Annotated in this window: 63 protein-coding genes (2 of these 63 only partly in view); 31 read left to right on the top strand and 32 right to left on the bottom strand. The window is 65.1% G+C overall.

The window, feature by feature from the left end; genetic code table 11:
* Together AB0366_RS15075 and AB0366_RS15070 are read right to left on the bottom strand one after the other, a co-directional pair.
* Positions 1-422, bottom strand: partial view of a cupin domain-containing protein gene (locus AB0366_RS15075; RefSeq protein ID WP_366244621.1) — the 5' portion only. Its footprint begins 22 nt before the window's first position; the window shows 422 of its 444 coding nt (coding positions 1-422); its start codon is at positions 420-422; its stop codon lies off the left edge, out of view.
* Complete coding sequence (locus AB0366_RS15070) at positions 423-1,088, bottom strand: TetR/AcrR family transcriptional regulator (RefSeq protein WP_314143633.1); 666 nt, start codon at positions 1,086-1,088, stop codon at positions 423-425.
* Positions 1,089-1,275: 187 nt separating this feature from the next.
* On the opposite strand from AB0366_RS15070, the gene AB0366_RS15065 reads away from it, so the two are divergent.
* From AB0366_RS15065 to atzF, 5 genes are read left to right on the top strand one after another with little or no spacing between them, the layout of a single operon-like run.
* Entirely contained in the window at positions 1,276-2,823 is a 1,548-nt protein-coding gene (locus AB0366_RS15065; RefSeq protein WP_366244620.1) for an amino acid permease, read from the top strand.
* A 6-nt stretch (positions 2,824-2,829) separates the two neighbouring features.
* Positions 2,830-3,612, top strand: coding sequence for an urea amidolyase associated protein UAAP1 (locus tag AB0366_RS15060; protein ID WP_366244618.1), 783 nt, complete (start codon positions 2,830-2,832; stop codon positions 3,610-3,612).
* Positions 3,594-4,235: an urea amidolyase associated protein UAAP2 gene (locus AB0366_RS15055; protein ID WP_366244617.1), complete on the top strand. Its 642-nt coding sequence runs from the start codon at positions 3,594-3,596 to the stop codon at positions 4,233-4,235. The genes AB0366_RS15060 and AB0366_RS15055 overlap by 19 nt, the downstream gene beginning before the upstream one ends.
* Complete coding sequence (locus AB0366_RS15050; RefSeq protein ID WP_366244616.1) at positions 4,232-6,259, top strand: 5-oxoprolinase/urea amidolyase family protein; 2,028 nt, start codon at positions 4,232-4,234, stop codon at positions 6,257-6,259. Before AB0366_RS15055 ends, AB0366_RS15050 begins: the two co-directional genes overlap by 4 nt.
* Positions 6,249-8,009: an allophanate hydrolase gene (atzF, locus tag AB0366_RS15045; protein WP_366244615.1), complete on the top strand. Its 1,761-nt coding sequence runs from the start codon at positions 6,249-6,251 to the stop codon at positions 8,007-8,009. The genes AB0366_RS15050 and atzF overlap by 11 nt, the downstream gene beginning before the upstream one ends.
* Here the strand turns inward: atzF and AB0366_RS15040 are convergent.
* Both AB0366_RS15040 and AB0366_RS15035 read right to left on the bottom strand, forming a co-directional pair.
* Positions 7,934-8,575: a LysE family translocator gene (locus AB0366_RS15040; RefSeq protein ID WP_366244614.1), complete on the bottom strand. Its 642-nt coding sequence runs from the start codon at positions 8,573-8,575 to the stop codon at positions 7,934-7,936. The two genes, atzF and AB0366_RS15040, sit on opposite strands and share 76 nt — an antisense overlap.
* Positions 8,576-8,636: 61 nt before the next feature.
* Positions 8,637-9,527, bottom strand: coding sequence for an SGNH/GDSL hydrolase family protein (locus tag AB0366_RS15035; protein ID WP_366244613.1), 891 nt, complete (start codon positions 9,525-9,527; stop codon positions 8,637-8,639).
* 253 nt (positions 9,528-9,780) lie between these two features.
* On the opposite strand from AB0366_RS15035, the gene AB0366_RS15030 reads away from it, so the two are divergent.
* Positions 9,781-9,948 carry a hypothetical protein gene (locus AB0366_RS15030; RefSeq protein ID WP_183130305.1) on the top strand — a complete coding sequence of 56 codons (168 nt, stop codon included), beginning with the start codon at positions 9,781-9,783 and terminating at the stop codon, positions 9,946-9,948.
* On the opposite strand, the gene AB0366_RS15025 is transcribed toward AB0366_RS15030, so the two are convergent.
* Positions 9,945-10,187 (bottom strand): hypothetical protein, encoded by a 243-nt coding sequence (locus AB0366_RS15025; RefSeq protein ID WP_259468090.1) that lies wholly within the window; start codon positions 10,185-10,187, stop codon positions 9,945-9,947. The two genes, AB0366_RS15030 and AB0366_RS15025, sit on opposite strands and share 4 nt — an antisense overlap.
* 238 nt (positions 10,188-10,425) lie before the next feature.
* Here AB0366_RS15025 and AB0366_RS15020 point away from each other — a divergent pair, with 238 nt between their 5' ends.
* Positions 10,426-11,403: an NAD(P)/FAD-dependent oxidoreductase gene (locus AB0366_RS15020; RefSeq protein WP_366244612.1), complete on the top strand. Its 978-nt coding sequence runs from the start codon at positions 10,426-10,428 to the stop codon at positions 11,401-11,403.
* Here AB0366_RS15020 and AB0366_RS15015 read toward each other — a convergent pair.
* Positions 11,386-11,826 (bottom strand): helix-turn-helix domain-containing protein, encoded by a 441-nt coding sequence (locus tag AB0366_RS15015; RefSeq protein ID WP_366244611.1) that lies wholly within the window; start codon positions 11,824-11,826, stop codon positions 11,386-11,388. The genes AB0366_RS15020 and AB0366_RS15015 overlap by 18 nt on opposite strands.
* Before the next feature lie 120 nt (positions 11,827-11,946).
* Here AB0366_RS15015 and AB0366_RS15010 point away from each other — a divergent pair, with 120 nt between their 5' ends.
* Entirely contained in the window at positions 11,947-13,104 is a 1,158-nt protein-coding gene (locus AB0366_RS15010) for a multidrug effflux MFS transporter (protein ID WP_366244942.1), read from the top strand.
* Here AB0366_RS15010 and AB0366_RS15005 read toward each other — a convergent pair.
* Entirely contained in the window at positions 13,101-13,811 is a 711-nt protein-coding gene (locus tag AB0366_RS15005; protein ID WP_366244610.1) for a Clp protease N-terminal domain-containing protein, read from the bottom strand. The two genes, AB0366_RS15010 and AB0366_RS15005, sit on opposite strands and share 4 nt — an antisense overlap.
* 198 nt (positions 13,812-14,009) lie before the next feature.
* On the opposite strand from AB0366_RS15005, the gene AB0366_RS15000 reads away from it, so the two are divergent.
* Together AB0366_RS15000 and ggt are read left to right on the top strand one after the other, a co-directional pair.
* Positions 14,010-16,241, top strand: a complete 2,232-nt coding sequence (locus tag AB0366_RS15000) for an EAL domain-containing protein (protein ID WP_366244609.1) — start codon at positions 14,010-14,012, stop codon at positions 16,239-16,241.
* A gap of 21 nt (positions 16,242-16,262) precedes the next feature.
* Complete coding sequence (gene ggt / locus AB0366_RS14995; RefSeq protein ID WP_366244608.1) at positions 16,263-18,194, top strand: gamma-glutamyltransferase; 1,932 nt, start codon at positions 16,263-16,265, stop codon at positions 18,192-18,194.
* Positions 18,195-18,213: 19 nt separating this feature from the next.
* On the opposite strand, the gene AB0366_RS14990 is transcribed toward ggt, so the two are convergent.
* Genes AB0366_RS14990 through AB0366_RS14955 form a run of 8 tightly spaced genes read right to left on the bottom strand, consistent with a single transcriptional unit; the run spans position 18,214 to position 26,874 of the window.
* Entirely contained in the window at positions 18,214-18,891 is a 678-nt protein-coding gene (locus tag AB0366_RS14990; RefSeq protein WP_094611502.1) for a response regulator, read from the bottom strand.
* Positions 18,888-21,371 (bottom strand): sensor histidine kinase KdpD, encoded by a 2,484-nt coding sequence (locus tag AB0366_RS14985; RefSeq protein ID WP_366244606.1) that lies wholly within the window; start codon positions 21,369-21,371, stop codon positions 18,888-18,890. Before AB0366_RS14985 ends, AB0366_RS14990 begins: the two co-directional genes overlap by 4 nt.
* A gap of 15 nt (positions 21,372-21,386) precedes the next feature.
* Entirely contained in the window at positions 21,387-22,016 is a 630-nt protein-coding gene (locus AB0366_RS14980) for a potassium-transporting ATPase subunit C (RefSeq protein ID WP_121871517.1), read from the bottom strand.
* 2 nt (positions 22,017-22,018) lie between these two features.
* On the bottom strand, positions 22,019-24,031 hold the full coding sequence (kdpB, locus tag AB0366_RS14975; protein ID WP_366244605.1) for a potassium-transporting ATPase subunit KdpB: 2,013 nt from the start codon (positions 24,029-24,031) through the stop codon (positions 22,019-22,021).
* The gene (kdpA, locus tag AB0366_RS14970) at positions 24,028-25,692 is read right to left on the bottom strand and encodes a potassium-transporting ATPase subunit KdpA (protein WP_366244603.1); all 1,665 of its coding nucleotides are present in this window, start codon (positions 25,690-25,692) and stop codon (positions 24,028-24,030) included. Before kdpA ends, kdpB begins: the two co-directional genes overlap by 4 nt.
* Before the next feature lie 7 nt (positions 25,693-25,699).
* Positions 25,700-25,813 carry a potassium-transporting ATPase subunit F gene (locus AB0366_RS14965; protein WP_259468091.1) on the bottom strand — a complete coding sequence of 38 codons (114 nt, stop codon included), beginning with the start codon at positions 25,811-25,813 and terminating at the stop codon, positions 25,700-25,702.
* A 60-nt stretch (positions 25,814-25,873) separates the two neighbouring features.
* The gene (locus AB0366_RS14960) at positions 25,874-26,332 is read right to left on the bottom strand and encodes a hypothetical protein (RefSeq protein WP_121871521.1); all 459 of its coding nucleotides are present in this window, start codon (positions 26,330-26,332) and stop codon (positions 25,874-25,876) included.
* The gene (locus AB0366_RS14955) at positions 26,317-26,874 is read right to left on the bottom strand and encodes a sigma-70 family RNA polymerase sigma factor (RefSeq protein WP_121871522.1); all 558 of its coding nucleotides are present in this window, start codon (positions 26,872-26,874) and stop codon (positions 26,317-26,319) included. The genes AB0366_RS14960 and AB0366_RS14955 overlap by 16 nt, the downstream gene beginning before the upstream one ends.
* 174 nt (positions 26,875-27,048) lie before the next feature.
* Between AB0366_RS14955 and AB0366_RS14950 the strand changes: the two genes are divergently transcribed.
* The 7 genes from AB0366_RS14950 to AB0366_RS14920 are packed head-to-tail and all read left to right on the top strand — an operon-like array spanning position 27,049 to position 29,786.
* Positions 27,049-27,540, top strand: a complete 492-nt coding sequence (locus AB0366_RS14950; protein WP_121871523.1) for an Asp23/Gls24 family envelope stress response protein — start codon at positions 27,049-27,051, stop codon at positions 27,538-27,540.
* 11 nt (positions 27,541-27,551) lie between these two features.
* Positions 27,552-27,827 carry an Asp23/Gls24 family envelope stress response protein gene (locus tag AB0366_RS14945; protein WP_121872801.1) on the top strand — a complete coding sequence of 92 codons (276 nt, stop codon included), beginning with the start codon at positions 27,552-27,554 and terminating at the stop codon, positions 27,825-27,827.
* Between the two features lie 4 nt (positions 27,828-27,831).
* Positions 27,832-28,116 (top strand): hypothetical protein, encoded by a 285-nt coding sequence (locus tag AB0366_RS14940; RefSeq protein WP_128646075.1) that lies wholly within the window; start codon positions 27,832-27,834, stop codon positions 28,114-28,116.
* 15 nt (positions 28,117-28,131) lie between these two features.
* Positions 28,132-28,311 carry a hypothetical protein gene (locus tag AB0366_RS14935; RefSeq protein ID WP_027495126.1) on the top strand — a complete coding sequence of 60 codons (180 nt, stop codon included), beginning with the start codon at positions 28,132-28,134 and terminating at the stop codon, positions 28,309-28,311.
* Positions 28,304-28,672 (top strand): Asp23/Gls24 family envelope stress response protein, encoded by a 369-nt coding sequence (locus AB0366_RS14930; protein WP_183130307.1) that lies wholly within the window; start codon positions 28,304-28,306, stop codon positions 28,670-28,672. The genes AB0366_RS14935 and AB0366_RS14930 overlap by 8 nt, the downstream gene beginning before the upstream one ends.
* Complete coding sequence (locus AB0366_RS14925) at positions 28,669-29,211, top strand: DUF6286 domain-containing protein (protein WP_366244601.1); 543 nt, start codon at positions 28,669-28,671, stop codon at positions 29,209-29,211. Before AB0366_RS14930 ends, AB0366_RS14925 begins: the two co-directional genes overlap by 4 nt.
* The gene (locus AB0366_RS14920; protein ID WP_366244600.1) at positions 29,208-29,786 is read left to right on the top strand and encodes a hypothetical protein; all 579 of its coding nucleotides are present in this window, start codon (positions 29,208-29,210) and stop codon (positions 29,784-29,786) included. The genes AB0366_RS14925 and AB0366_RS14920 overlap by 4 nt, the downstream gene beginning before the upstream one ends.
* On the opposite strand, the gene AB0366_RS14915 is transcribed toward AB0366_RS14920, so the two are convergent.
* Genes AB0366_RS14915 through AB0366_RS14905 form a run of 3 tightly spaced genes read right to left on the bottom strand, consistent with a single transcriptional unit; the run spans position 29,779 to position 33,374 of the window.
* Positions 29,779-30,753: an endonuclease/exonuclease/phosphatase family protein gene (locus AB0366_RS14915; RefSeq protein ID WP_366244599.1), complete on the bottom strand. Its 975-nt coding sequence runs from the start codon at positions 30,751-30,753 to the stop codon at positions 29,779-29,781. The genes AB0366_RS14920 and AB0366_RS14915 overlap by 8 nt on opposite strands.
* Positions 30,754-30,767: 14 nt before the next feature.
* A complete protein-coding gene (locus AB0366_RS14910; RefSeq protein WP_366244598.1) occupies positions 30,768-32,066 on the bottom strand; it encodes a lipase family protein in 1,299 nt (432 codons plus the stop codon).
* 60 nt (positions 32,067-32,126) lie between these two features.
* Positions 32,127-33,374, bottom strand: coding sequence for an HNH endonuclease (locus AB0366_RS14905; protein WP_366244596.1), 1,248 nt, complete (start codon positions 33,372-33,374; stop codon positions 32,127-32,129).
* 239 nt (positions 33,375-33,613) lie between these two features.
* Between AB0366_RS14905 and AB0366_RS14900 the strand changes: the two genes are divergently transcribed.
* Together AB0366_RS14900 and AB0366_RS14895 are read left to right on the top strand one after the other, a co-directional pair.
* Positions 33,614-34,873, top strand: a complete 1,260-nt coding sequence (locus tag AB0366_RS14900; RefSeq protein WP_366244941.1) for a molybdopterin-dependent oxidoreductase — start codon at positions 33,614-33,616, stop codon at positions 34,871-34,873.
* Between the two features lie 96 nt (positions 34,874-34,969).
* On the top strand, positions 34,970-35,596 hold the full coding sequence (locus tag AB0366_RS14895; protein ID WP_366244595.1) for a hypothetical protein: 627 nt from the start codon (positions 34,970-34,972) through the stop codon (positions 35,594-35,596).
* Here the strand turns inward: AB0366_RS14895 and AB0366_RS14890 are convergent.
* Positions 35,593-36,354: a class I SAM-dependent methyltransferase gene (locus AB0366_RS14890; protein ID WP_366244594.1), complete on the bottom strand. Its 762-nt coding sequence runs from the start codon at positions 36,352-36,354 to the stop codon at positions 35,593-35,595. The two genes, AB0366_RS14895 and AB0366_RS14890, sit on opposite strands and share 4 nt — an antisense overlap.
* Positions 36,355-36,451: 97 nt before the next feature.
* On the opposite strand from AB0366_RS14890, the gene AB0366_RS14885 reads away from it, so the two are divergent.
* Entirely contained in the window at positions 36,452-37,702 is a 1,251-nt protein-coding gene (locus AB0366_RS14885; RefSeq protein WP_314143661.1) for an Nramp family divalent metal transporter, read from the top strand.
* On the opposite strand, the gene AB0366_RS14880 is transcribed toward AB0366_RS14885, so the two are convergent.
* A complete protein-coding gene (locus AB0366_RS14880; protein ID WP_121871534.1) occupies positions 37,699-38,142 on the bottom strand; it encodes an SRPBCC family protein in 444 nt (147 codons plus the stop codon). The two genes, AB0366_RS14885 and AB0366_RS14880, sit on opposite strands and share 4 nt — an antisense overlap.
* Positions 38,143-38,195: 53 nt before the next feature.
* Positions 38,196-39,065, bottom strand: coding sequence for a D-2-hydroxyacid dehydrogenase (locus AB0366_RS14875; protein ID WP_366244593.1), 870 nt, complete (start codon positions 39,063-39,065; stop codon positions 38,196-38,198).
* Between the two features lie 113 nt (positions 39,066-39,178).
* On the opposite strand from AB0366_RS14875, the gene AB0366_RS14870 reads away from it, so the two are divergent.
* The gene (locus AB0366_RS14870) at positions 39,179-39,685 is read left to right on the top strand and encodes a GNAT family N-acetyltransferase (protein WP_366244591.1); all 507 of its coding nucleotides are present in this window, start codon (positions 39,179-39,181) and stop codon (positions 39,683-39,685) included.
* Positions 39,686-39,695: 10 nt separating this feature from the next.
* The gene (locus tag AB0366_RS14865) at positions 39,696-40,256 is read left to right on the top strand and encodes a sugar O-acetyltransferase (RefSeq protein WP_366244590.1); all 561 of its coding nucleotides are present in this window, start codon (positions 39,696-39,698) and stop codon (positions 40,254-40,256) included.
* On the opposite strand, the gene AB0366_RS14860 is transcribed toward AB0366_RS14865, so the two are convergent.
* Positions 40,248-41,831: an ABC transporter permease gene (locus tag AB0366_RS14860; RefSeq protein WP_366244589.1), complete on the bottom strand. Its 1,584-nt coding sequence runs from the start codon at positions 41,829-41,831 to the stop codon at positions 40,248-40,250. The two genes, AB0366_RS14865 and AB0366_RS14860, sit on opposite strands and share 9 nt — an antisense overlap.
* On the bottom strand, positions 41,828-42,550 hold the full coding sequence (locus tag AB0366_RS14855) for an ABC transporter ATP-binding protein (RefSeq protein WP_237668936.1): 723 nt from the start codon (positions 42,548-42,550) through the stop codon (positions 41,828-41,830). Before AB0366_RS14855 ends, AB0366_RS14860 begins: the two co-directional genes overlap by 4 nt.
* 113 nt (positions 42,551-42,663) lie before the next feature.
* On the opposite strand from AB0366_RS14855, the gene AB0366_RS14850 reads away from it, so the two are divergent.
* The gene (locus AB0366_RS14850) at positions 42,664-43,467 is read left to right on the top strand and encodes an SDR family oxidoreductase (RefSeq protein ID WP_366244588.1); all 804 of its coding nucleotides are present in this window, start codon (positions 42,664-42,666) and stop codon (positions 43,465-43,467) included.
* 6 nt (positions 43,468-43,473) lie between these two features.
* Here AB0366_RS14850 and AB0366_RS14845 read toward each other — a convergent pair whose 3' ends face one another.
* On the bottom strand, positions 43,474-44,256 hold the full coding sequence (locus AB0366_RS14845) for a pirin family protein (protein WP_366244587.1): 783 nt from the start codon (positions 44,254-44,256) through the stop codon (positions 43,474-43,476).
* A 34-nt stretch (positions 44,257-44,290) separates the two neighbouring features.
* Positions 44,291-44,782: a VOC family protein gene (locus tag AB0366_RS14840; RefSeq protein ID WP_366244586.1), complete on the bottom strand. Its 492-nt coding sequence runs from the start codon at positions 44,780-44,782 to the stop codon at positions 44,291-44,293.
* An 85-nt stretch (positions 44,783-44,867) separates the two neighbouring features.
* On the opposite strand from AB0366_RS14840, the gene AB0366_RS14835 reads away from it, so the two are divergent.
* Complete coding sequence (locus AB0366_RS14835; protein ID WP_366244585.1) at positions 44,868-45,320, top strand: MarR family transcriptional regulator; 453 nt, start codon at positions 44,868-44,870, stop codon at positions 45,318-45,320.
* The gene (locus tag AB0366_RS14830; RefSeq protein ID WP_366244584.1) at positions 45,317-46,039 is read left to right on the top strand and encodes a pirin family protein; all 723 of its coding nucleotides are present in this window, start codon (positions 45,317-45,319) and stop codon (positions 46,037-46,039) included. The genes AB0366_RS14835 and AB0366_RS14830 overlap by 4 nt, the downstream gene beginning before the upstream one ends.
* A gap of 10 nt (positions 46,040-46,049) precedes the next feature.
* Here the strand turns inward: AB0366_RS14830 and AB0366_RS14825 are convergent, their stop codons facing one another.
* Positions 46,050-46,460: a MarR family transcriptional regulator gene (locus tag AB0366_RS14825; protein ID WP_366244583.1), complete on the bottom strand. Its 411-nt coding sequence runs from the start codon at positions 46,458-46,460 to the stop codon at positions 46,050-46,052.
* Here AB0366_RS14825 and AB0366_RS14820 point away from each other — a divergent pair.
* The 3 genes from AB0366_RS14820 to AB0366_RS14810 are packed head-to-tail and all read left to right on the top strand — an operon-like array spanning position 46,459 to position 47,687.
* Positions 46,459-46,830: a VOC family protein gene (locus AB0366_RS14820; protein WP_366244581.1), complete on the top strand. Its 372-nt coding sequence runs from the start codon at positions 46,459-46,461 to the stop codon at positions 46,828-46,830. The genes AB0366_RS14825 and AB0366_RS14820 overlap by 2 nt on opposite strands.
* A gap of 48 nt (positions 46,831-46,878) precedes the next feature.
* On the top strand, positions 46,879-47,466 hold the full coding sequence (locus AB0366_RS14815; RefSeq protein ID WP_366244580.1) for a helix-turn-helix domain-containing protein: 588 nt from the start codon (positions 46,879-46,881) through the stop codon (positions 47,464-47,466).
* An 8-nt stretch (positions 47,467-47,474) separates the two neighbouring features.
* Complete coding sequence (locus tag AB0366_RS14810) at positions 47,475-47,687, top strand: hypothetical protein (RefSeq protein ID WP_366244579.1); 213 nt, start codon at positions 47,475-47,477, stop codon at positions 47,685-47,687.
* Between the two features lie 10 nt (positions 47,688-47,697).
* On the opposite strand, the gene AB0366_RS14805 is transcribed toward AB0366_RS14810, so the two are convergent.
* Together AB0366_RS14805 and AB0366_RS14800 are read right to left on the bottom strand one after the other, a co-directional pair.
* A complete protein-coding gene (locus tag AB0366_RS14805) occupies positions 47,698-48,048 on the bottom strand; it encodes a GNAT family N-acetyltransferase (RefSeq protein ID WP_366244578.1) in 351 nt (116 codons plus the stop codon).
* A gap of 134 nt (positions 48,049-48,182) precedes the next feature.
* The gene (locus AB0366_RS14800; protein WP_366244577.1) at positions 48,183-49,124 is read right to left on the bottom strand and encodes a DUF808 domain-containing protein; all 942 of its coding nucleotides are present in this window, start codon (positions 49,122-49,124) and stop codon (positions 48,183-48,185) included.
* Positions 49,125-49,302: 178 nt separating this feature from the next.
* On the opposite strand from AB0366_RS14800, the gene AB0366_RS14795 reads away from it, so the two are divergent.
* Positions 49,303-49,710 carry a hypothetical protein gene (locus AB0366_RS14795; RefSeq protein WP_366244576.1) on the top strand — a complete coding sequence of 136 codons (408 nt, stop codon included), beginning with the start codon at positions 49,303-49,305 and terminating at the stop codon, positions 49,708-49,710.
* Positions 49,707-49,904 carry a helix-turn-helix transcriptional regulator gene (locus AB0366_RS14790; RefSeq protein WP_366244575.1) on the top strand — a complete coding sequence of 66 codons (198 nt, stop codon included), beginning with the start codon at positions 49,707-49,709 and terminating at the stop codon, positions 49,902-49,904. Before AB0366_RS14795 ends, AB0366_RS14790 begins: the two co-directional genes overlap by 4 nt.
* A 3-nt stretch (positions 49,905-49,907) precedes the next feature.
* Here AB0366_RS14790 and AB0366_RS14785 read toward each other — a convergent pair whose 3' ends face one another.
* Positions 49,908-51,128, bottom strand: coding sequence for a pyridoxal phosphate-dependent aminotransferase (locus AB0366_RS14785; protein ID WP_366244574.1), 1,221 nt, complete (start codon positions 51,126-51,128; stop codon positions 49,908-49,910).
* The gene (locus tag AB0366_RS14780) at positions 51,125-52,066 is read right to left on the bottom strand and encodes a DMT family transporter (protein ID WP_366244573.1); all 942 of its coding nucleotides are present in this window, start codon (positions 52,064-52,066) and stop codon (positions 51,125-51,127) included. The genes AB0366_RS14785 and AB0366_RS14780 overlap by 4 nt, the downstream gene beginning before the upstream one ends.
* Here AB0366_RS14780 and AB0366_RS14775 point away from each other — a divergent pair.
* Positions 52,065-53,459: a PLP-dependent aminotransferase family protein gene (locus AB0366_RS14775; protein WP_366244572.1), complete on the top strand. Its 1,395-nt coding sequence runs from the start codon at positions 52,065-52,067 to the stop codon at positions 53,457-53,459. The genes AB0366_RS14780 and AB0366_RS14775 overlap by 2 nt on opposite strands.
* On the opposite strand, the gene AB0366_RS14770 is transcribed toward AB0366_RS14775, so the two are convergent.
* Positions 53,452-53,727, bottom strand: a complete 276-nt coding sequence (locus tag AB0366_RS14770) for a PLD nuclease N-terminal domain-containing protein (RefSeq protein WP_366244571.1) — start codon at positions 53,725-53,727, stop codon at positions 53,452-53,454. The two genes, AB0366_RS14775 and AB0366_RS14770, sit on opposite strands and share 8 nt — an antisense overlap.
* A gap of 133 nt (positions 53,728-53,860) precedes the next feature.
* Positions 53,861-54,128: the final stretch of a TetR/AcrR family transcriptional regulator gene (locus tag AB0366_RS14765; RefSeq protein ID WP_366244570.1), read on the bottom strand. It continues 353 nt past the right edge of the window; 268 of the gene's 621 nt are visible here — the last part of the coding sequence; the start codon falls outside the window, past its right edge; its stop codon occupies positions 53,861-53,863.

Raw genomic sequence — 54,128 nt, 5'->3', positions numbered from 1 at the left:
AGCCGGAAGTCCTCGAAATCGAATCCCGGAGTGACGGTGCAGCTGACCAGACTCGGCTCGTCGCCCACGGGACGCGCCCGCTGCCACACCGATGGCGGCACGATCTGCTGCGGCGAGTCCGGTCCGACCAGCAGCGAGGTCACGGTTCCCGGCTCGTCCGCTGCGCCGCCGAGGTCGAGCTGCACCGGACCACCGCGGTGATACAGCCACATCTCGGTCCCGCGGACGGTGTGCCACGCCGACTGCTGGCCGGGCATGAGCAGAAACAGAATGGCCGTGCCTGCCGCGCGGGGACCGGGATAGCCGTCGGGCAGGAACTCCTGTGGGATCGTGACCTCGCTGCGCCAGGTCTCGCGAAACCATCCGCCCTCGGGGTGTGGTGCCAGGTCGAGGGCCCGGGCCCAGTCGGGCAGCTGTGTCATCTAGTCCACCTTCGCCAGCAGGGCACGCGCGGTGTCGTGCAATTCGCTCACGTCTGCCGACCAGCCCAGCACCCGCAGGGCGGCTTCGGCAATGGCGGCGGCGTCGGCCAGCGCATCGGGCCTTCCGTTCTCGAGGTCGGCGCGGGCGTTCACGACGGTCTCCACCAGGCGAAACGGAAGGTCGACGGTGCCCGGACGCGGCGTGGCACCGAGCTCGGCCACCGTGTCCGACGCGATGGCCGCATACAGACCCATCAGCGTGTAGCGATGGTCGCGGAAGGTTTCGAATCGCTCGCTGCGCAGTTCGGGCAGTAGGTAGAGCGCGCCGAGATTCCAGGTGGACGCACCGAGCTGGCCGGCGTCGAAGTAGGCCAGTGCGTACATCTGGGTCGCAGCCTCGGCCCCCGACTGCCGAATGCGCTGCGCGACGGCCAGCGGCGCATCGACCGTTCCGCTGAGCAGCGCGTCGAGTATGTCGTCCTTGGTGGCGAAGTGGTGATAGAGCGAGGCCTGACGCAATCCGACGGCATCGGCGATGACGCGGGTGGAGGTATTGGTGAATCCGCGAGTGGTGAAGAGCTCTGCCGAGGCGTCGAGTATCTCCTCGCGAGCGGTGTCGCCGGGCCGCTTCTTCGTGCTCAGCCTTGGCCTGCCTGCTCCGGTCATGAGTGCATCTTGTCAGGTCGACGTGACGGTGAGATTTCTGTCATCTGATCGAAATAGACGAAACGAGCTTGTTGCACGACGGTCACCGCCAGGGAACGACGGTGCCGAAAACTATCAACTGACAGAAAACCCGCCTCGGCGATGCAGCGGGGTCACTCATCCACCCACCTCGCCCGTAGGAGATCACATGAGCTCGACCACACTGCCCGCGTCAGGTCAGGGGTCCGAATCACCCGCCACCTCGGACCATTCGGATCTGGCTGCGCTGGGCTACGACCAGCAGCTGCATCGCAGCCTGGGTAAGTACGCGTCCTTCGCGGCCGGCTTCTCGTTCGTCTCGATTCTGACGACCATCTTCCAGCTCTTCGGACTCGGCTTCAGCTTCGGTGGCCCGGCCTTCTTCCTCACCTGGCCGCTGGTGTTTCTCGGGCAGTTCATGGTGGCCCTGAACTTCGCCGAACTCGCTGCCCGTTATCCCATCTCAGGTGCGATCTACCACTGGTCGCGGCGCATGGGCGGTGAGCTGGTCGGCTGGTTCGCGGGCTGGTTCATGATCATCGCGCAGATCGTCACCGCCTCGGCGGCCGCAATCGCACTGCAGGTGGTGCTACCCAGCATCTGGGGCGGATTCCAGCTGATCGGCGAGGACACCGCACTCACCTCACCGAGCGGTGCCGCCAATGCCGTTGTGCTGGGCTCGATTCTGCTGGTGCTCACCACCACCATCAACTGCATCGGCGTCAACTGGATGTCGCGGATCAACAGCATCGGCGTCACCTGCGAGATCGTCGGAGTCATCGCCCTCGTGCTGGTGTTCTTCACCCACGCCGAGCGTGGACCGCAGGTGGTCTTCGACACCCGAAGTGCCGGAGCCGATCCCGGCTACATCGGTGCCTGGATCGTCTCGGGCCTGATGGCCGCCTACGTCATGGTCGGCTTCGGCTCGGCAGGCGAACTCGCCGAGGAGACCCGCAATCCCCGACGCGTCGCGCCGCGCACCATCCGCCTGGCCCTGTCCGCATCGGCACTGGGCGGCGGCCTGATGATCGTCGGCGCTCTGATGGCCGCACCCAGCCTGACCGACGGACAGCTTGCGACGCAGGGACTTCCGTACGTCATCGACTCGATCCTCACCTCGCCGTGGGGCAAGGTTCTACTGGTCGACGTCGCGATTGCCGTGTTCATCTGCACCCTCGCCATTCAGACCGCGGCATCACGGCTGATGTTCTCCATGGCCCGCGACGGAAGACTGCCCGCCTCGGCGGCTCTGGCGAAGGTCAACTCGCGCACCGGAACCCCCATCGCACCCTCGGTTCTGATCGGTCTGGCCTGCGTGGCGATCCTGGCCGTCAACGTCGGCAACTCCGCGATCTTCACCACGCTGTCCAGCGTCTGCATCGTGCTGATCTACCTCGCCTACATGATGGTCACCGTCCCGCTGCTGATCCAGCGACTCAAAGGCTGGCCGCACGGCGGAGTCCAGAAGGATGCCGACGGCGAGAAGCTCTTCACCCTCGGACGCCTCGGCCTGCCGGTCAACATCGCAGCGGTTCTCTACGGCGGCCTGATGGTGATCAACTTGTCGTGGCCGCGCGCCGAGATCTTCGACCCCACCGGCGAATTCCCACTCCTACGATGGGCCGCACCGTTGACCGTCCTCGCCGTGATCGTCGTCGGCATCGCCTGCCTGCCCCGCGGCAAGGCCCACCCCAAGCCCGTCACGATCGGAGCCTGAACCACCATGACCACAGCAACCACCCACTCCGCCAAGGAACATGCACGTTCCCAGGCCACCGTCGCGCCTGCACCCACCGCACCGGAGGGCATCTCGGAGCTCACCTGGGCCGAATCGGTCCCCGGCGGCAGCTACACCACCAAGGTCCTCGCTCGCGGAACCCGACTACGCCTCGTCGACGTCGACGGTGATGCCTGCGCCAATCTGCTGCTCTACCGCGCCGACGCTCCGTGGGAACGGCTCAACACCGCCGACACCGTCAAGGTGCCGTGGCAGGCGTACCTGAGCTCGGGCCATCCCCTGCTCTCGGACCAGGGCCGCGTACTCGCCACCATCGTCGCCGACACCTCCGGTCGCCACGACGCACTGTGCGGCACCACCTCGACCGCTACCAACGTCGCCAAATACGGAGTCAGCGGACCACATTCGACGGCTCCGGCCGGTCGAGAACTGTTCACCCTCGCCGCAGCCAAGCACGGACTCGAACCACGCGACGTCGCGCCGTCCCTGTCGTTCTTTCACGGCGTGCGAGTCGACGCCGACGGAGCGTTGGTCGGCACCGGCTCGGCGGGAGCGGGGAAGTCGGTGGATCTGCTGATCCATCTTCCGGTGATCGTGTTGCTGGCCAACACCGCTCACCCACTGGACTCAAGGTCCGAGTTCCCCACAACAGCTCTCGACGTGCTGGCGTGGCGGGCACCGGAGGAACTGCTCGCTCTCGACAACACGGAACCGGAATATCAGCGGGCAGTGCAGAACACCGAGAACGCATGGAAGGCAGCGCAGTGAACGCAGGAACACTCGAGACCACGATCGTTCGAGACGAGATCGCCCCCGCATTCGGTCCATGGTCCGCCGTCGTCGAGGCCGGTGACGTACTGACCATCGTCGATCTGTACGGCAATCAAGCCGTCGACACCCTGATGTACGGCGCGCACGATCACTCCATCCGGTACTCCGCCCCCGCGACCGTCACCGCGCAGCGGAACCTGTTCCTCACCACCGGAACCGTGCTGCGGAGCGATGATTCGACGCCGATCATGACGATCGTCGACGACGAGGTCGGCAACCACGACACCGTCGGCGGCGCGTGCTCCAAGGAATCGAACACCCTCCGCTACGGCCACCACACGCAGCATCAGCACGCGTGCGTCGAGAACTTCCTCATCGAGGGATCCAAGTGGGGACTCGGCAAACGAGACCTGGTGCCCAACATCAACTTCTTCATGAACGTCCCCGTCGACGCGGACGGCACCCTCGGTATCGTCGACGGTCTCTCGGCTCCCGGCAAGAAGCTGTCGTTGCGTGCCGAGATCGACACGCTGGTGCTGGTGTCCAACTGCCCGCAGATCAACAACCCCTGCAACGGATTCGACCCCACCGCGGTGCGCATGATCGTGACACGCGCATGACCGGAGCGAACCTCACCGCCGCCAAGATGACGGTCCAGCGCCCGGGGATGATCACAACGGTGCAGGACTGGCCGGGCCGCATCGGATACTGGAAGGTGGGCGTACCGCCGTCGGGACCGATGGACGACCTGTCGTTCCGGCTCGGCAATGTCGCGCTCGGCAATCCCGAGGGTGCTCCGGGACTCGAATCCACCATGGCCGGACCCGCATTGATGTTCGACGCCGACACCTACGTCTGCGTCACCGGCGCTGCGGTACCGGTCCGCATCGACGGCCGACCGGCCCCGCAGTGGAAACCGGTCCTGGTCCCCGCCGGTGCGACCCTCGATGTCGGCACCACCACCGGGCACGGGCTACGTGTCTACGTTCTGATCCAGGGCAGCCTCGACGTCGACGACTACCTCGGCAGCGCAGCGACGTTCACGCTCGGCAAGTTCGGCGGGCATCGCGGCGGCACCCTCGGTGAGGGCGACGTCATCGGCCTGGCAGGGCGCTCGGACAACCCGACCGCCCTCGGGCCGATTCCCATGGAGCACCTGCCGGTGCTGACGTCGAGCTGGGACATCGCCGTCACCGAGGGACCGCACGGCGCCCCGGAGTTCTTCACCCGCGAGGACATCGACACCCTCTACGCCACCCGCTACGAGGTGCACTTCAACTCCGATCGCACCGGGGTCCGGTTGATCGGGCCGAAGCCGCAGTGGGCCAGGGCCGACGGCGGCGAGGCCGGGCTGCACCCGTCGAACATCCACGACAACGCCTACAGCGTCGGGGCATTGGACTTCACCGGCGACACCCCGATCCTGCTCGGACCCGACGGCCCGAGCCTGGGCGGATTCGTCTGTCCCGTCACCGTTGTCGCGGCCGAACGATGGAAGCTCGGCCAACTGCGACCGGGCGACACCATCCGCTTCGTTCCCGTGAAGGCCGCGTCCACCGCGCCGCTGGGCTCACTCGGTCTCGCTCGCCGCGCGTCTCTGCCCGCGGTGTTCTCCGCAGGCGGCGACGGCGACGACGGCGTCATCGCCCGACGCGACGCCGACACGTGCGTCACCTACCGCCGCTCGGGCGACGACAACGTGCTCGTCGAGTACGGCGACATGAAACTCGATCTGGCACTGCGGGCCCGGGTGCACGCCCTGCATCAGCGCGTCGAAGCACTCGCGCCCCGTGGCCTGGTCGACCTGACTCCCGGTATCCGCTCGTTGCAGGTGAAGGTGAATCCCGATGTGCTGTCCATCGATTCGTTGATGGGTCTGCTGTCCGAGGTCGAGGACGATCTTCCCGCGGCCTCGGAGCTCGTGGTTCCCAGCCGCCAGGTTCGGCTCCCGCTCTCGTGGGACGACCCCTCGACCCGCGAGGCCATTCAGCGCTACATGCACGGCGTGCGCGCCGACGCCCCGTGGTGCCCCTGGAACATCGAGTTCATCCGGCGAATGAACGGACTCGATTCGGTGGCAGAGGTGTTCGACACCGTCTTCGCCGCCGACTACATGGTCCTCGGTCTCGGTGACGTGTACCTGGGCGCACCGGTGGCGACCCCGTTGGACCCGCGGCACCGATTGGTGACGACCAAGTACAACCCGGCGCGAACGTGGACGCCGGAGAACGCCGTCGGCATCGGTGGGGCGTACCTGTGCATCTACGGCATGGAGGGTCCGGGCGGATACCAGTTCGTGGGTCGAACCACGCAGGTGTGGAACCACAGTGCCGCCTACAGCGGCGGCCCGTTCGAGGAGGGCACCCCGTGGTTGCTCCGGTTCTTCGACCGAATCTCCTGGTACTCGGTCGAACCCGAGGAACTGATGGATCTGCGCGCAGATCTGGCGGCCGGCCGCGGCGGCGGAGTGCAGATCACCGACGGTGAGTTCTCCCTCGCCGAGCACGAGAACTTCCTGGACACCAACGCGGACTCCATCGCCGAGTTCCGCGCGACGCAGGCCGTCGCCTTCGGTGCCGAGCGCGACGCGTGGTCGGCAGCGGGCGAATTCGATACGACGAAGGGCAAGACCGATGCAGCCTGAGGTACGGGACCGAATTCTGCAGGCCTACAAGCGGATCGCCGAGGTGGATCGCCCCGAGGTATGGATCACCCTGCGCGACGAGGACGACGTGCTGGCCGAGGCCGTCGCCCTCGACGAGGCGCTCGCGGCCGGTGCGGATCTACCGCTCGCCGGTGTGCTCGTCGCAGTCAAGGACAACATCGACGTGGCGGGCCTGCCCACCACCGCGGCCTGCCCCGAGTTCGCCTACATCCCTGGCGTGTCCGCTGTCGCCGTCGAGCGACTGACGAGCCAGGGCGCACTGGTGCTCGGCAAGACCAACCTGGACCAGTTCGCCACCGGACTGGTCGGCACCCGGAGCCCCTACGGCGCGGTGCGCTGCGCCTGGGATCCGACACTGATCTCGGGAGGCTCGAGTTCCGGCTCCGCCGTCGCGGTTGCACTGGGTATCGCGGACATCGGAATCGGAACCGACACAGCAGGATCGGGTCGAGTACCCGCGGCCTTCCACGGAATCGTGGGCATCAAGACCTCGCTGGGTATCGTGCCGAACACCGGCGTCGTGCCCGCATGCGTCGACTACGACTGCGTCACCGTTCTCGCGCGCGATCTCGACAGTGCTACTGCGGCAATGAAAGTGATGACCGGGCCCACCGGCACCGATCCACGCAGCCGGGCCTGGCCGTCCGACGTACGACTCGCCGCATCCCCGCAGCCACGCGTCGCCGTCCCCCGAGGCGAGGATCTGACGTCGTTGAGCCCGGCGTACCGTCGGGCATTCGAGGAGACGGTTGCCGGCCTGGCCGACAAGGGTATTTCCCACGCCGAGGTCGACATCTCGACGCTGCTCGACGCGGCAAGACTGCTGTACGACGGAGCGATCGTGGCGCAACGCTATTCGGCCGTCGGAGAGTTTCTCGACTCCGTACCTGCCGGTGCCGATCCCACGGTGTCCGCGATCGTCCGATCGGCTGCCGAGCCGTCCGCCCACCGGTACGTCGACGACCTCGACGCGCTCGCCAGGGCACGGACTGCGGCCCGCGCACTGCTGAACGGTGTCGACGGTCTGCTGTTGCCCACCACCACCGAACATCCGAGCATCGGTGCGGTGCAGTCGGATCCGGTCGGCATCAATCGACGCCTCGGCACGTTCACCAACTTCTGCAACCTGCTCGACATGGCCGCGGTGGCCGTTCCCGGAGCCCCGACGCCGGACGGCAATCCGTTCGGGGTCATGGTCGTGGTGCCGGCATTCGAGGATCAGATCGCGATCGACCTCGCTGCACAGTTGAGCGGCGTCGCGTCACCGTCGTTGATCGACGACGGCATCGAGGTATTGGCCGTCGGTGCGCATCTGCGCGGCTTTCCGGTGCATCACCAGTTGACCGATCGCGGTGCACGGTTCAGCGGCGAGGTGACGACCACGGCGGACTATCGTCTGGTGGATCTGCACACCACCCCGCCCAAGCCCGGACTGGTGCGGCGAGCCGGCGACGGCGCTCCCATCTCCGGAGAGCTCTATCGCATGTCCGCAGCCGCACTCGGAACCTTCCTCGCGGGATTGCCCACGCCGATGGGTCTGGGCCCGGTCGAGCTGTCCGACGGCCGCTGGGTCACCGGATTCTGCTGCGCGCACGACGCGGCCGAGGCCGGAACCGACATCACCGAATTCGGCGGCTGGCGCGCATACAGGGCTCAAGCCGGGACCGGTTTGCCTCCGTCGGTCGCCACGCGTACGGCCAGCAGTCCGAGCACCGTGCCCATGACGTAGCGCTGCACCCTGAGCCACGTGGGGCGAACGGCGAGGAACTGCGCGATCGATCCGGCGAGCACCACGATCGCCAGGTTGACCGCTACGGCCACAGCGATCTGTACGCCGCCGAGCGTGAATCCCTGCAGCAGAAGGTGTCCGGCCGCAGGATCGACGAACTGCGGGATGACCGAGATGTACATGATCGCGATCTTCGGATTCAGCAGGTTGGTCACCAAACCCATCGTGAACAGCCGCCGAGTCGAATCCTGTTGCAGCTCGGTGGGTTCGAAGGCCGACACCGTACCGCGCAAGGCCTGCACCGCCAACCAGGCGAGGTAGGCCGCGCCGGCGAGCTTGACCGCCGTGTACAGCGCGGGCACGGCGGTGAACACCGCTGCCAGGCCGAGATTGGTGGCCGTGAGATAGACCAGGAAGCCGAGCGCGACTCCGGCCAGCGACACCAGTCCCGCCCGTCGGCCCTGCGAAATACTGCGCGAGACAAGGTAGATCATGTTCGGCCCAGGCGTCAGAACCAACGCGAGAGCCACTGCGAACACCCCGAGAACTGCGGAATACGACACCATACGGTCAACACTTCACGTCGACCGACCCGCACGAGAAGAGCCAGTTTCGGTTTCGTGGTCTCTATCCGGCACGCACGACAGTGGCCACGCCGTCGGCGATCGCTGCCATCCCGGCCGCCGTCGGATGCAGGGGTGCCGCAGGATTCTGCGGGACGACCCCCTCGAAGTACCGCTGATCGGCAGCGACACACACATCGTGGCCGACACTCAACGGCTCCGTGTCGACGAACTCGGCGCCGTGCTCGTTCGCCTGCGTCCGTAGAGCCTCGTTCATGGCGGTGATGCTGCCCTGGATGTAGTCGGCGTCCTCGGGCAGCATCGGCTGGGTGGGGAAGCAGCCGCCGTCCGGCAGATAGGTGCCGTACCCGACCACCAGAATCCGCGCATCGGGCGCACGGTCGGCCACCGCGTCGAGCATCGCACCCCAGCTCGGTGCACTGTCCGCGATGGCCGCGGCCACGGTGTCGACGCCGCCCGCGGTGAGGCGGTCCTTGCAGACGTTGGTGGCCGAGGTGTCCGCGAACGTCAGGCACTGCACGGCCGTCGAGACCAACCCGACGTCGTTACCACCGATCGTGACGGTCACCAGATCGGTCTCCGGAGTCAGTGCGTCGAGCTGCACGGGCACCTCGCCGCTGGATGTGCCCTGCGGAGTGGAGACGATGTTCTCGGTGACGGCACCCGAGCAGGTGACGTCGACGAACGAAGTGACAGCGAGTTCTTCTGCGAGAACATGCGGATAGTTGGCGTCGGACTGCTGGCATCCCGGTGCGCCGACCTGGTCGGGGATCCGCGGACCCGATGCCGCCGAGTCACCCAACGCGACGTAGTTCAGCGGAACGGCCGCGTCCGACGACACAGCGGGCGCTTCCGATACCGAAGAGTCCGACGAACAGCCCGCCAGTACGCAGGCGGAGACAGCAAGACCGACGAGAATTCCCTGGCTCCTCACAGCTTCGACGCTACAGCTGCCGGTAACCTCGACCGGGTTGTCCAGGACACACAGTCCATCGCATCGAACAGAGGAATTACATGATCACCGCGTTCATCAACCAGATCCTCAGCGGCTTCGGCTCCATTTCCGCTGGCAGCAGCGGCTTCGAGCTGGCACCGGGAACGCTGCCCTTCGGGCTGTAGAGACCGCCGGAACGCTCACCCGCGCGGGGCCGACGATTGCTTCGGTGCCGCGCGGGTACCCCCGAGTCATGACTACCCACAACAACGACCAGAAGAACGACGACACTGCTCCTGACGCCAAGGAGGATGTGACGTCCGATCCGGCCGCAGCGGCGGAGGACAACGATTGGTCGAGTGAGGGCGGCGCGGTCGAAACCGGTCCCGCGACCGACGACGAGCGAACCGACAGCAACTAACCGATCAGACGGCGGGGAGCGGCCCGCAGCGTGCGGACGTCGCCGTCGGCGACGATGTGTTCCACCGTCTCGCCTCGGGCGAGCATCGACTCGTCGACGGTGAAGTTCACGCGAGCATCGCCGAGCCAGTCGACGCCGACGACGATTCCCACGGTCCCTTTGGGGATTCCGCTGCGCCATCGCACGTGACCCAGGTTGCGGACCGTGATCACGGTCTCGCCGATCTCGAAATGCCCCATATGCCCCCCCGGCTCGATTCTTACCGACCAGTAGACCTCGAGTGAACGCCCTGTTCAAGCGGTAGATCCGCGCTTACATCGACCGCTGGCAGCCTCGAAGCCAGTCGGCGCGATCACAATTCGGCGATTGGCCCATTCGGAGCGCTCGTTACCGTCGTTCGGTATTTTTCGCTTCTATCATTTGCCGTTCTGGCAATTTTTCTTGCCAGCGTTCGAGGCTCTAGCGGACACTCTCCACATGACTACAGACACCGATCGACACACTCCGGTCGACGCGATCATCGTCGGCGGCGGAGTCGCCGGACTCAGCGCCGCCGTGGCTCTCGGCCGTTCCCGACGATCCGTCGCGATCATCGACGCGGGCGATCCCCGCAACGCTCCGGCAGCGCATTCCCACAACTACCTCACCCGCGACGGGGAGTCGCCTCTTGAGTTGGTTCGACTCGGCCGAGACGAGGCGCGGCACTACGGCGCACGCATCGTCGAGGGCATCGCAACGTCCGCGAATCGAACACAAACCGGGTTCGAGGTGACTCTCGCCGACGGTTCCGTCGTCCACGGCCGCCGCCTCCTGGTCACCACCGGCCTCACCGATGTCCTGCCCGACATCCCCGGCCTCGCCGATCGGTGGGGGCGCGACGTATTGCACTGCCCGTACTGCCATGGCTGGGAGGTACGCGATCGCAGGATCGGAATCATCGGCAGCGCCATGGTCGGGCACCAGGCACAGATGTGGCGTCAGCTCACCGAGCACGTCACGGTGTTCGCGCACACGGCACCGGAGCTGCCCGCTGCGGAGCTCGAGCGACTCGCCGCACGCGGCATCGAGGTCGTCGACGAGAAGATCGCTCGAGTCGACGTCGACAACGACGCCATAGTCGGAGTGACACTCGTGAACGGCACGCAGGTTCGGCTCGACGCGATGGTCGTAGGACCCAGCTTCTCCTCCCGCGCAGACATCCTGGTGTCGCTGGGGATCGGCGCGACCGAGATGGTCATGAACGACCATGTCCTCGGCACCTACGTCGAGGCCGATCCCGTCGGTGCCACATCCGTGCCCGGCGTGTGGGTTGCAGGCAACGTGTCCGCACCGATGGACACCGTGGTGGCGGCGTCCGCGGCCGGAGTCAAGGCAGGCGCTGCGATCAACGGTGACCTGATCGAGGAGGAGGTCCGCTCTGCCGTGGCGCGGGAGAAGTCAACGCAGCCTGCGTAATTCGTCGACCAGACCGCCGAGTGCGGCGGTGACGCCCATCAACCGCTCCCGGTCCTGGGCGGGAAGCGCGTCGATGGCCTCGATGATTCGTCCGGACCACGCCTGACGAATGAGGTCCCGGTCGGTCAGCATCGAGTCGGTGACGCGCAATTGCACGACGCGTTTGTCGGCGGGCGACGGCGTGCGGGCGACGAGTCCGCGGGCGACGAGCACGCGGACGGCTGCGCTGACGTTGCTCGGTTGCATCCGCAGCCGGTCCGCGACTGCGGAGTTGCTGATGTCGGGGTTGTCCTCGATCTCTTTGAGGATGGTCAACTCCGGCATCGGCAACCGATCGATGCCGAGGGATTCGACGGGGTCGAGGCGTTGCACGGTCCAACCGAGGTCGTGCACCACCGAGGCGAGTTCTTCGGAGTCGGTCACGTCACCATTCTAATACATATAAATTTATATGTTAATCTTGCTCTCATGTCACACGTCGAAACCTCCCCGAACGCGGCCGCAGCACCGGAACGGCGCGATACCGTGCCGCCGGGAACCGTGCTGATCGCCGTCCTCGCACTACTCACGGCCATTCCGCCCCTGGCCACCGATATGTACCTGCCGGGATTTCCGGCGATGGCAACCGAACTCGGCACGTCGGCGAGCAACATCCAGCTCACTCTGACGACGTTCCTGATCGGACTCGCACTGGGCCAGCTGGTGATCGGACCGCTGTCAGACAACTGGGGCCGCCGCCGTCCGCTCATCGTCGGTTCGGCGGTCTGCTTGGTGGCGGGCATTGCTGCGGCACTGGCCCCCAACATCGAGTTCCTCATCGGAGCCCGCTTCGTCCAGGGCTTCGCGGGCGCGGCGGGCGTGGTGCTCGCGAGGGCCATCATCTCCGACCGAGCATCGGGCAGCACTGCAGCGAAACTGTTCGGCGTGATGATGATCATCGGCGGCGTCGCTCCGGTGATCGCACCGCTGGTCGGCGGCGCAGTCGTCGACAGCATCGGTTGGCGCGGCGTCTTCTGGATCATCTCGGCGCTCACAGCGCTGATGCTGATCGCTGCCGTGTGCTTCGTGCAGGAATCACTGCCGCCGGAGAACCGCCGCGCAGGCGGGTTGCGCGAGATGCTCGACGGCATCGGCAGCGTCGTCCGCAATCGCCGCTACCTGGGCTACACGCTGAGCTACGCCTTCGGCTTCTCGGTCATGTTCGCCTACATCTCCGCATCACCTTTCGTCCTGCAGAACATGCTCGGCCTGTCGGCCGGTCAGTACTCCGCCGCGTTCGCCGCGAACGCCGGTGGATTGATGCTGGGCAGCGCGGTCACGGCCAAGCTCTCCGACCGCGTGAGCCTGGACCGCATGCTGGCCTGCGGCGTCATCGCCGTCATGGCCACCACCAGCGCGTTGGCGGTACTCACCGTCGTCGGAATCACGCTGTGGCCCATGCTGATTCTGCTCTTCGCCACCGTCACCAGCCTCGGATTCGTCTTCGCGAATGCCACGACCCTGGCCGTCGAGCAGGTCCCGGCCCTGGCAGGCACCGGATCTGCAGTGCTCGGCGCCCTTCAGTTCGGTCTGGCCGCAGTCATTTCCCCGCTGGTCGGCCTGGGGGGCGACGCCACAGCCGTCCCCATGGTGATCGCGATGTTTTTCGCAGCACTGATGTCGATGAGCATGCTGTTCCTGGTGGCGAAGAAGCAGGCCTAGCTACCCAGAGCAGCCGCCAGCCCCTCTTCGACGGCGTCCTTGCCAACACCGAGCGAGCCGAGTGTGGCGTCCTCGTTCTCCAGCAGTGCCAGCAGAATGTGCTCTGTGCCGATGTAGTTGTGTCCCAACCGAAGCGCCTCACGGAAGGTCAGTTCCAGCACCTTCTTGGCACCGGCATCGAACGGAACGAGATCGGGTACGGGGTCGGCCGGTTCCGGCAGCGTCGCCGTCACCGCAGAGCGTATCTGATCGGGCGTGAGGCCCTGAGCGCCAAGTAGTTTCGCCGCGAATCCCTCGGGTTCACCGAGCAGACCGAGAACCAGATGCCCGGTGGTGATGCAGTCGTTGGCAGTGGCCCTGGCCTCGTTCTGCGCGCCGACCACCACGTTGCGGGCCCGCGGGGTGAAGCGCGAGAAACCCTGACTGGCATCGAGATCGGCGGGATCGTCGCCGCCCTTCGCGACGAAGCGCTTCTGCACCGCCTGCTTGCTGACACCCATGGATGCGCCGATGGCAGTCCAGGACGCCCCGGAACGACGGGCCCGATCGACGAAATGTCCGATCAGATGATCGGCGACCTCACCGAGGGCATCGGCCGCGATCACCGCACCCGAGAGTTGATCGAGTGCATCGGTGTGCGCTTTCTCGATGGCGTCGATGAGGTCGTCGAGGCGGACGGGGTTCGTCATCTTCAGTGGTTGCGTCATGCGTCAACTCTAGGTTGACGGTGCTTGTGCGTCAACCCTCGGTTGACGCAACTGTGCCGTCGCAACATCTGTTGAACTTCTCCGACCGCCAGGTCGAACTTCGGCCCCGTACGCACTGCGCAAAGACGTATATTCACCCATGAGGGCGCCGCGAACAGCCATGCGAACGCCACGAGCGAGAAGGAAGTAGGTCCTTCGATGAATACGAAGGTCGCTGCGCCCTTCGCCATGCACACCAAACGGACCGCCGGTCTGGTGGCAGTGGTCGTCGTCGCGAGCACCGTCTTCGTTCTCGGCGACGCCGGAGTGCGGGCCGGTGTCCTGGCCACCGTCGCCGTCGGTTCGGTTCTGGCCATCAGCGCCGCGATCCGCAGATACCGTCCCGACGACTCTCGATGCTGGTGGGCGTTGTTCGGTGCCTCGGTGCTGTTCATGTTCGGGGTCTCGCTCCGCAGCGATCCCACCGCACTGAATCATTCGTTCCCGCTGCTGCCGGATCTGTTCACACTGACCGGGTACGCACTCGTCGGTTACGCACTCTCGCGGTGGATCCGAGACCGGCAGTCGATCGACGACATCACTCCACTGGTCGACGCCGGCCTGATCTTTCTCGGCACCCTGTTCCTGTCGTGGTTGCTGTTCATCTCCCCGGCCCTCGAATCGCCCCGTTCGTCGGCATCGACGGTGGTCAACGGGCTGTATCCGGCGATCGACGCAGCACTGATCACCCTGACCACCTACCTGTTGTTCTCGTCCAAGCCCCGCACCGCTGCGCTGCAGTGGGCCCTGATCGCACTCGTCGCGACACTCGTCGGCGACATCTCGTACGCCTTCGCGGCCACCACCGACGACGCGCCGTCCTCGGGATTGCTCGACGGCATCTACCTGTTCGCGTATCTCTCCCTGGCGATGGCCGCCCTCGATCCGTCGATGCGCACCGTCTCGCAGCGGCAGACTCCTGCCCCGGCACACAGCAGCCGCCGCGTCGTGTTCGTGGTGACGCTGCTGGTCGTCTGCGCCACGGTGCCGCTGCTGGGTTCGGCCGTGTCCACCGGAGATCTGATCGTTCGGTCCCTGTTGCTCGCATCGATCCTGGTGGGCGCATTCCTGCGCGGCGAGCGCGCGCTGACCCGAGTGCAGGTCGGCGAAGAGCACGCCAAGTACCTGGCCGCTCACGATCTGTTGACCGGCCTACCCAACCGCACGATGCTCGACGAGGAATTCACTCGGCTCGAGCGCACGCAGACTCCGGGACGCACATGCGTCCTGTTCGTCGACCTCGACAACTTCAAGATGGTCAACGACTCGTACGGCCACCGCGTCGGGGACGAACTCATCGTGGCCGCAGCGAGACGCATCCGCGCCGCAGTCGGTGCCGCCGACACCGTTGTTCGGTACGCCGGCGACGAGTTCGTCGTACTGACCCGCCGTGATCGGCGCGGAGCAGAAGCGTTGGCCCGCCGCATCATCGATCGGACGAACGAACCGTTCCCCCTGAGCGCGGCGACGGCATACGTCACGGCCTCGGTGGGGATCGCAGACGCGGACCGATTGCACGACGCCATCCGCGAGGCCGACACCGCGATGTATCACGCCAAATCTCTCGGCGCGGCGCGCTACGCGTTCTTCGACGAGTCCCTGCGTGCGCGAGCGACGTCCGCGATCGAGACCGCCACCGCATTGCGCGGCGCGATCAGACGCGGCGAACTCGAGGTGTACTACCAGCCGATCATCGCGACCGCCTCGCGCGCCACCGTCGTCTACGAGGCACTCGTGCGCTGGAACTGGCAGGGCCGTGTGCGTACCCCCAACGAGTTCATCCCGATTGCCGAATCGACCAATCTCATCAAGGAAATCGGCGAGTGGGTGCTGCGCACCGCGATCTCCGATCTGGTGACACTGCGTTCCAACGGGCAGAACGTCACCATGTCGGTGAACGTGTCTCCGATGCAATTGCGAGACGATTCGTTGCCGGTCATCGTCGGGCGACTGCTCGACACATACGGCCTCGAGGGAGCAGATCTGGCACTCGAGATCACCGAGAGCGTCCTGATCGACGACATGGGCACGGCGAAAAGCGTTCTCGATCGACTCGCCGCGATGGGTGTGCTCATCGTTCTCGACGACTTCGGTATCGGCTATTCCTCGCTGAGCAGGCTGCGCGCGATGCCGATCGCACTGCTCAAGATCGACAAATCCTTCGTTCACGAGATCGGCAGTTCGGAGTCCGACACTCAGCTGATTCGCGCGATCGTCGCCATGGCATCGGCGCTGCCGGTGGCGACGGTGGCCGAGGGCGTCGAGACCGAGGAGCAGGCCGCGATCATCGAGGCACTCGAATGCCGCTTCGCGCAGGGCTTTCTGTTCGGTAGACCTGCGCCCGTCGCACACTGGCTGCTCGAATCTGCCGAGACCCGTGCCGGCAAGTGAGCCGGGTGTTAGCGTCGGGCGGTGTCTGCAACGCGCCCACTCCGCTCGACCGCCCTTGCCTGTGCCCTCCTGCTGGTGCCGCTCGCCGCGTGCAGTAGCGGCGAGAGCACCGATCCCGACTCCGCGGCCGAGAACAGCTGCGTCCTCGGTGCCAGTGGCGGCACCCCGGTAGGAGCGACGCCGAGCGCGAGTTCGGGCGACATCTCCACCAATCCCGAAGTGGCGACCGGGTATCGATCGAACATGACCCCGGTGGAGACGGCCTCGTACTCGGTCTCGACGGCCAACCCGGTCTCCACCGAGGCCGCGTGCGCGGTTCTGCGCGACGGCGGCACCGCGGCCGACGCACTGATCGTGGCGCAGACGGTGCTCGGCCTCGTCGAGCCCCAGTCCTCGGGCATCGGCGGCGGGGCCTTCCTGATGTACTACGACGCAGCCACCGGCGAAGTACAGAGCTACGACGGCCGCGAGACCGCCCCGATGAGCGCGACCGGCGACTACCTGCGGTACATCGACGACGTGAATCGCACTCTGCCGCAACCCGATGCCCGTTCGAGTGGGCGGTCGATCGGCGTTCCGGGAGTGCTGCGCATGCTCGAGCAGGCCCACGACGATCACGGCACGAAGCAGTGGGGTGAGCTCTTCCAGCCCGCAATCGACCTCGCCGACAACGGAATCGAGATCAGCCCGCGCATGGCGTCGTCCATTGCCGACTCGGCACCCAAGCTCGCCCTCGACCCCGCGTCCAAAGAGTACTTTCTGCAGCCGGACGGCACCGGCAAGCCGGCCGGGACGGTTCTGAACAACCCGGCGATGTCGAAGACGCTCTCCGCCATCGCAACCGACGGTGCAGACGCCTTCTACACCGGTGATATCGCGCAGGCCATCGTCGATGCGACCGCCGACACCACCGCGGGCCGAACCCCCGGACAGATCACGCTGGAGGATCTCGCCGCGTACGAGCCCAAGACCCGCACGGCCGTATGCACCGAGTACCGCGACCACGACATCTGCGGTATGCCCGGCCCGTCCTCGGGCGGTATCGCAGTGGCGTCGGCGATGGGGATCCTGTCGAACTTCGATCTGACGCAATACGCGCCGACGGGAATGGACGCCAACGGCGGAACCCCGACGGCCGAGGGTGTGCACCTGATCGCCGAGGCCGAGCGCCTGGCCTACGCCGATCGTGACAAGTACGTCGCCGATCCGGACTTCGTCCCCCTGCCCGGCGGGTCGCCCGATGCGCTGCTCGATCCCGAATACCTCAGCGAGCGAGCAGGACTGATCGACGAGAGCAAGTCGATGGGCACAGCGCAGCCCGGCGACTTCGGCCCGGTGCAGTTCGCCTCGTCCACCGATCCCGAGTACGGCACCAGCCACATTTCCGTCGTCGACAGCCAAGGCAACGCGGCCTCGATGACGACGACCGTCGAGTCGGCCTTCGGCTCGTTCCACATGGTCGACGGCTTCCTGCTCAACAATCAGCTCACCGACTTCTCTGCATCACCGGTGGCCGAGGACGGTACGCCGGTGGCCAATCGCGTCGAGCCGGGGAAGCGTCCGCGTAGCTCGATGGCCCCGACGCTGGTCTTCGACCGCGGCGACGACGGCGCACGCGGCGATCTGGCACTGGTGGCCGGCTCTCCCGGCGGCTCGGTGATCATCCAGTTCGTCGTCAAAACACTGGTGGGACTTCTCGATTGGGGCATGGATCCTCAGCAGGCGGTGTCGATGGTCGACTTCGGTGCGGCCAACACACCGTCGACCAACTACGGCGGTGAACACCCGAACGTCTCGGGCGAGGACGATCCGGTGGTCGCGCAGCTCCGCGAGATGGGCCATCAGGTGTCGGTCGCAGACCAGTCCAGTGGACTGAGCGCGTTACAGCGCACCGACGGCGGCTGGATCGGTGGAGCCGACCCCCGCCGCGAGGGCGAGGTACTCGGTGGATAGGTGCGAGCGCGGGTAGTGCTCAGGGTACGAATCGGTAGCCCATACCCGTTTCGGTGATGAGGTGCACCGGGGAGGCCGGGTCGCGTTCGAGTTTCTGTCGCAGTTGGCCGAGATAGATTCGCAGATAATGCGTTTCCCGCTCGTGGCCGGGTCCCCAGACGGTGCGCAGTATGTCCTTCTGCGACACCAGCTTGCCCTCGTTGCGCACCAGCAGTTCGAGCACACCCCACTCGGTGCGGGTCAGGTGCACGCTCACGCCATCTCGCACGACGGTTTTGGTAGCCAGGTCGACCGTGAAGTCCTCGGTGACGACAACGGGGTCGGCGACGGAGTGCGGTCCGCGGCGTAGTGCGGCGCGCAATCGGGCCAGCAGCTCGTCCATGCCGAAGGGCTTGGTGACGAAGTCGTCGGCACCGGCGTCGAGTGCTTCGACGGTATCGGCGGAATCGGTGCGCGCCGACAGCACCAGGATCGGTACGTCGGTCCAGCCGCGCAGACCGGCGATGACGTCGATTCCGTCGATGTCGGGCAGGCCGAGATCGAGAATCACGATGTCCGGGTGGAAGTTCGCGGCCACCCGCAGCGCCTCACCGCCGCTCGCCGCGCTGACCACCTCGAACCCACGCACGTTCAGATTGATCCGCAGTGCCCGCACGATCTGCGGCTCGTCGTCGACGACGAGCACCCGCACCTTCACCTGCTCCCCGCCTTCGACTCGACTGCCTTCAACTCGACCGTCATCGTCAGCCCGCCGCCGACTGTGTTCGATGCCGTGACGGTACCGCCCATCGCACGAACGAATCCTCGCACCACCGACAATCCGAGCCCGACGCCCACCGAGTTGTCCCGATCACCGAGGCGTTGGAACGCGTCGAACATCGTCTCCTCGGCACCCTCGGCGATGCCGGGTCCGTGGTCGGCAACGGAGATACTCGCCCACTCACCGTGCGCGGCGGCACTGACCGTGATGTCGCCGACAGGGGCGTATCGGGCACTGTTGTTCACCAGATTCGCGAGCACCCGTTCGAGCAGGCCCGGGTCTGCCAGCACCTCCACGTCACCGACGTCGACGCGCAGCCGGTCGTCGGCCGCCGTGTCGTCGACACCGATGAGCGCGCCGCGCAGTACGTCGTCGACGAACACCGGACGCAGGCTCGGCTGCACGACGCCTGCCTGCAGCCGCGAGGAATCGAGCAGATTGCTCACCAGAGCCGTCAACTGATCGGCCGACTCGTCGATGGTGGCCAGCAATTCCTCGGTGTCCTCGGCCGAGAACTGAACGTCGGTGCTGCGCAAGGACGAGGACGCCGCTTTCACCGCAGACAGTGGCGTCCGTAAATCGTGGCTGACGGCCGAGAGCAATGCTCGACGCAGCGCGTCGGCCTCGGCGAGAGCGTTGGCGCGGCTGGCTTCCTCGGCGAGCCGGCCCTGCCGAACCATGCCCGCGGCCTGGTTGGCTACGGCCGCGAGCACTCTTCGATCGTGCGCTCGAGTTCGGTCGCCGGCAAGGAGCAGCGTGAACTCGCCGGTGCCGATCTCCGTGTCAGCACTGGCCTTGTCGGTGGGGGCACCGACCCCCGTGGTGCCGACAATTCTTGCGGACTCGTTGTCCCACAGCGATACTCCGGTCTGGCTGTAGGTTTCACGGGCGCGCTCGAGCAGCGCCGTCAGATCTGCTCCCCGAAGGACGGATCCGGCGAAGAGAGTCAGTAACTCGGCCTCCTGTGATGCTCGTCGAGCTTGCCGAGTCCGCCGCGCAGCAGCGTCCACCAAGGCTGCGACCGCGATGGCGACGAGCAGCAGGACGACGGCGACGACGAAGTTCTCCGGCTCTGCGATCGTGAGGCTGTACAGGGGCGCAGTGAAGAAGTAGTTCAGCAGGAACCCGGCGATCAGCGCCGACAGTGCCGCAGGCGCAACACCTCCCAGCAGTGCGACACACAGAACGACCATGAAGAACAGTGCGCTCTCCCCGCTCGGACCGAAGTTCGGCCCAACCCAGTTCAGCACCACCGCCGCCAGACACGGGACGACGACCGCGGCGATCCACGCGAGAATCCGGCGCCTGCCTGCGTCCACCTGAAGTCGCCAGCGCCGCGCCCGCTCGGCGTGGGTGACCATGTGTACGTCGATCTTGCCGGAGTTCTGCACCACCGCAGCACCGATGCCCTCGTCCAGAATCCGCGCGACCCGAGACCGTCTCGAGGTACCGATCACCAACTGAGTTGCATTCACGCCGCGAGCGAAGTCGAGCAGGGTCGACGGCACGTCGTCGCCGACGACGCTGTGCACGCTGGCACCGAGGCCGGCGGCGAGCTTGCGCACCGAACCCATCTGCGGTGCCGAAACACCCATCAGTCCGTCGCCGCGGACGATGTGCAACACCATCAGCTCTGCACTGGACTTCGAGGCGATGCGACTCGCTCGGCGAAGCAGGGTCTCCGATTCCGGGCCGCCGGTCACCGCCACCACCACTCGCTCGCGGGCCTCCCACGTGTCGGTGATGCGATTGTCCCTGCGGTACTTCACCAATGCCGCGTCGACCTGATCGGCGATCCACAGCAACGCCAACTCACGCAGAGCAGTGAGATTGCCCCGACGGAAGTAGTTGCTCAGTGCCGCATCCACCTTCTCGGCGGCGTAGACATTCCCGTGCCGCAATCTGCTGCGCAGCGCCTCGGGGGTGATGTCGACCAGCTCGACCTGGTCGGCACCGCGAACCACACTGTCCGGTACCGTCTCCCGCTGCGGTACCCCGGTGATCTGGTGCACCACGTCGTTCAACGATTCGAGGTGCTGCACATTGAGCGTCGAGATGACACTGATGCCCGCGTTCAACAGGTCCTCGACGTCCTCCCACCGCTTACCGTGCACACCTCCCGGCGTATTGGTGTGTGCCAATTCGTCGACGAGCACCACCTGAGGCCGCCGCGCCAGCACCGCGTCGAGATCGAGCTCCTCCGTCTGCGAACCGCGGTACTCGACGAGACGAGGTGGCACCACCTCGATCCCGTCGAGCGCAGCGATCGTCCGTTCTCGGCCGTGGGTCTCGACCAGGGCAGCAACGACATCACAGCCCCGATCCTGGCGCCGGTGTGCCTCTCCGAGCATCGCAAATGTCTTGCCGACTCCCGGCGCAGCGCCCAGATAGATGCGCAGTTCACCTCGGTCCGGCACGGGCCTTCTCCTGTCTCAGCTGCAGGGGCTGGTCAAGCCCAGCGCCACATTGAGCTCCGGCACGTTGACCGCCTTCGCCCCGAGAACACCGTACTGCGGTCCGGCGGTGTACTCGGCGACCAAAGCCTCGACGTCGCCGACACTCATCCCGTTGACCTCGGCGACCCGCGGTACCTGCAGCGCGGCGTACTCCGGACTGATCGCGGGGTCGACTCCCGAACCGGAGCCGGTCACTGCGTCCGGGGGAACAGCGGAGGGGTCGACGCTTTCGCGCTCGGCAATCGCAGCCCGACGCTGCTCGATGAACGACGCGAGAACCTCACTCGACGGCCCCTGGTTGGTCGGCAGCGCCGCGGCGGGATCTCCTGGAGCGAAGGCGTCGTCGTCCGACACCGAGCCGGTGACGCGGGTGTGGAAGTACGGATCGGGCTCTCCCGGAGCGACCTGCGGATCGACGCCGATCAGCGAGCTTCCGACGACGCAGCCCTGCGCGTCACGCAGCGGCGAACCCTCGGCGGAGTCGGCGCCGATGCGGCTGATGCCCCAGACCACGGCCGGGTAGCCGATGCCGAGAATGACGGTCAATGCCAGCAGCACTGCGAAGCCGGCCACGAGCTGTCGAAGAAATCCCTGTACGAAACGCATGGTCAGCCTATCCCTGGAATGTGACGAACGAGTAGGTCGATGAGCCAGATCCCGACGAACGGGCTGATGACGCCGCCGACGCCGTAGACCAGCAGGTTGCGCCGCAGCAAAGCGGCGGCCGATGCCGGGGTGTATCGAACACCTTTGAGCGCCAACGGGATCAGTGCGACGATCACCAGCGCATTGAAGATCACCGCCGACAGGATCGCCGATTCCGGCGTGGCCAGATGCATGATGTTGAGCCCACCGAGCTGCGGGTACACGGTAGAGAACATCGCCGGCAGAATCGCGAAGTACTTCGCCAGGTCGTTGGCCAGCGAGAAGGTCGTCAGCGCGCCGCGGGTGATGAGGAGTTGCTTGCCGATCTCGACGATCTCGATCAACTTGGTGGGGTCGGAATCGAGATCGACCATGTTGCCGGCTTCCTTGGCGGCAGAGGTGCCGGTGTTCATCGCGACACCGACGTCGGCCTGCGCGAGAGCGGGGGCGTCGTTGGTGCCGTCGCCGGTCATCGCAACCAGCCTACCGCCCTCCTGCTCCTGCCGAATGAGCGTGAGCTTGTCCTCCGGAGTCGCCTCGGCCAGATAGTCGTCCACCCCGGCCTCGGCGGCGATGGCCTTCGCGGTGAGCGGATTGTCGCCGGTGACCATCACCGTCCTGATTCCCATGGCGCGCAGTTGAGCGAACCGCTCGGCGATGCCCGGCTTGACCACGTCGGAGAGTTCCACGACGCCGAGAGCCCGCGCAGCACTTCCGGTTTCACGTACGGCCACTACCAGCGGGGTACCGCCGTTCTGCGCGATGTCGTGCACAGTGGCGTCCAGATCGGCCGTACCGCCGCCCTCACGAATCCAGCCGTACACCGAATCTGCTGCACCCTTGCGGATCTCCATGCCCGGTAGGTCCAGCCCGCTCATCCGAGTGTGCGCCGTGAAGGCCACGAACTCACCGCGCTCGGATTCGCCCTCTGCCGTTACTGATTCGAAGTCACGCTCGACCAGTTCGACGATGCTGCGTCCTTCGGGAGTACCGTCGGCCAATGAGGACAGCCGAGCAGCGCGCGCCAGCTCGACCGCATCGATGCCCGTCGCCGGATGCAGCCCGGTTGCGCGACGATTTCCGAAGGTGATGGTTCCGGTCTTGTCCATCAGCAACGTGTCGATGTCGCCTGCTGCCTCCACGGCTCGTCCGGACATCGCCAGCACGTTGCGCTGCACCAGCCGGTCCATGCCCGCGATGCCGATCGCGGAGAGCAGCGCGCCGATGGTGGTGGGGATCAGGCAGACCAGCAACGCGATCAGTTGAATCGGATCCTGTTGCTGTCCTGCATAGTTCGACATCGGCCCGATGGCGACCACCGCGAAGAGGAACACGATCGTCAGCGAGGCGAGCAGGATGTTCAGGGCGATCTCGTTCGGCGTCTTCTGCCGTGCCGCGCCCTCGACGAGTGCGATCATCCGATCGACGAACGTCTCACCCTGTGCTGCAGTGATTTTCACGACGATCTCGTCGGAGAGCACGATGGTGCCGCCGGTGACCGCAGATCGGTCGCCACCCGACTCGCGGACCACGGGTGCCGACTCGCCGGTGATCGCCGATTCGTCGACGCTGGCAATTCCCTCGATGACGTCTCCGTCGCCGGGGATGACCTCACCGGCCGAGACGACCACCTCGTCACCGACCTTCAAGTCCGCACCGGCCACCTCGGTGATGACGAACTCGGCACCGGAGGGAGTGCGTCGTCGAGCAACGCTGTCCTGCTTCACTTTCCGCAAGCTGGCTGCCTGCGCCTTGCCGCGCCCTTCGGCGACGGACTCGGCCAGGTTGGCGAAGAGAACCGTGAACCAGAGCCATCCCGTCACGAACCACGCGAACACGGACGGATTGGCGATCGACAGCACCGTGGTGACGATGGAACCGAGAAACACGACGAACATCACGGGGTTACGAGCCAGGTGGCGCGGATCGAGTTTGCGGAATGCGCCCGGAAGCGCAGTTGCGAGAGAGAGTTTCATTGCATGGCCTCTGCTATGGGTCCGAGAGCAAGTGCGGGGAAGAAGGTGAGAGCGGCGACGAGAATCGCGGTGCCGATCAGCAGAGTGCCGAACAACGGCCCGTCGGTGGGGAGGGTGCCTGCGTTGGGTGCGCTGCGTTTGGTCGTCGCCAGCGAGCCCGCCAGCGCCAGCACGAAGACGATCGGCAGGAAACGGCCCAGCAGCATCGCGATACCGAGCGATATCTGGAACCAGTCGCTGGTCACCGTCAGACCGCCGAAGGCACTGCCGTTGTTGTTGGACGCCGACGCGTAGGCGTAGAGCACCTCGGTGAATCCGTGGATGCCGGGATTGCCCTGGTAGCTCGTGGTGGATTCGAGAATCACGGTGATGGACGTGCCGACGAGAACGAGGATCGGCATCACCAGCACCGACAGTGCGGCCATCGTGATCGCGCGTCGACCCAGTTTCTTGCCGAGGAATTCCGGGGTCCGGCCGACGAGGAGCCCGCCGACGAAGACGGCGATCACAGCCAACACCAGCAACCCGTACAGACCGGTTCCGACGCCACCCGGTGCGATCTCCCCGAACAACATGTTCAGCAGAACTGTCCCGCCACCGAGCGCAGACATGCTGTCGTGTGCGGAATTGACTGCGCCGGTGGACGTTCCGGTGGTGGAGACGGCGAACAATGCCGATGCCGGGATACCGAAGCGGACTTCCTTGCCTTCCATCATCGCGCCTGCAGCCGTTGCTGCGACGCCTCGGGTGCCCGACTCCGCGAACAGCGTGACCGCTAGCAGCGTGCCCCACAGGGTGGCCATCACTGCAAGCAGCGTCAGCCCCTGCTTGCGGTTGCCGATCATGGTGCCGAAGGTGCGGGTGAGTGCCACCGGGATCAGCAGCAACGAAATGATCTCGACGATGTTGGACAGCGGCGTCGGATTCTCGAACGGATGGGCAGAATTGGCTCCGAGAATGCCGCCGCCGTTGGTGCCGATCTCCTTGATCGCCTCCTGAGAGGCAACGGGTGCAAGCGCATTGGTCACCGCCTGCCCGTCCAGACCGGTGGAAGCGAAGCCCGTGGAGAACGACATCACAACGCCCTGGGTGAGCAGAATTACCGCCACCAGCAGCGAGAGCGGCAACAGAATTCGTAGCGTTCCGCGGATCAGATCCACCCAGAAGTTCCCCAGTTCACCGCCGGTGGAAACCCGGACGAATCCTCTGACGACCGCGATCGCCACCGCGATACCGACTGCAGCAGAGAGGAAGTTCTGCACTGCCAATCCCAACGGCTGCGTCAGGTTCGACATGGTGGTCTCGGGCGTGTACGACTGCCAGTTCGTATTGGTGACGAACGACGCCGCAGTGTTGAACGCCATCGCCGGGCTCACGCCGGACAGTCCGCCGTCGAGCGGCAACACCCCTTGGACACGTTGCAGCAGGAAGAGGAACACGACACCGACCACCGAGAAGCCGACAACGCTGGTGGAGTACCCGACCCAGGTCTGTTCGGAGTCCGGATCGACTCTCGCGATGCGATACAGAACTCGTTCGACACTCGAATCCCGAGTGCGCGTGTAGACACGGGCCATGTAGTCGCCGAGCGGCACGTACGCCGCAGCCAGGACGACGATCACCACACCGATCTGGAGACCGGCAAGAAGAGCAGGATTCATGGCGGCGTCAGAACCTCTCCGGGTCGAGGAGAGCGACGAACAGGTACACCGCGACGAACGCGGCCACCGCGAGACAGAGCAATTCGGTCATTGCTCGATCCTGAATCCCGCCACCGGCCACAGCCGGTTTCCTTACGCTTTCTTACGCCGCCAACCAGCGGCTATGACGCAATATTTACGCCTACCGCTCTTCGATGTCGTCGACGCGGACCTCGACGACGTCGCGATCGAGGGTGGCACCCAGCAGATCCGTCACGACATCGATCGCGATACGCGCGAGCTCGTCGCCCGCGGCCTGCAGATCGACGCCGTACACCCCGATCACCGCTATGAACAGGCCGATGCAGGCATGGTCGTCGAGGTGGAGGTCGATCTCGGTCGGTTGTGCGCCGTGAACGCCCGCGAGGGCGCGCCGAAGCGTCGTCTTGACGATGTGGTCGCTGATCTTCAGCGTGTCACCGGTCCCGGCTTCTGAACCGGGAGGGAAGGCGCTGTCGATGGGCCACGTACGCCGAGTGGTGTTGCGTACCTTCGCGATGATGGACGAGCTGATGTCCACCCAATTGGGTTCCTGCGGTGCGTCCCGAAGTTCGGTGGCAGCACGCGCGAGAACCGAATCCGGCTCTACTGGGTTCGCCATGTTGCCAACCTTTCGCTCAATGTTGCTCGTGCTCTGGTCAACTGACCGCGTACCGCTCCTGCGGACAACGTCATGATCGCGCCGATCTCGGGGTGAGTCAGGCCCTCGACCTCGCGGAGCAGCCAGCAGGCTCGCTGACGGTAGGGCAATTCGGCCAGTGCGACTCCGAGCTCGGCCATGAAGCTGTCGGCCTCGACGTCCGCTTCCGGATCGCTGCCTGCGCCGGTGCTCTTGCGCTCGAACACCCAGTCCTCCGCAGGAGGCACGCTACGCCGTCGTCGGTGATCGACCACCTTGTGCGAGACCAGCGAGAACAGCCACGTCCTCAACGCCGAGTCCCCTCGAAAGTTGTCCAGACCCTTCCACGCTGCGACGAAGGAGTCCTGCACCACCTCCTCGGCCGCACCCTGATCGGACAGCATGTTGCGCGCGTACCGGAACATCTCCGGGCCGTAGCGCCGGACGATCTCCTCGAACGCATCCGTCTCGCCGAGCGCGGCTGCGCCGACGAGTACGCGGTCCGATGCATCAACCCACTCCATCGGGCCCCCAGTTCACGTAGCGGTCATCGATCACGCATGTCTTCGATACCGGTTTACCAGCGGACGTAATCTATGACGTAGGTCACTTTATCCGGACGTGCGTTTCGGTCATCGACCTACGACCAACTCCTGACACACACTCTGCACGACACAAACGACGAAGAGAGGCATTCAATGAGCTCCACGACGGACAACAAGGCAACCGTATCGGCAGCAGGCGAAGGCAAGACCGACATCACCACCAAGTCGGACTCCGTGCTCGTCAGCTCGCAGGGTCGCACCACCATTGCCGATACCGTCGTCTCCAAGATCGCCGGCATCGCCACCCGTGAGGTCCAGGGAGTGCATGCAGTCGGCGGCGGAGCAAGCCGCGCGATCGGTGCCCTCCGCGAGCGCATCCCCGGTGCCCGCGTCAACCAGTCGCAGGGCGTCTCGGTCGAGGTCGGCGAGCGTCAGGCAGCCGTCGACATCGACATCGTCGCCGACTACGGAGTGTCGATCGCAGATCTCGCAGCAGGCATCCGACGCAACGTCATCAATGCCGTCGAGCGTATGACCGGGCTCGAGGTCACCGAGGTCAACATCGTCGTCCACGACATCTTCCTCGACGACGGCTCCGAGGACGACGACACCACCACCGAGCCCGCCACCACCCGAGTGCAGTGACCGATCCGCACATGACGGAGCGTGACAGGTCCGAGGACATCGCCGACGCCGTTCTGGCGATCGACGGTGTCGTCGGGCTGCACGGCGGCATGTTCGGCGAAGCCGCGACGTACCTACCCGGACGCAGGATCGCCGGCATCCGAATCGGGGAGAACGGAACCGAGGTTCACGTCACTCTCGAATTCGGGGTTGCGGTCCGCGAGACCGCCGATGCCGTGCGTCGCACAGTTGCGGCGATGGTCGACGGGCCCGTGCACGTCACCGTCGAGGACATTGTGCGAGTCTGACCAGGTGAACGAGCATGCAGCGCACGACCGAGCCGCCGCGTACAAGGCGGCTCGGCGCGCTGTGGCACGCGAACACCACCCCGACATCGGTGGAGATCCGGCCCGGTACATGGCCGAGCTCGCCGCTGTCGATCGAAGATTCGCTGTACTGCCCTCGACCCCTGTCAACGCAGCGAGTGCACCGACGGCATTCCGCGCGTCCTCGATTCCATCCCCCCTACGCACACTTCCCAAGCGGATCGCTCGCATCCGCAAACGCGTCACCAGACGCAACTACTTCGAACTCTGAGTGGAGATCAAGACCATGACCACTGCAACCATCGGTTTGTTCGTGGGACTTCTGCTGGCCATCGCCGCAGCGGCAGGCGGCTTCACCGGCTTCCTCATCGCCATCGTTCTCGGTGGCCTCGGCTTCTTCGTCGGCCGCTACATCGACGGCGAACTGGACCTGAACTCGATCATGCGTGGTCGCGGTCGTGACTGAGACAGCCGCAGTAGACCCCGGTGAGCGGGGCTCGCTGGAGATCAAGCACAAGGCCGTCGAGCGTCTCGCCGTCCTGGCTGCCCGCAGCACCGACGCGGTCGCCGGGCCCCAGCCTGGACTACGCGTCCTCGGTGGGCGTGACCTGCCCAAGGCCGACGTGACGATCAGCGGCTCCCGCGTTCGCGCACAGGTCGCAGTGGCGGTCACCTGGCCCTCGCCGCTGGCGACGGTGGCCGCGAACGTTCGCGCCGCTGTGGCACGGGACCTGTCCGAACTGGGCACCTACACCGTCGACCGAGTCGACGTCACCGTCCAGTGCGTGCCCGCCGAGGCCACCCATGAAGAAGGGAGAGTGCAATGATCGAGAAGGCAAGCAAGAAGCCGGTAGCGAACCCCACCGCAGCCGTACCCGCAATTCTGTTCGCACTCGTCCTCATCGGTGCCGGAGTGGTCCTCGGCCGCGAGGCGCTGCTGAACCTCGGTGCCATCGACGGCCCCGAGTGGGTCGGCCCCGCCGCCACGAACCTGGACGGACTCACCGCCCAGTCGTGGATGCTGCCGGGAGGAATCGCCGCAGTCGTCGTCGGGTTCATTCTCGTCTTCGTTGCCATTCGTCCACGCCGACGCACCCACCGCGCCCTCTCCGAGCAGGACGTCTGGCTCCGCAAGGGCGACGTCGCAGCCGTTGCCCGCACCGCCGCTCTCGACAGCGTCGGCGTCGATTCCGCGACCGCCAAAGCCGGCAACAAGAAGGTCACTGTCGCCGTGAACACCGTCTCCGGCACGGACACCTCGGAGCTGAAGTCCTCCGTTGTCACCTCCGTGGACGACGCCCTCCGCCCACTCGCGTCGGCTCCGAAGGTCCGCACCCGAGTGCGAACGACAGGACAAGCCTCATGAAACGCGCTACCGCGTCCGTCGACCGAACCAGCACCGCCCTCGTCGGCCTTGCCCTGATCGCCCTCGGCGGCGGAGCGATCGCCTGGGAGCGCGGAGAACTTCCCGGCCGCGAACGTCTCGACGCAGCGTTCGTCGACACCGCCGTCGACGCCGGCTGGTGGCCCTGGGCTCTCGGAGCAGCCGCCATCGTCCTCGTTCTGCTAGGGCTGTGGTGGCTACTCGCGCACCTGCCGCGCCGTTCGGTCGGCACCGTCGCCTTCGCCTCCACAGCGGATGCGGATGTCGACGGTCGGCTCAGCGTCGACCTGGGCACCGCTGCCCGAAGCGCCGCGAAGTCCCTGGCCACTCACGAAGGTGTCGTATCGGCAACCGGCCGTTCGGTGTCCGACCGCGGGCAGAGAGTCGTCGAGATCACCGCGACACTCGACCCCGCAGTGACATCGCTCGACAAGGTGGCAGGCGCGGCAGCACAGATGCGCAACGACATCGTCACTTCCCTCGACGGAACACCGGCAGCCGTCCGAATCCTGCTGCAATGCGGCAAGTCTCGAAAGCAGGCAGTTCGCGTCAGCTGACGCGTGCGGAGAACTCGATCTCCCCGATCAACCCGTGGTGGTCCGATCCGGGGAGATCGATTCGCTCCAGAGACCGAGCGTGGCCGGTGTTGGTGAGGATGTGGTCGATGCCGACGACTGCGGGTGTCCCTTTGTCGGTGGGATACGTGGGAATCAATCCCTTCCCCAATTGCGCTGCCGCGTCGGAGTATCCGGCATCGAGCAGGTTGCGGAACTTCTTGTGCGAATACGTCGTGTTGAAGTCGCCGCTGACGATCACCGGGCCGCTGACCGACGCCGCCTCCAAATCGTTTCGGAGCGTGTCCAATTCGGCGGTCCAGATGTCGGCCGGGGTGATGTAGGCGGGACCGGGATGCACGGCCAGCAGCGTGACCGGCTCGGAACCGGGAACCTCGACCTCGGTGGCTAGATTCACCGGGCCGTATCCGTCGAGTTCACGGTTGCCCGAGATCGGGAGTCGGCTGTAGATTCCGGCTCCGCCGCCGCCGGTCACGTGCGGCTGCAGATAGCTGTAGGGGAAGAGTTCCTCCATGCCCGCGTCGCGGAGGCCGACCACCGACGCGTCGGTCAATTCCTGAATCGTGACGATATCGACGGCGCTGTCGCGAGCCTGACCGACCACGACAGTTGGATCGGCCAGCCCGATCATCAGATTCGCCTGCATCACGCGCAACCGCACGCCATCCGACTCCTCGGGTGCCGCGTCCGCCACGTAGAGCGGTGCGTAGGCAAATGCGCCTGCAGCAAGCACGAGCGCGGACACTCCCGCCAGAACCCAGCGCCGACCGATCAACGCCACCAGGGCACCGAACACGACGGCGGCGAACATCAACGGAACGAACGACGCGAGCGCGATCAGGACATTGACTCGGGTGTCGGTGTAGTAGACGCCCAGAGCAGCGAGCCCGGTGACGATGCCCAGAATGGCGATCGTGCCGGTGAGTATTCGTATCCAGGTTCGTTGCATCGGCCCTAGGGTAGCTACGCCCGGATTCCGACGACCAGTGCTGTGATGGTCGTCCAGGTCAGCGACAACAATCCGCGCACCGCCGAGAGCGAGAACGCTGTGGACCACACCGTTCGTGTCGACGGTTCTTCGACCGGCAGTCCGGCGAATCGATCGGCCAACCAGTCCAGCGTCAACGGCGCACTGAGCGGGTGCAGCGACAGGTGTTCGCTCAGCCGATCCCGTAGATAGGTCACGTGGGCTCCGGCCTCGATGTACCGATCCACCTGCCCGTCCACGTCGTCGACGGCGATGATCTGATCGTGCACCGACTGAACGACCAGCAGCGGTGCCGTCGGAGCCGTTCGTCCCGGCTGAATGTCCTGGAACACCTGCACGATCTCGGGCAGAGCCAGCAGATCGGCCAACGGAACGTCGATGTAGCGATCCAGATCGTGCCGCGCGAGGCGGGTGACAGCGCGGACGGTGGTCATCTTCTCGACGGAATCGAGAATGCGCATTCCGTCCTCGTTGACGTACTGGCGGATGACCCGGTCCAGCTCGGGATAGGTGCGCCGCAGACCCGCAACCACCAGAGTCGGCAGCGCCGAATGGAACGTTGCGTTCAGCCTGGTGAACGCCGAACCAGGATCTCCGACGGGGGAGCCGAGGGCGGCACCGACCAGTTCGATCTCCGGTGCGTATTCCGGTGCCATCTCCGCCGCCCAGGACGTCGCGAGTCCGCCGCCCGAGTAGCCCCACAGCGCTACCGGCGTGCTCGAATGCAGGTCCAGCGGCTCGAACGACAGCGCCGCGCGAACGGCGTCGAGCGTGCAGAACCCGGGTTCCTGCGGCGAACCCCAATGTCCGTCGGGACCCTCGTGATCCGGGATCGAGATGGTCCACCCACGGCGCAGGGCATGCAGGACAAGCAGGAACTCGAACTGCGGTACCGCACCGAACGCCCGCGAACCACGCCGAAGCGCGTACGACGGGAAGCACGAGGATGCGACACCGTCGATCGCACACTGATACGACAGCAGTACCGGCTCGGCGTCCCGCGGGCGCAGCACCGTCGTGACGCTGGCCTGGGGAAAACCACCGAGATCAGCGGTGCGATAGAGCAGCTGCCACGCGTCGACTCGCTGGCGCACGCGACCGAACATCGCGACCTCGACCGGCCGAACCTTCAGTATCGTCCCGGGTGGAGCTGCTTCGTAGCCCCCGGGCGCGGCGTAGAAGGGGTCGTCCTCGGGCCTGGTCGCGTCGCTCCGGCTCGGTGCTCGTTCCACCGGCCAGGGCGTTTCGTCCCCCAATGATCTGTCGACGCTCATGTCCCACCGCTTCTTGTCCGAGTCTCGTCGTCACACTAACTTGCCCTCGACGACCCCATTTCATGCAGCCTGCTGCCAATTGGTGATCAGGACATCGGTCGCATAGCTGAGGTCGAGGCCTTCACCACCCCAGTTCGGGACGATGGCGTCGGGTGCGATCCCGTCGTATCGTCGCCTGATCTCGTCTGCGTCTCCCGACACTGCGGGAGCATGGATGATCTCGGTACCCGATGGATGGTGAAACGAGAAGCGTTGATCTCCAAGGGCTTCGATGAAGAAGTAGCCGTCGTGCAACGCTCGATGGTGTTCGCCGCAGAGCAGGACCAGGTTGTCCAGTGACGTAGCACCGCCACGTGAGCGGTAGGTGACGTGGTGCGCATGCAGAAATCGGGTGCGCCCGCACCCGGGCACCGTGCAGCATCGATCCCGAATGATCAACTGACGCAACTGGGTTCGGCTCGGGGCTTTCGCAGTTGGACTCCACCGCACGGTCTTACCCAGCCGGCCGTGGCCGACAGTCCGCATGACCGCAGAGCACAGCACCTGAGCGAGAGTCTCGTCGTCGAGGCCGGGCCCGTCGTCGAAATGAGCATGATCGCATCCGGCATCGGTGCTGTTGCCGAGATGGACCAGCACTTCCGCGGCCGGTGAGACGACCGGTGAATCGACGGCAGCGCACACCATCTCGGCCATCGCGATCATCGCCGGCACCGGGTTGGGCGGGGCCGGGGCGGCCCGGTCACCCTCGGATTCGCCCTCGGCTCGGGTCCGCTCGTACTCCGCCCTCGTCAATGCAGCGAGAAACCGCTTGCCGTCCTCGGGCCGAAAGCGTGCCGTCAGCACGAGCGAGCCGTCGTCCTCGTCCCAGCGCCACCGCCCCGTGCACGGATCGACGTCGACGCCGTTGCCCCTGGTCGGACGCATCGCCTTCTTCAGACCACGGCAGAGACGTTCGATGTGCGCAGCGGGTGCATCGAGCGCCTTCTGCAGCAGCGACGCCTCGTTCTCGGCCGTGGCCACCCGAGTCATGGCACGCACCTTCGAGTACGAGATCGTGCCGCTCAGGTACGCCGAGGTGATCAGCGGCAACTCTCGCATGGCTTTGGCCACCCGCACCTGCTCACGAGCGGTGTGCAGATCGACTCCCGCACGCCAGGACAACCAGTGCGCACAGGACCGCACTTCCCAGGCCGCCCATCCGCGTCGAGCATCGAACTCACCTACCAGAATCAGATACTGCGCCGACGCCGCAGCAATCTGACCTGCCAGAGCACAGATTTCGGTCTCGATATCCTTCATGTCCATCATGAACGCCCCCATTCATCGAATGCATGTTCGAGAAATGTACGACGAGGCACCGACAGAAACGTCCCCACGATGCGCGACGCGTCCCCGCGGGGACGTTTCGGGCTTGCTTTCCGGCGCGCGGGCCCGATACTGACACCAGATGCTGGTTCCGAGCGAGCGGAGGGCGGTAGGCGCACGTGAGCGACGACCCACCGGCACGCGAGCAGGCCACGAGACATCCGGCACTGCCTGGGCAGCGAATGCCCTACATGGCCGACGCACGCAACTCACTCATGCGCTTTCGCAGTCCACTGCGCAGCACGTGGTTGACGTCGCTGTTCGGCGCGGTTCTGCTCGTTGCGCTGCCGATCATCACGGTGACGGGGTTGCTCTCGTACAGCGCCTATGGACCGCAGTTCGGCCAGGCCCGGCCCGGTGCCGTGGGGTGGTTGCGGTTGCCGTACTTCGACTGGCCCACCAACCCCGCCTGGCTGTTCCAGCTCACACAGGGCCTGCACGTCGGGCTCGGCCTGATCATCGTGCCGCTCGTCATCGCCAAACTCTGGTCGGTGATGCCCAAGCTCGTCGAACTACCACCGGTCCGATCGCCTGCGCATGCGCTCGAACGATTGTCGCTGTTGGCACTGGTCGGTGGCTTGCTGTTCGAGATCGTCACCGGTGTTCTCAACATCCAGTACGACTACGTGTTCGGTTTCGACTTCTACGCCGCCCACTACTTCGGTGCCTGGGTGTTCATCTCCGGATTCCTCGTACACCTCGGGCTCAAGGTCCCGCTGATGTGGCGAACCCTGAGGTCGGAGTCGTTGATGGACGTGTTGCGCGCCAGGAACGAAGCTCCGGACAAGCAGAACGACGACAAGCAGAACGACGACAACCCTCCGGCGACCATGAGTCGACGCGGTGCCATCGGATTGGTCGCTGCCGGAATGGGTTTCGTTGCCGTGTTGACGGTCGGACAGACGCTCGGCGGAGTGCTGCGCAAGGCCGCGATCCTGCTGCCCCGCGGACGCTCGTACGGTGACGGCCCCAACGACTTCCAGATCAACCGAACGGCCGAAGCTGCGGGGATCACCGAGGCGCAGACCGGGGCCGACTGGCAACTGACGATCAGCAGCGCAGCCGAGGACGCCGTTCCGATCGTGTTGTCCCGAGGCAGGCTGCTGTCGATGCCGCAGCGCACTGCCGAACTTCCGATCGCGTGCGTCGAAGGATGGTCCACCACGCAGACGTGGACCGGTGTCCCGTTGGCCGAACTCGCCGCGCTGGCAGGCGTGCCCGCACCGCGATCGGCCGAGGTGAGCTCGCTGGAGCAGAACGGAGCCTTCACCCGTGCGGTGCTGCAGGGAAATCAAGCGGCGCATCCGAATTCGTTGCTGGCCTTGAAAGTCAACGGTGTCGACCTCTCGCTCGATCACGGATTCCCAGCGCGCGTGATCGTGCCTGCACTTCCTGGCGTCCACAACACCAAATGGGTTGCTCGCATCGTGTTCCGTTCGTGACTTCCGGCTGTGCACTTTTCAAAGCCCCTTGAATGGTAAAGAATCTTTCTTCGGTGGCCCGCGGGGCCGCCGACGAGGGTGTGCTCCCTCGCCTGGATGATTTCCGAAGGTCATGCCACGAAGCTTGCTTTGTCCAGAGGCCTGCTCGCCGCAAGCGCAGCTCTCACGCTGCTGTTCGCTGCAGGCTGTTCGTCGTCCGAAGCCGGCAACGCCGTCGCCGCAGACACCACCACCGCATCATCGATCTCCGCCGCTCCCAGCACCACCGACGACGTCTCGGGCCAAGAGGGAATCGACGCCGGTGGTTCCACCGACATCGATGTCGAGATCGGTCAATGCGTTCGGCTCGGCGGGACGATGACGGCCGCCACCATCGAGAACGCCGAATGCGGCAGCATGGAATCGAACTACAAGGTCATTGCCAAGGCCGAGCAGAACGAGCAGTGCCCCACCGACGTGAATCAGACCTACTACGAAACGCTCGACGGTGTCGAGCAGGGCGCATTGTGCCTCGACGTCGACTGGGTTGTCGACGGCTGCATGAGCGTGCCCTCCGTGGGTATGGACGAGCCCGCACGAGTGGACTGCGGCGACCCCAGTGCGACCGACGTCGAACAGGTCACCGAGATCAAGACCGGTACCGCCGATCCCAACGAATGCCCCCAGGGCGGATTCGCTTACGAAGCCAGGCAATTCGTCGTCTGCACCACGACGATCTCCTAGTCGAGCCGCGCCGTCACCATCTGCGTGACGTAGCGGTAATCCACGTAGCTGTGGCGGGCGATGGCCGCGTGCACTGCGCCCAGGACCTCGCCGCGGCGCCCGTCGTCCAGGGCGAGATGGCTCGAGTACGTGGCGGCCAAGGCGCAGAATTCGTCTGCGGAGTAGCGCTGGACCCACTCGTACGTCGAGGTCGTCCACGAACCGAAGCCGGCAGCGCGGGGCACGTTCGACTCCGGTTGCGCACCGAGAGAACGCACCAACAGGTGTGCCGCTTCGGGCTCGGTTGCGTCGTAGGCCGCCCTGACCGCTTCCCATGCCGGGCCTTCGAGGTCGCCTGGCATGTTCCACCACAACCGAAGGGCACCGCCGGGGACCAACGCGCGGGCCGCCACTGCAGCTCCTTGCTCGTGGTTCACCCAATGCCAGGATTGGGCGGCAACGACCAGATCGAACGCCGCCGCCGGGGCTGCACAATCCTCGAACCGCGACACCTGCACTTCGACGTCGAGGTTCTCGGTGCGCCGCCGAACCAGCTCTGCCATAGCCGAATCCGGTTCCACCGCAACAACGGACGCGCCGAGTTCAGCCAACGCAACAGTGGCTTTGCCGGTACCTGCCCCCGCCTCGAGCACTCGCAGCCCGTCGCCTGCAGCGATGTCCGCGTACAGCTCGGCCGGGTAGCCGGGACGGGCCCGGTCGTAGTTCTCGGCAACCTTGCCGAAGCTCAATGCACGCGATGACTGCTGTCCGTCGGTCACCGCATCAACGGTACCGAGCGTCGACTTGCCAGGAACCGTGCGTTTCATAAAGAGTGAGACAGGTCACTGAGCAGCCCCCGGCACGCGAGGAGAATCGATGACCGAGACCACTGCACCTCCGAAGTGGAAGGTGGTCGGCCCCGGATTGGTGGTCGCCGCAACCGGTATCGGAGCCGCGGACCTCGTCGCGACGTTGGTGGCAGGCTCACGCTACGGCTACGCACTGCTCTGGGTCATCATCGTCGGTGTCGTCATGAAAGTCGTTCTGGTGGAAGGTGCCGGCCGCTACACGTTGGCGTCGGGCAACACGATCTTTCAGGGCTGGCGTTCGCTGGGTAAGTGGACGACGGTGTATTTCGCGCCCTACATCGTGATCTGGGGATTCGTCTACGGCGCTGCGGCGATGTCGTCGAGCGCGCTGCCGATCGTCGCGTTGTTCCCCGCGTTGGAACTCAAGGTCGTCGCCATCGCATCCGGGCTCCTCGGGTTCGCGTTGATCTGGCTGGGTAGCTACGGGTTCTTCGAGAAGATCATCACCGTCTTCGTCGGCATCATGTTCGTGACCGTGATCGGCGCTGCAGTCGTGGCGGTTCCGAACGTTCCCGCGATCGTCAAGGGCATCGTCCCCACCATTCCCGACGGCTCGATCGTGTACGTCCTCGGCCTCGCCGGTGGCGTCGGTGGCACCATCACGCTCGCCGCCTACGGCTACTGGCTACGCGAAAAAGGCTGGATCACACCGAAATTCATGCGCGTCATGCGTATCGACAATTCGATGGCCTACGTCATCTCGGGCATCTTCGTCCTCGCGATGCTCATCGTCGGTGCCGAACTGCTGTACTCGTCGCAGATCGCGATCTCCACCGGCGATCAGGGCTTGATTCAACTCTCCGACGTGCTGGCCGAACGCTACGGCACGGTGTTCGGCTACGTGTTCCTCATCGGATTCTGGTCGGCGTCGTTCTCGTCGCTGATCGGGGTGTGGAACGGCGTGAGCCTGATGTTCGCGGACTTCGTCGGCAATCTGAAGGGGCTCGAACAGGGTCACCCGGAAACGCGCGTCGGCGGCAAGTACTTCCGTTGGTACGTTGCGTGGCTGACATTCCCGCCCATGGCGTTGCTGTGGCTGGACCAACCGATCGGGCTCGTCCTGACATACGGCGTCCTCGGGGCGGTGTTCATGCCGTTCCTGGCGGTGACGCTGCTGATTCTGCTCAACAGCGATCGCGTGCCGAAGCAGTGGCGAAACGGCTGGTTCACCAACCTCACGCTTGGTGTCTGCGCATTCCTGTTCGCGTGGCTCGCCGTCGACCAGGTCTTGGATGCCCTCGACAAGTACGTGTACTAGTCGGCCGCTTCCAGGCGGGCCCGCAGCGTCGACTCCGTGTGCTTGATCGCCTGACCCACAACGGGTTCCACTACAGCGCCGAGCACCTTGCCCGCGATTCCGCCGGGCAGGCTGTAGCGGAACACCACATCCAGACGGGTACCGCCGTCTGCGGTATCGGAGAACGACCACGTGGACGAGTTGGACAGGCCCTCGACTGATTCGAGCGTCAGCCTCTCGTTGTGGACCCATTCGGTGACGTGCACAACGGAGGTGAGGGCCTTCGGACCGATCTGCATCGTCGCGTCGTACCTGGCACCGAGCCCCGAAGTGACCTCGCTCGTCGGCTCGAAACGGGTGATGCCGAACATCCACTGCGGGACGTTCCTGAAGTCGTCCATATAGGCGAACGCCGCGTCGCGACTGGTCGACGCCACGGCCGAACGATTGATTTCACGCACTCGTGCACCCTAGTACACGCTACGGAGTGTTACGCATACTTTGACGGTCCGTTTCAGCGCCGTACGTATCCCGCCCGCTTGTCCACCAGGTTCACCAGTGCCGAACCACGGACGTACCGCTGGAGGTTGTCCTCGAACATCGCCCACAGACGCTCGGCGAAGTCGTCGGCGTCGCCCGCCAGATGCGCGGTCAGGATGACGTTGTCCATGCCCCACAGCGGGCTCGTGTCCGGCAGTGGTTCGACCTCGAACACGTCGAGCACTGCCCACCCGATGGCTCCGGCAGCGAGGGCGTCGCACAGGGCCTGTTCGTCGACGACGGGTCCGCGGGCGATATTGACCAGGCCTGCATCGGAACGCATGGCCGAGAGAACCTCCGCGTCGACAAGTCCACGTGTGGCGTCGGTCAACGGTGTCGCCAGCACGATCACGTCGTATTCGCCTGCATACGCCGGCAATTGTCCGACGTTTCGGATTCGCGAGAACTCCGAATCGCCTGCCCGCTCGGACGTTGCCGCGGCCTCGACGCGCATACCGAGTGCGCCGAGCACCCGGCCGATCTCGCGTCCGATCGAACCGGGACCGACAACGAGAGCGGCGCGACCGTGAATACCGGTGGTACCACTGTGTTCCCAGACTCGCTCGCGCTGTCGAGCAAGCGCTCGGGGCAGCTTCTTGACCGAGGCCAGAATGCCGGCTGCAACGTACTCGGCGATCGCCCGGTCGAGGATGCCACCGGAATTGGTCAGCATCCACGGGCTTTCGCGCAGAACCGGATCCAGCAGTCGATCGACGCCTGCGCTCGACGCATGGATCCAGCGAAGGTTCTCGGCATCGGGCCAGACGGCTCGTAGATCGGCGGTCTCGAAGGTCCGAAACAGCAGCACCTCGGCCCACGACACCGCACCGGCGAGTTCATCCATCGAGCAGCTTCGGAAGTCGACTCCATCGATCGCCGGCAAGGACCTTCTGTCCGAATCACTCTCGACCACAAGCACGTTGACCATGACAGCTACTCTTTCCGTACCATGGCACCGTGCTCACCGTAGAACCCGCAACTGCCGCCGACGCAGCAACGATACTCGGCCTCCGGCACGCAGCCGAGGACTGGCTCTCGGATCGAGGAATCGATCAGTGGGTGCCACGCGAGGTACCCCTCGCGACTGTCGCTGCGCAGATCGAGGCAGGGGAGTTCCACGTCGCCCGGCACCATCCCACCGGCCCGGTAGTCGCAGCACTGCGCTTGATCGGATCCGATCCGATCATCTGGCCCGAGCAGGACGAACTGGCATGCTACGTCCACGGATTGGTGATCGACAGAAGCGAGGCGGGCACCGGGCTCGGCGCGGCACTGCTCGAGTGGGCGTCGGAGCAGACCCGCCGGGAAGGACGCTCGCTGCTGCGTCTGGACTGCGCCGAGACCAACGGTGCGTTGCGCAGCTACTACCTGAATCAGGGGTTTCGCTACGTCGGCCGCCGCGAGTTCGCCGACGGCAGTTCGTGGTTCAGCGTGGCCCTGTTCGAGAAGTCGACCGATCGGTAGTGTCTCGTCCATGGGCGAGAACCGGGATCGAATGCTGCGCGGAGAGCTGTACCGAGACAACGATCCCGATCTGGTGGCGTCTCGGGTGGCGTGCGGGAAGCTGCTCGACCGATTCAACGCAACCGAGGCAGACCGGACCGAAGAACGACGCGAGATTCTCGGCGAGTTGCTCGGATCCATCGGAGAGGATTCGTGGATCATGCCGAGGTTCCAATGCGATTACGGCACATACATTTCCATCGGATCGAACAGTTTCCTCAATTACGACGCAATCCTGCTGGACTGCGCACCCATCACCATCGGTGACGATGTATCGATCGGGCCTCGGGCACAACTGCTGACGGCGCTGCACCCCATGGAGGATCACGAGGCGCGCCGAACACGCTGGGAGAGTGCTTCTCCCATCACCATAGGGAACAACGTCTGGCTGGGCGGCGGGGTCATCGTCTGCCCGGGAGTCACGATCGGCGACAACTCGGTGATCGGTGCCGGCAGCGTCGTCACCCGGGATGTGCCGTCGCACACCTTCGCTGCAGGCAACCCGTGTAAGGCAATCCGCGCCCTACCGTGAGATCACCTCGTGCAGGATCTTGTCGGAGTCACGGACCAGCGTGTCGACGGCCATCCGCGCACCCCACCACATTCCCAGCCACCCGATCGCCGCGGCCACGGGAACGGACAGATACGCGAAGGCACCAGGGAGGAGTAGTGCCAGCAGCAGAGCGGGCACTACCGACAGGCCGAGTACGACCATCGACAGCAAGACCAAGGCGAACGACCCTCCGTTGAACGACCCTCGGGTGTTCAACGAAAAGGCCTTGGTGGGTTCGGGAACCGGATAGGCGGCACGGACCGAGACCATGACGATGAGTCCAGCGCTGACGCCGAGCATCGACAACGTCACCGAGATGGGGACTGCCAACCGGTCGAGTCCGAGGTCGCCGAAGACGCGGACGACCGCCGTGGGCACGATCGCAAAGGGTGCGGCCATGATCAGCCAGGCGATCTGCCGACCACGGACGTCGTCGCGCAGAGCTTGCGGAATCATCACCAGGTGCCACATCGAACCGCCGTCGAGGCCGTACAGGTTCGATCCCGCGCCCATCGCCATGAAGATCACGATCCACGCACCCCACGCTGCGCTGAACGGAATCGAGTCGGTCACCAACGGACCGACACCTCCGAGCACCGCGAAGATGAGGACCGACAACAGCTGGCTCCGACGACGCATATCGCCACGCCACAGGGCCAGCTCACGCATCACCACCGCCCCGACACGGGTGGCGCGCCAACCGCGATCGCCGTTGTGTCCGTTCGCTGCCATCTGCTTGCGTGACGCGCCGTACGAGGCGGACACCCGTCCCTCGAAGAGCCGCAGCACAAGTCGCTGCCACGACCACACCAAGACGACATCGAGTACCAGCAGTCCCGCCACTGCGGCGATCGCCAGCAGCCAGTTGCCGTCGAGCGCAGCATCCACTCCGGTGATTCCCCAGCTGAAGGGAATCGAATGTGCCAGCGTCAAAGGCCATGTCACTTCACCCGACAGCACTCGAGAAAAATTCTGAGTGAGGGGGAACTGCAGGAAGTACAGACTGCCGAACACCGCACCGAACGCCAGCAGAGCAAACTCTCGACTGCGCCGGCTCTTCAGTAGCTGAGACATCGCCACGGTGACCACCCTGGACAACGTCACGAAGAGCACGACGGTCGCAGGCCAGGCCACCAGGGCAAGCGGAAGAGTTGCGAGAGAACGCGATACGGCATAGATCGGGATCGCCGCGGTCGCGATGGCCGTCAACGGCACCACCATGCCGTATGCCGACGTGGTCAACAACGCCCTCGCCAGGCGTGCGGGTTCCACCGACAGCATCTGGAAGTGGCGGGGCTGAATGTTGTCGTCGGAGATCCCCGAGAGCACCGGGAACAGCACCCAGCTCAGGCCGATCAGCGTCAACCCGAGACTCGCGGTGCCGCCGACCAACACCTGCGAGGCTTCACTGCGTGCGGACAACACACATGCCACGACGGCGAAGACCAGCCCCAGCACCCCGAAGACGGTTTTCACCACTGCTTGGCCGCCCTTGAACTGCCTGCGGTAGAGCGTGATTCGCATCTGCAGGGCGGTGCGACCGAGGGACGTCACGAGCGCATCCAGGACAGGCCGTCGGGGTTCTGCTCGCGAGTACCGACCAGACGAACGAAGGCGTCGTCCAGGCTTCCGCCGGCGCGGACCTCGTCCACCGTTCCCGCCGCCACGACGCGGCCGCCGGTGATGACGCCGACGTGAGTGCAGAGTTGCTCGACGAGCGCCATCACATGACTCGACAGGATCACCGACCCGCCGGAGCGGACGAACTGGACCAGAATGTTGCGAATCGTGGTGGAGGAGATGGGGTCGACCGCCTCGAAGGGCTCGTCCAGCACGAGCAGTCGCGGTCCGTGCAGCAGCGCCGAGGCCAGTCCGATCTTCTTGGTCATGCCCGCGGAGTAGTCGGCGATGACGGTTCCCCCGGCGTCCGCCAGATCCAGCGCGTCCAACAGCTCGTCTCGACGCTGTGCGATCACGTCCTCGGGCATCGCGCGCAGCCGTCCGAAGTACGTCAGAAGCTCGTGGCCGGTGAACTGCGATGGCAGAGCGAGCCCGTCGGGGAGCACGCCCAGCAGTTCTTTCGCTGCGATGGGATCGGCCCAGACGTCGCGTCCGAACACCAGACTTCGGCCGTACTGCGGCCTGAGCAGACCGACCGCCATGGACAGGCACGTCGTCTTACCTGCGCCGTTGGGGCCGACGAGCCCGAACATCGATCCGGGTGGCACCATCAGAGAGAGGTCGTCGACGGCAACCTTGGGGCCGAAGGCCATACACAGGTGCTCGATCAGCAGGGCAGCAGAATTCGTTTGCACGCGTAACAGACTAACCGGTATGGGCCGGTTCGTCATCCGGTCCGAATCGTCCGTCCCGGTACCATCTGGGCATGAATCGCACCGCAGTGATCACCGGAGCTTCGTCGGGTATCGGACGCGCGGTCGCGCAGGCGCTCGTCGCCCGGGGCTATCGAGTGATCGGCACCTCCCGCAATCCCACGTCGATGTCCGACGCGCAGCGGGCCACCGGCGTCGAGTATCGCGCTCTCGACCTCACCGATGCCGACTCGATCCGCACCTTCGTTGCCGATCTCGGTGAGGTCGACGTCCTGGTCAACAACGCCGGCGAGAGTCAGTCCGGGCCGTTCGAGGAGCTGCCGACCGATGCCATCGAGCGACTCTTCCAGTTGAACGTCTTCGGCGCAGTGACGCTGTCGCAGGGCGTCATTCCCGGTATGCGGGAGCGCGGATACGGCCGCATCGTGATGGTCGGATCGATGTTGGCCAGCTTCCCACTTGCCTATCGCTCGTCCTACGCCTCGACGAAGGCCGCCATCAAAGGCTTCTCCGATGCGGCGCGCCTTGAACTCTCGCCCTACGGCGTGTGGATGACCACCGTCGAGCCGGGGTCGATCAACACCGGGATCAGTGAGCGACGAACCAAGTACATCGCACCGGATTCGGTCCACCGAGACGACTTCCACACCGCGATCTCGTCCCTGGATCGCAAGGAAGGAAGCGGCATCTCCGCCGAGGAAGTCGCCGAGGTGGTGTTGAAGGCCATCGAGGCGGACAAGCCGAAACCGTTGTACGCCAGAGGAAGCAACGCGCCGGTCGTGTTTCTGGCGCGGCGGTTGCTTCCGGCGACCTTCATGGAGAAGACGATCGCGAAGATGTTCGGCCTGAAGCGGTAGACGACCTCACCCGGCGATCGCGGCGTGCATCTCCCACACGATCACTTCGGCTCCGGTGGCGGTGCTCAGCTTCTGACCGCCGCCGCCGGAGATCCGCACGGCATCGCCCTCGGCGAGTACGCCGACACCTTCGAGCATCGCTTCACCCTGAGCGACGAAGATGTGCACGAACGGGGCGTCGGGAATATCGACTGGGGCTTGTCCGGGTTGCAGACGTGCAGCGTGCATTGCGGCGTACTTGTTCTTGATGCGGATCGCCGCGTGGTCGGCGTGATGAGCCATGCCTGACGCCACGGGAACCAATCCACCACTGAGCAATTCGCCATCTATTTCGAGTTGCTCGTAGCCGGGCGTGATGCCCTGCTCGTCGGGCACCACCCACATCTGGACGAATCGAACGGGATCGCCGTGCTTGCCCGAGTACGAGCCGGCGGTCTCACCGAGTCGCCACGAGTCGTTCTTCTCCGAGTGCAGGATTCCCGTGCCTGCGCTCATGCGCTGCGCGAGACCGGGGTAGATGACGCCGGAGTGGCCCATCGAATCCTGGTGCACCAGCGAACCCTGTAGCACCCAGGTCACGATCTCCATGTCGCGGTGCGGGTGGGTGTCGAATCCTTGCCCGGGAGTGACGATGTCGTCGTTGTTGACCATCAACACGCCGTGGTGGGTGTTGCCACGATCGACGTGGTTGCCGAAGGAGAAGGAGTGCTTGGAGTCGAGCCAGCCGATCTTGGTCTTGAATCGGTCGTCGGCCCGTCGGACGTCGAGTTGCGTTGCTGCAGAGGTCATATCGTGTGCCTCGAATCGTGAAGTGTGTGGGATCTCAGAGGACGTGCGAGCCGTACATCTCGCCGAGTGGATCGGCGATCAGTTCGAGGCGGGCACCGTCGGGGTCGCGGAAGTACAGCGAGACCTCGCTGTGCTCGATCAGTTCGATTCCGGCGTCGATCAGTTTGGTACGCAGGTGTTCCCACTTGGTGGGCTCGACGCTGATAGCCACGTGATGGAGGCCGCCGAGCACCTCCGCGTACGGTCCGACGTCGAGTCCGGGAAAGTCGAAGAATGCGAGCAGGTTGCTGTTGCCGATGTCGAAGAAGAAGTGCGAAGAGCCCGGGTAGTCGCGGTTCTCGATGAGCTCGGTGAGCGGGAACTCGAGCAGATCCTGATAGAAGCGCACTGTTGCCTCGACGTCGCTGCTGACCAACGCGGTGTGATGGAGGCCGCGAGCCGACGACGCCGGCCGTTCACCGGCAGGCTTCAGGTGCTGGGCGCGGATGCGGTCGCGCTCGATGGTGTGCTGATCTGCCTCGGTCATCGCTCTACCCTTCGGTCAAGTAGTTGCTTCGTCAACTACCGAGAACAGTACACTCAGTAGTTGCGTTGTCAACTACTATGGGTTCATGGAATCCCCACGGTGGCTCAGCCAGGACGAACAGCTGGCCTGGCGCGCATACCTCGACGCGACGCGGCTGCTGCTTCGCGATCTCGACAATCAGCTCACGCGCGACTCCGGGATCTCGTTCACCGACTTCGAGCTGCTGGTGGTGCTCTCCGAAGCTCCTGATCGCCGACGCCGCATGAGCGAACTCGCCGACGCTGTCACCACCACTCGCAGCGGTGTCACCAGGGCCATCAGCCGGCTCGTCGACTGCGGTTGGGTCCGACGCGTCAAGTGCGACGACGACAAACGAGGAATGTCTGCCGAGATCACCGAGGCCGGGCTCAGCACCCTCGCCGAGGCCAGTCCAGGGCACGTCGAGGCGGTGCGGAGGAACATGTTCGACCTGTTGGACCCCAATGACCTGGGCGCACTGACCCGAACGTTCTCGGCAATGCGGAACCACGCGTCGTGACACTCACCCACATTCCCGGGGATCGACGGCATCACTGGTGGAACGAATGGCTCGATTCCAAGCAGTCTTTCCCCGCCACCGGCAACTACGATCTGGCGGCGAACGCGCACGGGCTGCTGATGGTGCACAACGAGGACACCGTCTTTCCGGGTGAAGGATTCGACTCGCACGAGCACCGGAACATGGAGATCCTCACCTGGGTACTCGAAGGCACGCTCGAACACACGGACTCCGAGGGCCACAGCGGGCTGATCCGCCCCGGGCTGATTCAACGCATGAGCGCAGGCACCGGTATCCGCCACACCGAACGCAACGCATCGAGCCTGACCAGCCGCGACAAGCTACGCGTCGTGCAGATGTGGATCCCGCCCGATGCCGACGGGCGGGTGCCGTCGTACGACGAGCTCGACGTGCGGGACGAGCTGGCGTCCGGCGAGCTCGTCTGCGTCGCATCGGGAATGCCGGGGAGGGCCGGCATACGCATCGGCAATCGCTTTGCGGCACTGCACGTTGCGCGACTCCGGCCCGGACAGTCGATCACCGTTCCCGACGCGCCGTTCGGTCACGTCTTCGTCGCCGACGGTTCAGCGGCGTTCGAGGACATCGGCGATCTCGCCCAGGGTGACGCGGTGCGACTGACCGATACCGGCGGACACCGAGTGACAGCATCGACTGCGAGCGAGATCATGATCTGGGAAATGCACGCGGAGTTCGCCTGAGGGACTGTCTTCACTTCTCGGCATGCTCCAACGCGTCCGCACAGGCACTCAGTCCTCGAAGCATCGACTGCCGGTCCCTGTCCGAGAGTGATTCGATCATCGTTTGCTCCACCTCGGCAACTGCGGTCGATGCACGCTGGAGACGTTGGAGCCCCTGCTGGGTGACGTGGAGACGTTGCTCGCGTCCGGCCCCGACGATCTCCACCAAGCCCTCGCGCGTGAGTCCGGCCAACAGCTGATGCGTCGCCTGTCGGGTGACGAACACTCCCCGCGCGAGCTCGGCATTGGACAACCCCGGTCGATGAGCGAGTAGTTCGAGGCTCGAATACTGCGGCACCGTCATGTCCAGCTGTCGCAGTCGCTCGTCCATCGCCGAGCGCAACGCGGAGGTCGCCCGCTTGAGGGCGTATCCGATCGACATGAACGACACCACCGTCTCCGGCCCCAGCTTTCTCGCCCTGCAGGTACGCGATCTCGAGGCGAGCGCCGACTTCTACGAATCGCGACTGGGCCTCGTCCGCGCACCCCAGGCACCACCCGGAGCAGTGGTGTTCACAACCTCGCCGATACCGTTCGCCGTCCGAAACCCAGCTCCCGGAACCGATCTCGACAGCGGGCAGCCCGGCCTGGGGGTCGCGCTATGGCTCACGTGCGTAGACGCCGAGGCGTTGCACGAAGCACTGGCCGCCGCCGACGTACCCATCCTGACAGCACCCTTCGACGGACCCTTCGGAAAGACCTTTGTCCTGCAAGACCCCGACGGATACGCCGTGACCGTGCACAGCAGCTAGTTCCGAAAGAACTATTGCGAAATATTTCTTTCGGGTTATGGTTGACGCATGAGCCCACCACCTCCCGGCAGGACGCCACGGAAGCTGACGGACATGTCCGAGCTCAAGGCGCTGACGCATCCCATTCGGCTGCGGCTTCTCTACGCATTGCGGGCCAACAAGTCGATGACGGCGACCCAGCTCGGCGATCTGGTGGACGAGTCGCCCGCCTCGGTGAGCTATCACCTGCGCAAACTCGCCGAACACGGGTTCGTCAAAGAGGTCGAGAACGGATCGGACAAGCGTCAGCGCTGGTGGTCGGAGGCCAACGAGGGAGGGTTCAGCTGGTCCGAGAACGACTTCTCGGACTCACCCGAATCACTGTCGGTTGCCAAGGCGTCCAAGGACTCCTGGTTGGCGCACCAGTGGTCTCGGCTACGCGACTTCGATCGGACATCCGAATCCTGGGGGCCGGAGTGGGTGGCGGCGGCGTTCAGCAGCGATGACGTTCTGCGGCTCACAGCGGAAGAAATGAAGACCATGGGCACGGAAATGCGTGCGGTCATCGACAAATGGCGTCGACACGGCGAGAACGCGACCTCGGGGGAGCGCGAACACGCAATGGTGCTGATGCACGGATTCCCCACTACACCATAGGAGTTGGCATGTATCCGTTCGATCCGCACACGTACCTTTTCCTGACCCGTCACCATCGCGACGAATGCATGCTCAGGGCCGAGCGACGCAGACTCGCTGCCGCACAACGTCGTCTACGCCGCGACGAGCTTCGTGTGCAACGGGCCTGGGCCGACTTGACGGCCTCGCTCGCCGACGTCTCCGAGTCGGAACGAAAGGTGCTCGAGCTGACCCATCGGTGACGAAAGCCGTTCAGAAGAGCTGCTTTTCGAGCCACACCTCGGCGTAGGGTTCGCTGTTGAATGCAGGGACGTCGACATAGCCGAGCCGCGAGTACAACCGCCGGGCCTCGACCAGATCAGCTCGGGTATCGAGTCGGATTCTGCTGCGGCCGGACTCTCGAACAATATTCTCGATATACCCGATCAACGATGCGCCGACGCCACCCCTCCGGCCGATCGGATCCACGAAGACACGCGTCAGTTCAGCAATGTCGTCTGAGATGAAACGTGCTCCACCGCAGCCGACGACGGACTGCTCAGCATGCGCCACTACGAATCTGCCCGAATCTCCGGCAAGGTCGTCGCTCGGTTCGTCCACCATGACTCGGAGCACTTCCTCGTCGGACGCCTCTCGACCGTAGAAACGCCCGACAATATCGGCGTTGTAGCGACGCAGAATATCTATCGCTGGTACCGATGACGGATCGACAACGGCAAATGTGATTGCCCGAGCCACTACTTCGCGGCAGCGCGCGTGGCGAGCACCTTCGAGATGCCCAGCTGCGCAGCGACGATGATGCCGCCCACGATCGCGCCGATGACCGCAGATGCGAGGGTGTTGACGATCCACGCCAGCACTCCGCCGACACCGGCGACTCCTCGCACTGCGTCTTCGCCGTGGTGCACGAGTTCGTAGATCGGATGGAATCCGAGCTCGTCGATTCCGACGAGCAGGATGTGTCCACCGACCCACAGCATCGCTGCGGTACCGACGACTGAGAGCACCGACATGACCTTCGGCATGGCCTTGACCAGGCCTCGGCCGAACTTCTCGACGAACCCGGTGGAGCCGTCGGCCAGCTTCAGACCGATATCGTCCATCTTCACGATCAGCGCGACGACTCCGTACACGACGATCGTGATGACCACGGCGACGACCGCCAGGATGATCAGTCGACTCCAGAAGCCCTCTGCAGCAATGGTGTCCAGTGCGATGACCATGATCTCGGCGGACAGAATCAGATCGGTGCGCACTGCTCCGGAGACAACGGTGTCCTCGTCGCGTGGCTCGTCCTCGGCGGCGGCGTGATGGTCGCCGTGACCGAAGAGTGCGCCCCAGATCTTGTGCGCGGCCTCGTAGCTGAGATAGCAGCCGCCGAGCATCAGAATGGGCGTCAACAGCCACGGCACGAACTGACTGAGCAGCAACGCGATCGGCAGAATGATCAACAGCTTGTTGCGCAACGAACCCACGGCGATGCGCTTGATGATGGGCAGTTCACGTTCGGCCGCGAGACCGCGGACGTACTGCGGCGTCACCGCTGCGTCGTCGATCACGACACCGGCCGCCTTCGCCGTCGCCTTACCGGTTGCTGCACCGACATCGTCGATGGATGCAGCGGCCAGACGCGCCAGCGCTGCCACGTCGTCGAGCAGGGCTACGAGTCCGCCGGCCATCACAGACCTCCGAGTGAAGACGTATGCACGGGCTGGCTCCTTGGGCTGGGTACGACGCCGAATCCCGACGATCTACGTGTCGGAACCTTACCGCCAGAGCCGCATCGGCGAACACGTTCGGCACGGATGTATGGTTTCCTATACGTATAGTGAACTATACCTACGATCGGAGTTTCGGATGATTCTCAAATGGCTGTCAGTCGGTGCCGTCGGCCTGGCGACCGCGTCGGCGACGGCATTGCTCGCCTGGCTCGTCTCGCCGGTCGCACCGGGCATTTCCGCGGTGGTCTTCGGATTCACCGCACTGCCCTTCGGAACAACGCTCGGATGGATCCTCTTCGTCGCCCCGAGGACGGCGGAGGCCGCGTACTCCTCGGGCGAGAGCATCGAATCCCACTGGTTGTCGACCGCATCGAGCGGAATGGCCACCGACCTGGTGACTGTGCTCGGCCTGACCCTCGCCGTCGTCTCGATCGCGCGCGCCGAACCACCGGCCACCCTGCTCCTGATCGGCCTGCTTCTCGCCGCGTTCGCATCGTTCACCGCGCGGTACGCCCTCGCACGACATCGCGCCCTGTCCGAGTGAAGAACAGTGTTCGACGACGTCGCACCGAGCAGGGCTGGTCTCAGAACGAACTGGCCGAACGCATCGACGTCACGCGCCTGACGATCATCTCCATCGAGAAGGAACGATTCGACCCGAGCCTGCCCGTCGCCTTTCGCCTCGCCGCGGCCTTCGGCTGCTCGATCGAGGAACTGTTCGAGCCGGACCCCGGTTGATCTTCACTGGTGATAGGAACTCATGAAGTTGCCCAGACGCTCGAGCGCCGTCGCGAGATCGTCCACGTTGGGCAGGGTCACGAGCCGGAAGTGATCGGGCACATCCCAATTGAAGGCGCGGCCGTGACTGACGAGAATTTTCTCGGATTCGAGGAGGTCGAGTACGAACTTCTCGTCGTCGACGATCCCGAACCGTTCGGTGTCGAGCTTCGGGAACATGTACAGCGCACCCGCTGCCTGGACGCAGCTGATTCCGTCGATCGAGTTGAGCATGCGATGCGCCAGGTCGCGCTGCGCGGTCAGCCTGCCCGCCGGGAGCAACAGATCCTCGATCGACTGCCTACCGCCGAGCGCAGTCTGTATTGCGTGTTGCGCCGGCACATTCGCGCACATGCGCATGTTGGACAGCAGCGTGATGCCCTCGATGAAACTCGCCGCGCGTCGACGCGGGCCGGTGATCGCCAGCCATCCCGCCCGAAATCCGCACACCCGGTACGCCTTCGACAGACCCGAATAGGTGAGGCACAGAACGTCTTTCCCGGTCAGGGTGGCGAGGTTGGTCATCACCGAACCGTCGTAGACGATCTTCTCGTAGATCTCGTCGGCAAGCAGAACCAGATCGTGCTCCCGCGCAAGGTCGACGAATCGCTGCAGTACCTCGCGTGAGTACACCGCTCCGGTGGGATTGTTCGGGTTGATCACCACGATCGCGCGGGTGCGGGGGGTGATCTTGGCTTCGAGGTCCTCGAAGTTCGGGGCCCAATCCTGGCTTTCGTCGGCCAGATAGTGAACGGGTACGCCACCGGCCAGGGCCACCGAGCCGGTCCACAGCGGATAGTCGGGCGACGGGATCAGAATCTCGTCTTCCGGGTTGCACAGGGCCTGCATCGTCATGGTGATCAATTCCGATACCCCGTTGCCGAGGTAGACGTCGCCGACGTCGAGATCGGTCAGGCCTTTGGTCTGGTAATACTGGACCACCGCTGTGCGCGCAGAGAACAGACCGCGGGAATCCGAATACCCCTGCGCGGTAGGAAGATTACGGATCATCGCCATCATGATCTCGTCCGGTGCCTCGAAACCGAACGGGGCAGGATTACCGACGTTGAGTCGCAGGATCGCGTGTCCCTGCTCCTCGAGTTCTTCGGTCTTGTCCAGAATGCGGCCACGAATGTCGTAGCGCACGTTCTCGAGCTTGCGCGCCTGATCGATCGATTTCGTCATTTCGAAAACTCCTCCTGCCGAACGGTCGGCGACATCCGGGTCCGGACCGCCACTGTTGCACACACGATGACCGCCGCTCCACCCACCAGCACCGGCCACGTCAAGCCCTCACGCAGGATGATCGCGGCCCAGCAGATGGTCAGCACAGGTTGGATCAACTGGACCTGGCTGACGCCGGCCATCGGGCCGATCGCCAGTCCCCGATACCAGGCGAAGAACCCGAGGTACATGCTCACCACCGCCAGGTAGCCGAAGGCGGCCCACTCGGATGCCCCGGCTGTCGACGGTTGCTGCCACCACGCGAACGCGGCCAACGCTCCGGTCACCGGTACGGACACCACCAGCGCCCACGACACCGTCTGCCACGCACCGAGCTCTCGCGACAGCAGGCCGCCTTCGGCGTATCCCACCGCTGCAGCGACCACTGCTCCCAGCAGCAACAGATCCGACCACTGCAACCCGGTCACCTGCCCGCCTTGCACGGCAGCGAACCCGACCGCGACGGCAGCCCCCACACCTGCGACCAGCCAGAACATCGGCCGGACCGGCTGCCGTTCGCGGACAACCGCAGTGGCCGCGGTGGCCGCCGGCAGCAACGCGATGACGACGGCGCTGTGTCCCGCCGATGCCGTGGTGAGGGCGTACGAGGTGAGTACCGGGAAGCCGACGACGACACCGGCCGCGATCACCGCGAGCCGAATCCACTGCCGCCCCTGCGGGAGCCGTTGACCCGTCGCGGCGAGCGCTACCGCGGCCAGTGCGGCTGCGACCACAGCGCGTCCGCAGCCGACGAAGAGCGGGGACAGGCCTCCGGTGACGGCTACGCGGGTCAGCGGCACCGTGAACGAGAACGCCGTGACGCCTGCCAGGCCCCAGAGCAGTCCGGCGCGCGATAGCAGACCCGCGCCAGACCGAGTAGCGCTACTATGCTGTGTCATGTCCGACGATAGCAGCTCCCGGATCGTGTCTGCACTGAGAACCTGGATTGCGACAGCGCCACCGGAAGCCCGGCTGCCGTCCACCCGCGCCCTGGTTGCCGAGCATTCGGCCAGTCCGGTCACGGTGCAGAAGGCCCTGCGCACGCTCATCGCGCAGGGCGTCATCGAAAGCCGGCCTGGCGTCGGCACATTCGTCAGGACGGTGCGCACCGCCCGCCCCAACGATTACGGATGGCAGACTGCTGCACTGGGAGCGCCGGACAATCGACTTCAACTTCCGGCGGCTCTGCAATCGACATCGAGCGATGTGATCGCCTTGCATTCGGGCTACCCGGCCCGGGAGTTGTTGCCGGAAAGGCTTGTTCACGCCGCCTTCACCCGCGCCTCCCGCACCGACTCGGTTATCGCCCGACCACCCACCGCAGGTCTGCCGGAATTGCGGGCATGGTTCGCCGCCGAGTTGGGCGCGTCGACACCGTTGGGCATCACGCCACCGTCGGCCAGTGACGTCGTCATCATCCCCGGCAGCCAGACCGGACTCAGTACTGCATTTCGGGCGCTCGTCGGTGCCGGGCGGCCGTTGCTCATGGAGTCCCCGACGTACTGGGGTGCGATCCTTGCTGCCACGCAGGCCGGTGTCCGCGTCGTACCGATACCCAGCGGCGTCGACGGTCCGGACCCCGACGCGCTCGCACGGGCATTCGCGCACACCGGCGCTCGGGCGTTCTATGCGCAACCCACATTCGCCAGCCCCACCGGGGCACAGTGGTCGCCTGCATTGTCCGAGCAGGTCCTCGACACTGTTCGACGCCACGGCGCGTTTCTGATCGAGGACGACTCGGCCCACGATTTCGGCATCACCTCCGAGCCGAATCCGCTGGCCGCACGCGACGACGCCGGACATGTCGTCTATCTGCGTTCCCTCACCAAGACGGTGTCACCGTCGGTTCGCCTGGCGGGCTTGATCGCTCGCGGACCGGCGCACGAACGCATCCTCGCCGATACGGGAGCCGAATCGATGTATGTCAGCGGGGTTCTGCAATCCGTCGCCTTGGACGTCGTCACTCAACCCGCCTGGCGAACCCACCTGCGGCGGTTGCGCACTCAGTTGGCCTCGCGTCGAGACTTGTTGGCGAACAGCCTCATCGAGTTCGCACCGCGTGGACATCTCGACGCGGTGCCCCGAGGTGGACTCAATCTCTGGATGCGTCTGCGCGACGACTCCGATCTGGAACGGATTGTGCAGGAATGCAAGTCGGCGGGTGTCATCGTCGGAGCCGGCGACGACTACTTTCCCGCCGAACCCACCGGAAAGTTTCTCCGACTCAACTACGCGGGCCCCAACCCCGGCGAGTTCGCCGACGCGGCGCGCACGATCGGATCGATCATCTGAGTCCGTTGGAGGCATCGACGGCGAAAGTCGACTTCCGACCCCACACGAACCAGACCAGGGGACCGAGGAACGGGAACGCCAGTACGACGAAGATCCACACTGCCCGGCCGGCGACGGTGTAGTTGGGCGACCGGATGATGCTGACCAGCGCAGCGACGAACAGCACGACTGCGCCGAGCACCGCCACCAGAACGATGGTTCCCAACCCCCACCCCAGCACCTGTTCGGTGGTGGACGGTTGCTGAGACAGAAGTGTTGCGGCGTGCATGACGGTTCCTCCGATATCGCTGTGACGTTGACCTGAACAACGTTACGAATCAGCAGGGCGCGCCACATCGGTCTGCGTGAGTATCTCGTCGTACATCGGTGGATGTACGACTCGCGAAGACGCCTGCCCGAGTTCACCGGGCCTCATCGGATGTCCCATTCAGGTGACGGAGCATATCGGCCCGCGTGATGGCGAGCATCGCGTCGAGCATCGGTTGGTCGACGATGCGTCGTTGCCGCAGTGACACAGCTCCGTTCATCGCTGCCCAGGCGTTCAGGACCAGAGCGCGGGGGTCGACGTCGGACCCTGCGTCCGTCACTGCGTGCGTCACCGAATCGATGAGCCCACCGAGCGCTCTGTCGATCTTGGCTTTGGCCGCGCCGACCGTTTCGGACTCGGAC

Origin of the sequence: Rhodococcus sp. NPDC076796 (assembly GCF_040702765.1) — a bacterium.
Classification (GTDB): Bacteria; Actinomycetota; Actinomycetes; order Mycobacteriales; family Mycobacteriaceae; genus Rhodococcoides.
This window is presented reverse-complemented; position numbering and strand designations above follow the sequence as displayed.

What these genes read in the sequence shown, in the direction of transcription:
- AB0366_RS15070 (WP_314143633.1), bottom strand. Translation starts at nt 1,088, where the DNA reads ATGACCGGAGCAGGCAGGCCAAGGCTGAGCACGAAGAAGCGGCCCGGC.
- AB0366_RS15065 (WP_366244620.1), top strand. Translation starts at nt 1,276, where the DNA reads ATGAGCTCGACCACACTGCCCGCGTCAGGTCAGGGGTCCGAATCACCC.
- AB0366_RS15060 (WP_366244618.1), top strand. Translation starts at nt 2,830, where the DNA reads ATGACCACAGCAACCACCCACTCCGCCAAGGAACATGCACGTTCCCAG.
- AB0366_RS15055 (WP_366244617.1), top strand. Translation starts at nt 3,594, where the DNA reads ATGGAAGGCAGCGCAGTGAACGCAGGAACACTCGAGACCACGATCGTT.
- AB0366_RS15050 (WP_366244616.1), top strand. Translation starts at nt 4,232, where the DNA reads ATGACCGGAGCGAACCTCACCGCCGCCAAGATGACGGTCCAGCGCCCG.
- atzF (WP_366244615.1), top strand. Translation starts at nt 6,249, where the DNA reads ATGCAGCCTGAGGTACGGGACCGAATTCTGCAGGCCTACAAGCGGATC.
- AB0366_RS15040 (WP_366244614.1), bottom strand. Translation starts at nt 8,575, where the DNA reads ATGGTGTCGTATTCCGCAGTTCTCGGGGTGTTCGCAGTGGCTCTCGCG.
- AB0366_RS15030 (WP_183130305.1), top strand. Translation starts at nt 9,781, where the DNA reads ATGACTACCCACAACAACGACCAGAAGAACGACGACACTGCTCCTGAC.
- AB0366_RS15025 (WP_259468090.1), bottom strand. Translation starts at nt 10,187, where the DNA reads ATGGGGCATTTCGAGATCGGCGAGACCGTGATCACGGTCCGCAACCTG.
- AB0366_RS15020 (WP_366244612.1), top strand. Translation starts at nt 10,426, where the DNA reads ATGACTACAGACACCGATCGACACACTCCGGTCGACGCGATCATCGTC.
- AB0366_RS15005 (WP_366244610.1), bottom strand. Translation starts at nt 13,811, where the DNA reads ATGACGCAACCACTGAAGATGACGAACCCCGTCCGCCTCGACGACCTC.
- AB0366_RS15000 (WP_366244609.1), top strand. Translation starts at nt 14,010, where the DNA reads ATGAATACGAAGGTCGCTGCGCCCTTCGCCATGCACACCAAACGGACC.
- AB0366_RS14980 (WP_121871517.1), bottom strand. Translation starts at nt 22,016, where the DNA reads ATGCGTTTCGTACAGGGATTTCTTCGACAGCTCGTGGCCGGCTTCGCA.
- kdpB (WP_366244605.1), bottom strand. Translation starts at nt 24,031, where the DNA reads ATGAAACTCTCTCTCGCAACTGCGCTTCCGGGCGCATTCCGCAAACTC.
- kdpA (WP_366244603.1), bottom strand. Translation starts at nt 25,692, where the DNA reads ATGAATCCTGCTCTTCTTGCCGGTCTCCAGATCGGTGTGGTGATCGTC.
- AB0366_RS14960 (WP_121871521.1), bottom strand. Translation starts at nt 26,332, where the DNA reads ATGGCGAACCCAGTAGAGCCGGATTCGGTTCTCGCGCGTGCTGCCACC.
- AB0366_RS14955 (WP_121871522.1), bottom strand. Translation starts at nt 26,874, where the DNA reads ATGGAGTGGGTTGATGCATCGGACCGCGTACTCGTCGGCGCAGCCGCG.
- AB0366_RS14950 (WP_121871523.1), top strand. Translation starts at nt 27,049, where the DNA reads ATGAGCTCCACGACGGACAACAAGGCAACCGTATCGGCAGCAGGCGAA.
- AB0366_RS14945 (WP_121872801.1), top strand. Translation starts at nt 27,552, where the DNA reads ATGACGGAGCGTGACAGGTCCGAGGACATCGCCGACGCCGTTCTGGCG.
- AB0366_RS14935 (WP_027495126.1), top strand. Translation starts at nt 28,132, where the DNA reads ATGACCACTGCAACCATCGGTTTGTTCGTGGGACTTCTGCTGGCCATC.
- AB0366_RS14925 (WP_366244601.1), top strand. Translation starts at nt 28,669, where the DNA reads ATGATCGAGAAGGCAAGCAAGAAGCCGGTAGCGAACCCCACCGCAGCC.
- AB0366_RS14920 (WP_366244600.1), top strand. Translation starts at nt 29,208, where the DNA reads ATGAAACGCGCTACCGCGTCCGTCGACCGAACCAGCACCGCCCTCGTC.
- AB0366_RS14915 (WP_366244599.1), bottom strand. Translation starts at nt 30,753, where the DNA reads ATGCAACGAACCTGGATACGAATACTCACCGGCACGATCGCCATTCTG.
- AB0366_RS14910 (WP_366244598.1), bottom strand. Translation starts at nt 32,066, where the DNA reads ATGAGCGTCGACAGATCATTGGGGGACGAAACGCCCTGGCCGGTGGAA.
- AB0366_RS14905 (WP_366244596.1), bottom strand. Translation starts at nt 33,374, where the DNA reads ATGATGGACATGAAGGATATCGAGACCGAAATCTGTGCTCTGGCAGGT.
- AB0366_RS14900 (WP_366244941.1), top strand. Translation starts at nt 33,614, where the DNA reads ATGCCCTACATGGCCGACGCACGCAACTCACTCATGCGCTTTCGCAGT.
- AB0366_RS14895 (WP_366244595.1), top strand. Translation starts at nt 34,970, where the DNA reads ATGATTTCCGAAGGTCATGCCACGAAGCTTGCTTTGTCCAGAGGCCTG.
- AB0366_RS14885 (WP_314143661.1), top strand. Translation starts at nt 36,452, where the DNA reads ATGACCGAGACCACTGCACCTCCGAAGTGGAAGGTGGTCGGCCCCGGA.
- AB0366_RS14875 (WP_366244593.1), bottom strand. Translation starts at nt 39,065, where the DNA reads ATGGATGAACTCGCCGGTGCGGTGTCGTGGGCCGAGGTGCTGCTGTTT.
- AB0366_RS14865 (WP_366244590.1), top strand. Translation starts at nt 39,696, where the DNA reads ATGGGCGAGAACCGGGATCGAATGCTGCGCGGAGAGCTGTACCGAGAC.
- AB0366_RS14855 (WP_237668936.1), bottom strand. Translation starts at nt 42,550, where the DNA reads ATGGCCTTCGGCCCCAAGGTTGCCGTCGACGACCTCTCTCTGATGGTG.
- AB0366_RS14850 (WP_366244588.1), top strand. Translation starts at nt 42,664, where the DNA reads ATGAATCGCACCGCAGTGATCACCGGAGCTTCGTCGGGTATCGGACGC.
- AB0366_RS14845 (WP_366244587.1), bottom strand. Translation starts at nt 44,256, where the DNA reads ATGACCTCTGCAGCAACGCAACTCGACGTCCGACGGGCCGACGACCGA.
- AB0366_RS14840 (WP_366244586.1), bottom strand. Translation starts at nt 44,782, where the DNA reads ATGACCGAGGCAGATCAGCACACCATCGAGCGCGACCGCATCCGCGCC.
- AB0366_RS14835 (WP_366244585.1), top strand. Translation starts at nt 44,868, where the DNA reads ATGGAATCCCCACGGTGGCTCAGCCAGGACGAACAGCTGGCCTGGCGC.
- AB0366_RS14820 (WP_366244581.1), top strand. Translation starts at nt 46,459, where the DNA reads ATGAACGACACCACCGTCTCCGGCCCCAGCTTTCTCGCCCTGCAGGTA.
- AB0366_RS14825 (WP_366244583.1), bottom strand. Translation starts at nt 46,460, where the DNA reads ATGTCGATCGGATACGCCCTCAAGCGGGCGACCTCCGCGTTGCGCTCG.
- AB0366_RS14815 (WP_366244580.1), top strand. Translation starts at nt 46,879, where the DNA reads ATGAGCCCACCACCTCCCGGCAGGACGCCACGGAAGCTGACGGACATG.
- AB0366_RS14810 (WP_366244579.1), top strand. Translation starts at nt 47,475, where the DNA reads ATGTATCCGTTCGATCCGCACACGTACCTTTTCCTGACCCGTCACCAT.
- AB0366_RS14805 (WP_366244578.1), bottom strand. Translation starts at nt 48,048, where the DNA reads ATGGTGGACGAACCGAGCGACGACCTTGCCGGAGATTCGGGCAGATTC.
- AB0366_RS14800 (WP_366244577.1), bottom strand. Translation starts at nt 49,124, where the DNA reads ATGGCCGGCGGACTCGTAGCCCTGCTCGACGACGTGGCAGCGCTGGCG.
- AB0366_RS14795 (WP_366244576.1), top strand. Translation starts at nt 49,303, where the DNA reads ATGATTCTCAAATGGCTGTCAGTCGGTGCCGTCGGCCTGGCGACCGCG.
- AB0366_RS14785 (WP_366244574.1), bottom strand. Translation starts at nt 51,128, where the DNA reads ATGACGAAATCGATCGATCAGGCGCGCAAGCTCGAGAACGTGCGCTAC.
- AB0366_RS14775 (WP_366244572.1), top strand. Translation starts at nt 52,065, where the DNA reads ATGTCCGACGATAGCAGCTCCCGGATCGTGTCTGCACTGAGAACCTGG.
- AB0366_RS14780 (WP_366244573.1), bottom strand. Translation starts at nt 52,066, where the DNA reads ATGACACAGCATAGTAGCGCTACTCGGTCTGGCGCGGGTCTGCTATCG.
- AB0366_RS14770 (WP_366244571.1), bottom strand. Translation starts at nt 53,727, where the DNA reads ATGCACGCCGCAACACTTCTGTCTCAGCAACCGTCCACCACCGAACAG.